Source organism: Aeromonas mytilicola subsp. aquatica (assembly GCF_044336385.1).
GTDB lineage: Bacteria > Pseudomonadota > Gammaproteobacteria > Enterobacterales > Aeromonadaceae > Aeromonas > Aeromonas rivipollensis.
Map to the genome: position 1 here is coordinate 4255001 of NZ_CP172298.1, position 56461 is coordinate 4311461.

50 protein-coding genes (1 of these 50 only partly in view) are annotated in these 56461 nt (G+C 62.0%); 26 read left to right on the top strand and 24 right to left on the bottom strand.

Annotation, left to right across the window (positions count from 1 at the left end; genetic code table 11):
- The first annotated feature begins 123 nt into the window (after nt 1–123).
- A complete protein-coding gene (locus ACFWHB_RS19530; RefSeq protein ID WP_395949084.1) occupies nt 124–1317 on the top strand; it encodes an NnrS family protein in 1194 nt (397 codons plus the stop codon).
- A 3-nt stretch (nt 1318–1320) separates the two neighbouring features.
- On the opposite strand, the gene ACFWHB_RS19535 is transcribed toward ACFWHB_RS19530, so the two are convergent.
- Nucleotides 1321–1890 carry a helix-turn-helix domain-containing protein gene (locus tag ACFWHB_RS19535; protein WP_163135531.1) on the bottom strand — a complete coding sequence of 190 codons (570 nt, stop codon included), beginning with the start codon at nt 1888–1890 and terminating at the stop codon, nt 1321–1323.
- A 116-nt stretch (nt 1891–2006) separates the two neighbouring features.
- Between ACFWHB_RS19535 and ACFWHB_RS19540 the strand changes: the two genes are divergently transcribed.
- Complete coding sequence (locus tag ACFWHB_RS19540) at nt 2007–3158, top strand: benzoate/H(+) symporter BenE family transporter (protein WP_395949085.1); 1152 nt, start codon at nt 2007–2009, stop codon at nt 3156–3158.
- A 147-nt stretch (nt 3159–3305) separates the two neighbouring features.
- Nucleotides 3306–4370: a DUF3103 family protein gene (locus ACFWHB_RS19545; RefSeq protein ID WP_395949086.1), complete on the top strand. Its 1065-nt coding sequence runs from the start codon at nt 3306–3308 to the stop codon at nt 4368–4370.
- A gap of 66 nt (nt 4371–4436) precedes the next feature.
- Here ACFWHB_RS19545 and metF read toward each other — a convergent pair whose 3' ends face one another.
- Nucleotides 4437–5333 (bottom strand): methylenetetrahydrofolate reductase, encoded by an 897-nt coding sequence (gene metF / locus ACFWHB_RS19550; protein WP_025328549.1) that lies wholly within the window; start codon nt 5331–5333, stop codon nt 4437–4439.
- 327 nt (nt 5334–5660) lie between these two features.
- Between metF and ACFWHB_RS19555 the strand changes: the two genes are divergently transcribed.
- Nucleotides 5661–6455: a GNAT family N-acetyltransferase gene (locus ACFWHB_RS19555; protein WP_163156755.1), complete on the top strand. Its 795-nt coding sequence runs from the start codon at nt 5661–5663 to the stop codon at nt 6453–6455.
- Nucleotides 6456–6514: 59 nt separating this feature from the next.
- Here ACFWHB_RS19555 and ACFWHB_RS19560 read toward each other — a convergent pair whose 3' ends face one another.
- The 3 genes from ACFWHB_RS19560 to ACFWHB_RS19570 form a co-directional block, all read right to left on the bottom strand.
- Nucleotides 6515–7960, bottom strand: coding sequence for an ABC transporter substrate-binding protein (locus tag ACFWHB_RS19560; protein ID WP_163156753.1), 1446 nt, complete (start codon nt 7958–7960; stop codon nt 6515–6517).
- Between the two features lie 8 nt (nt 7961–7968).
- The gene (locus ACFWHB_RS19565; protein ID WP_163149461.1) at nt 7969–9948 is read right to left on the bottom strand and encodes a methyl-accepting chemotaxis protein; all 1980 of its coding nucleotides are present in this window, start codon (nt 9946–9948) and stop codon (nt 7969–7971) included.
- Between the two features lie 200 nt (nt 9949–10148).
- Nucleotides 10149–10760, bottom strand: a complete 612-nt coding sequence (locus ACFWHB_RS19570; protein WP_025328553.1) for an OmpW family outer membrane protein — start codon at nt 10758–10760, stop codon at nt 10149–10151.
- A gap of 324 nt (nt 10761–11084) precedes the next feature.
- Between ACFWHB_RS19570 and ACFWHB_RS19575 the strand changes: the two genes are divergently transcribed.
- On the top strand, nt 11085–11210 hold the full coding sequence (locus tag ACFWHB_RS19575) for a hypothetical protein (protein WP_395949087.1): 126 nt from the start codon (nt 11085–11087) through the stop codon (nt 11208–11210).
- 171 nt (nt 11211–11381) lie between these two features.
- Here ACFWHB_RS19575 and uvrA read toward each other — a convergent pair whose 3' ends face one another.
- Nucleotides 11382–14210 carry an excinuclease ABC subunit UvrA gene (uvrA, locus tag ACFWHB_RS19580; RefSeq protein ID WP_395949088.1) on the bottom strand — a complete coding sequence of 943 codons (2829 nt, stop codon included), beginning with the start codon at nt 14208–14210 and terminating at the stop codon, nt 11382–11384.
- A 94-nt stretch (nt 14211–14304) separates the two neighbouring features.
- On the bottom strand, nt 14305–14943 hold the full coding sequence (locus ACFWHB_RS19585; RefSeq protein WP_162472085.1) for a LuxR C-terminal-related transcriptional regulator: 639 nt from the start codon (nt 14941–14943) through the stop codon (nt 14305–14307).
- 518 nt (nt 14944–15461) lie between these two features.
- Here ACFWHB_RS19585 and ACFWHB_RS19590 point away from each other — a divergent pair.
- Both ACFWHB_RS19590 and ACFWHB_RS19595 read left to right on the top strand, forming a co-directional pair.
- Nucleotides 15462–16037 carry a single-stranded DNA-binding protein gene (locus ACFWHB_RS19590; protein WP_139744800.1) on the top strand — a complete coding sequence of 192 codons (576 nt, stop codon included), beginning with the start codon at nt 15462–15464 and terminating at the stop codon, nt 16035–16037.
- A 157-nt stretch (nt 16038–16194) separates the two neighbouring features.
- A complete protein-coding gene (locus ACFWHB_RS19595; RefSeq protein WP_395949089.1) occupies nt 16195–16965 on the top strand; it encodes a substrate-binding periplasmic protein in 771 nt (256 codons plus the stop codon).
- Between the two features lie 48 nt (nt 16966–17013).
- Here ACFWHB_RS19595 and ACFWHB_RS19600 read toward each other — a convergent pair whose 3' ends face one another.
- Nucleotides 17014–17136, bottom strand: coding sequence for a hypothetical protein (locus ACFWHB_RS19600; protein ID WP_080675244.1), 123 nt, complete (start codon nt 17134–17136; stop codon nt 17014–17016).
- A 351-nt stretch (nt 17137–17487) separates the two neighbouring features.
- On the opposite strand from ACFWHB_RS19600, the gene yjbD reads away from it, so the two are divergent.
- The 3 genes from yjbD to ACFWHB_RS19615 all read left to right on the top strand — a co-directional run bounded on the left by yjbD (nt 17488) and on the right by ACFWHB_RS19615 (nt 20641).
- Nucleotides 17488–17772 (top strand): DUF3811 domain-containing protein, encoded by a 285-nt coding sequence (yjbD, locus tag ACFWHB_RS19605; protein WP_162519186.1) that lies wholly within the window; start codon nt 17488–17490, stop codon nt 17770–17772.
- Between the two features lie 393 nt (nt 17773–18165).
- Nucleotides 18166–18378 carry a transcription antiterminator/RNA stability regulator CspE gene (gene cspA, locus ACFWHB_RS19610; protein ID WP_025328559.1) on the top strand — a complete coding sequence of 71 codons (213 nt, stop codon included), beginning with the start codon at nt 18166–18168 and terminating at the stop codon, nt 18376–18378.
- Between the two features lie 307 nt (nt 18379–18685).
- Nucleotides 18686–20641: a ligand-gated channel protein gene (locus ACFWHB_RS19615; RefSeq protein ID WP_395949090.1), complete on the top strand. Its 1956-nt coding sequence runs from the start codon at nt 18686–18688 to the stop codon at nt 20639–20641.
- Between the two features lie 71 nt (nt 20642–20712).
- Here ACFWHB_RS19615 and ACFWHB_RS19620 read toward each other — a convergent pair whose 3' ends face one another.
- Nucleotides 20713–22098 carry an ATP-binding protein gene (locus ACFWHB_RS19620; RefSeq protein WP_394294324.1) on the bottom strand — a complete coding sequence of 462 codons (1386 nt, stop codon included), beginning with the start codon at nt 22096–22098 and terminating at the stop codon, nt 20713–20715.
- Between the two features lie 7 nt (nt 22099–22105).
- Nucleotides 22106–22828, bottom strand: coding sequence for a response regulator (locus ACFWHB_RS19625; protein ID WP_394294335.1), 723 nt, complete (start codon nt 22826–22828; stop codon nt 22106–22108).
- Nucleotides 22829–23028: 200 nt separating this feature from the next.
- Between ACFWHB_RS19625 and ACFWHB_RS19630 the strand changes: the two genes are divergently transcribed.
- Together ACFWHB_RS19630 and ACFWHB_RS19635 are read left to right on the top strand one after the other, a co-directional pair.
- Nucleotides 23029–23385 (top strand): hypothetical protein, encoded by a 357-nt coding sequence (locus ACFWHB_RS19630; RefSeq protein ID WP_106885609.1) that lies wholly within the window; start codon nt 23029–23031, stop codon nt 23383–23385.
- A gap of 272 nt (nt 23386–23657) precedes the next feature.
- Nucleotides 23658–25652, top strand: a complete 1995-nt coding sequence (locus ACFWHB_RS19635; RefSeq protein ID WP_395949091.1) for a methyl-accepting chemotaxis protein — start codon at nt 23658–23660, stop codon at nt 25650–25652.
- Between the two features lie 62 nt (nt 25653–25714).
- Here the strand turns inward: ACFWHB_RS19635 and ACFWHB_RS19640 are convergent, their stop codons facing one another.
- Nucleotides 25715–26134 (bottom strand): hypothetical protein, encoded by a 420-nt coding sequence (locus ACFWHB_RS19640; RefSeq protein ID WP_106885607.1) that lies wholly within the window; start codon nt 26132–26134, stop codon nt 25715–25717.
- A 145-nt stretch (nt 26135–26279) separates the two neighbouring features.
- The gene (locus ACFWHB_RS19645; protein WP_106885606.1) at nt 26280–27281 is read right to left on the bottom strand and encodes a sensor domain-containing diguanylate cyclase; all 1002 of its coding nucleotides are present in this window, start codon (nt 27279–27281) and stop codon (nt 26280–26282) included.
- 400 nt (nt 27282–27681) lie between these two features.
- Here ACFWHB_RS19645 and glnK point away from each other — a divergent pair, with 400 nt between their 5' ends.
- Both glnK and ACFWHB_RS19655 read left to right on the top strand, forming a co-directional pair.
- Nucleotides 27682–28020, top strand: a complete 339-nt coding sequence (gene glnK / locus ACFWHB_RS19650) for a P-II family nitrogen regulator (protein WP_025328566.1) — start codon at nt 27682–27684, stop codon at nt 28018–28020.
- A 25-nt stretch (nt 28021–28045) separates the two neighbouring features.
- Nucleotides 28046–29287: an ammonium transporter gene (locus ACFWHB_RS19655; protein ID WP_106885605.1), complete on the top strand. Its 1242-nt coding sequence runs from the start codon at nt 28046–28048 to the stop codon at nt 29285–29287.
- A 62-nt stretch (nt 29288–29349) separates the two neighbouring features.
- On the opposite strand, the gene ACFWHB_RS19660 is transcribed toward ACFWHB_RS19655, so the two are convergent.
- Nucleotides 29350–30294 carry a helix-turn-helix transcriptional regulator gene (locus tag ACFWHB_RS19660; RefSeq protein ID WP_395949092.1) on the bottom strand — a complete coding sequence of 315 codons (945 nt, stop codon included), beginning with the start codon at nt 30292–30294 and terminating at the stop codon, nt 29350–29352.
- 75 nt (nt 30295–30369) lie between these two features.
- Between ACFWHB_RS19660 and ACFWHB_RS19665 the strand changes: the two genes are divergently transcribed.
- A complete protein-coding gene (locus ACFWHB_RS19665; protein ID WP_395949093.1) occupies nt 30370–30768 on the top strand; it encodes a VOC family protein in 399 nt (132 codons plus the stop codon).
- A 233-nt stretch (nt 30769–31001) separates the two neighbouring features.
- On the opposite strand, the gene ACFWHB_RS19670 is transcribed toward ACFWHB_RS19665, so the two are convergent.
- The 8 genes from ACFWHB_RS19670 to ACFWHB_RS19705 all read right to left on the bottom strand — a co-directional run bounded on the left by ACFWHB_RS19670 (nt 31002) and on the right by ACFWHB_RS19705 (nt 43935).
- Nucleotides 31002–31481, bottom strand: a complete 480-nt coding sequence (locus tag ACFWHB_RS19670; RefSeq protein ID WP_395949094.1) for a GNAT family N-acetyltransferase — start codon at nt 31479–31481, stop codon at nt 31002–31004.
- A 409-nt stretch (nt 31482–31890) separates the two neighbouring features.
- A complete protein-coding gene (locus ACFWHB_RS19675; protein ID WP_395949095.1) occupies nt 31891–33006 on the bottom strand; it encodes a DUF4238 domain-containing protein in 1116 nt (371 codons plus the stop codon).
- A 105-nt stretch (nt 33007–33111) separates the two neighbouring features.
- Nucleotides 33112–35151 carry an exodeoxyribonuclease V subunit alpha gene (gene recD, locus ACFWHB_RS19680; RefSeq protein WP_395949096.1) on the bottom strand — a complete coding sequence of 680 codons (2040 nt, stop codon included), beginning with the start codon at nt 35149–35151 and terminating at the stop codon, nt 33112–33114.
- A gap of 8 nt (nt 35152–35159) precedes the next feature.
- A complete protein-coding gene (recB, locus tag ACFWHB_RS19685; RefSeq protein ID WP_395950226.1) occupies nt 35160–38762 on the bottom strand; it encodes an exodeoxyribonuclease V subunit beta in 3603 nt (1200 codons plus the stop codon).
- 2 nt (nt 38763–38764) lie between these two features.
- Complete coding sequence (recC, locus tag ACFWHB_RS19690) at nt 38765–42175, bottom strand: exodeoxyribonuclease V subunit gamma (RefSeq protein WP_395949097.1); 3411 nt, start codon at nt 42173–42175, stop codon at nt 38765–38767.
- A gap of 231 nt (nt 42176–42406) precedes the next feature.
- Complete coding sequence (locus tag ACFWHB_RS19695; protein WP_289980842.1) at nt 42407–42865, bottom strand: DoxX family protein; 459 nt, start codon at nt 42863–42865, stop codon at nt 42407–42409.
- An 18-nt stretch (nt 42866–42883) separates the two neighbouring features.
- A complete protein-coding gene (locus ACFWHB_RS19700; RefSeq protein ID WP_395949098.1) occupies nt 42884–43570 on the bottom strand; it encodes a pirin family protein in 687 nt (228 codons plus the stop codon).
- Nucleotides 43571–43602: 32 nt separating this feature from the next.
- A complete protein-coding gene (locus tag ACFWHB_RS19705) occupies nt 43603–43935 on the bottom strand; it encodes a hypothetical protein (protein ID WP_163149433.1) in 333 nt (110 codons plus the stop codon).
- Nucleotides 43936–44192: 257 nt separating this feature from the next.
- Here ACFWHB_RS19705 and ACFWHB_RS19710 point away from each other — a divergent pair, with 257 nt between their 5' ends.
- Nucleotides 44193–45107, top strand: a complete 915-nt coding sequence (locus ACFWHB_RS19710; RefSeq protein ID WP_139744813.1) for a LysR family transcriptional regulator — start codon at nt 44193–44195, stop codon at nt 45105–45107.
- 436 nt (nt 45108–45543) lie between these two features.
- Nucleotides 45544–46308, top strand: coding sequence for a helix-turn-helix domain-containing protein (locus ACFWHB_RS19715; RefSeq protein ID WP_025328580.1), 765 nt, complete (start codon nt 45544–45546; stop codon nt 46306–46308).
- Between the two features lie 43 nt (nt 46309–46351).
- Here ACFWHB_RS19715 and ACFWHB_RS19720 read toward each other — a convergent pair whose 3' ends face one another.
- Nucleotides 46352–47164, bottom strand: coding sequence for a UTRA domain-containing protein (locus ACFWHB_RS19720; protein WP_395949099.1), 813 nt, complete (start codon nt 47162–47164; stop codon nt 46352–46354).
- Nucleotides 47165–47347: 183 nt separating this feature from the next.
- Here ACFWHB_RS19720 and ACFWHB_RS19725 point away from each other — a divergent pair, with 183 nt between their 5' ends.
- Genes ACFWHB_RS19725 through ACFWHB_RS19750 form a run of 6 tightly spaced genes read left to right on the top strand, consistent with a single transcriptional unit; the run spans nt 47348 to nt 52618 of the window.
- Entirely contained in the window at nt 47348–48394 is a 1047-nt protein-coding gene (locus ACFWHB_RS19725; protein WP_395949100.1) for an ABC transporter substrate-binding protein, read from the top strand.
- A 9-nt stretch (nt 48395–48403) separates the two neighbouring features.
- Nucleotides 48404–49237, top strand: coding sequence for an alkaline phosphatase family protein (locus ACFWHB_RS19730; protein ID WP_395949101.1), 834 nt, complete (start codon nt 48404–48406; stop codon nt 49235–49237).
- A complete protein-coding gene (locus ACFWHB_RS19735; RefSeq protein WP_395949102.1) occupies nt 49237–50136 on the top strand; it encodes an ABC transporter permease in 900 nt (299 codons plus the stop codon). The genes ACFWHB_RS19730 and ACFWHB_RS19735 overlap by 1 nt, the downstream gene beginning before the upstream one ends.
- Nucleotides 50129–50905, top strand: coding sequence for an ABC transporter permease (locus tag ACFWHB_RS19740; protein ID WP_395949103.1), 777 nt, complete (start codon nt 50129–50131; stop codon nt 50903–50905). The genes ACFWHB_RS19735 and ACFWHB_RS19740 overlap by 8 nt, the downstream gene beginning before the upstream one ends.
- Before the next feature lie 6 nt (nt 50906–50911).
- The gene (locus ACFWHB_RS19745) at nt 50912–51919 is read left to right on the top strand and encodes an ABC transporter ATP-binding protein (RefSeq protein WP_395949104.1); all 1008 of its coding nucleotides are present in this window, start codon (nt 50912–50914) and stop codon (nt 51917–51919) included.
- Nucleotides 51920–51958: 39 nt separating this feature from the next.
- Nucleotides 51959–52618 (top strand): HAD family hydrolase, encoded by a 660-nt coding sequence (locus ACFWHB_RS19750; RefSeq protein ID WP_111911770.1) that lies wholly within the window; start codon nt 51959–51961, stop codon nt 52616–52618.
- 23 nt (nt 52619–52641) lie between these two features.
- Here ACFWHB_RS19750 and ACFWHB_RS19755 read toward each other — a convergent pair whose 3' ends face one another.
- Nucleotides 52642–54252, bottom strand: coding sequence for a sensor domain-containing diguanylate cyclase (locus ACFWHB_RS19755; protein WP_392419143.1), 1611 nt, complete (start codon nt 54250–54252; stop codon nt 52642–52644).
- A 109-nt stretch (nt 54253–54361) separates the two neighbouring features.
- Here ACFWHB_RS19755 and ACFWHB_RS19760 point away from each other — a divergent pair, with 109 nt between their 5' ends.
- The 3 genes from ACFWHB_RS19760 (at nt 54362) to ACFWHB_RS19770 (ending at nt 55950) form a co-directional block, all read left to right on the top strand.
- Nucleotides 54362–54802, top strand: a complete 441-nt coding sequence (locus ACFWHB_RS19760) for a DUF2214 family protein (protein ID WP_111911773.1) — start codon at nt 54362–54364, stop codon at nt 54800–54802.
- 123 nt (nt 54803–54925) lie between these two features.
- Nucleotides 54926–55837 carry a DMT family transporter gene (locus ACFWHB_RS19765; protein WP_106885589.1) on the top strand — a complete coding sequence of 304 codons (912 nt, stop codon included), beginning with the start codon at nt 54926–54928 and terminating at the stop codon, nt 55835–55837.
- A complete protein-coding gene (locus ACFWHB_RS19770) occupies nt 55798–55950 on the top strand; it encodes a hypothetical protein (RefSeq protein ID WP_395949105.1) in 153 nt (50 codons plus the stop codon). The genes ACFWHB_RS19765 and ACFWHB_RS19770 overlap by 40 nt, the downstream gene beginning before the upstream one ends.
- 113 nt (nt 55951–56063) lie before the next feature.
- Here ACFWHB_RS19770 and ACFWHB_RS19775 read toward each other — a convergent pair whose 3' ends face one another.
- Nucleotides 56064–56461 carry the end of an AraC family transcriptional regulator gene (locus ACFWHB_RS19775; RefSeq protein WP_163149403.1) on the bottom strand. 460 nt of this gene lie beyond the right edge of the window, so the window shows 398 of its 858 coding nt (coding positions 461–858); the start codon falls outside the window, past its right edge; its stop codon occupies nt 56064–56066.

Here is a 56461-nt window from a genome sequence, read left to right on the forward strand (position 1 = left end):
TGCAGCAAGACGTTCTTTTTTTGCCCACAGCCCCGCCCAAATCGGCATTCCCTGGATTTAAATTGAACATTTGAAAAGCCACTTTATAATGGACTTTTCAAATGTTCAATTAAGGTCGCTGTCATGCACCAGATCCTCGATAGCCACAAGGAAGAGCAGATAGTCCCCCTGTTCCGCTTGGGGTTTCGCCCCTTCTTCCTGCTCGGAGCCCTGTTTTCCTGCCTGGCCATGCTGGGTTGGCTGGGACAGCTTAATAACTGGTTCGCCCTGCCCGGTATTGGCAATCCCATCTGGTGGCACGCTCATGAGATGTTGTTCGGCTTTGGCGCCGCCATAGTTGCGGGGTTTCTGCTGACGGCCGTCCAGAACTGGACGGCTCATCCCGGCGTTCGCAGCTGGCCATTGGCGCTGATCGTGGGAATGTGGGTGCTGCCAAGATGCCTACTCCCCTGGTTTGGAGAAGATAATCTCATTCTGATGGCACTGGATCTGGCCTGGTTGCCGCTCTGTGCCTGGTTCCTCGCCAAGCCCGTCATCATGACGCGCCAATGGCGCAACCTCTTCTTTGTCCCCCTGCTCCTCATAATGACACTGCTTAATGGCGCCAGCTGGTTATGGCGAGATGAGTGGAGCGCAGTGGAACATCTGCTCATCACGACGGTACTGCTGTTCACCACCCTGATCGCCGTGATGGGCGGACGTGTCATTCCCTTCTTTACCGCCAGAGGCACGGGTCAGGAGAAGGCGCCTCCCAGCTCTTGGCTGGAGCGCGGGGCCTTGGCCTCTCTCTGGTTGATCCTGCTGCTCTGGCTGCTGCCTGACCCATGGACCAACTCTCTATATATGGTGCCTCTATATATAGTGGCAGCCGGCTTGCACCTGGGCAGGCAACTGCGCTGGCGACCCGGCACCACCCTGGCACAGCCCCTGCTATGGTCGCTGCACCTGGCTTACCTGTTTATCCCCCTTGGCCTGCTCGCCCTCGCGGCCCAGGCTGCGGGGCTGCCTCTCAGCTTGTCCCTCGCCAGTCACCTGCTCAGTGCTGGCTGCATGGGGACCATGATCCTCGGGATGATTGCCAGGGTGTCACTCGGTCACAGCGGCAGGGCCCTGCATGTCGGGCGCAGGATCACCCTGGCATTCGCGCTGGTGATCCTCTCTGCCTTCATGCGGGTCTTGCTCCCTCTGTATTGGCCCAGCTTGACACTGACGGGATGGAACCTGAGCGGCTGGAGCTGGATAGCGGCCTATGGCCTGTTTGTCTGGGTTTACACCCCCATCCTGACCCGCCCCAGAGCGGACGGTCGTCCGGGTTAGCCATCAGGGGCGAGTGGCGGGATAGTGGATCAGATTGTGGAAAACGGCCGGGGCTATTCCCAGATTGCGGTAACCGTGGGGACGATCGGCGGCGAAGCGAACTGCTTCCCCCTGATCCAGTGAACGCCACTGCCCATCGACCAGCACCTCCATCACCCCGCTGATGACGATGACATGTTCGGTCACCCCGGGCTCATGGGGTTCAGATTCCCGCTGATAGCCGGGTAGCAAGGTCAACTCGAACAGTTCGAAACCGAACCGGCTTTCATAGGGGAACAGCGGCGCCACCTGCATGCCTTCGCCCGCCGGTTGCTGGCGAATGTCATCGGCGATGCGATAGAGCGTCTCCCCCGCCACTGCCGGGGTCGGCTCGATAAAGCTGGAGAAGGAGACCCGAAACCCGGTGGCAATCTTCCACAGGGTCGCCACCGTCGGGCTGGATTCCCCCCGCTCGATCTGCCCCAACATGGCCTTGCTCACCCCGGTCTCGCGGGCAGCCACATCCAGACTCCACCCCAGTTCGGCGCGCAGCCCTTTCAATCGCTGAGCCAGATGCCGATTCATCTCCTGCATACGCCCTCTCCCGAATGCTGCATCTTCACCTTGTGCGCTATAGCGCACACCGCTATAGTCAAAGCCATATTGTACGCAATAACGCACAAGCTATCAGCATACACAAGGATGTCGCTATGCCCTTTGCTCTCCCTCACCTGGTCGCAGGCCTTATCGCCGTCCTGGTTGGCTATACCAGTTCGGTCGTACTGATCATTCAGGCGGCTACCGCCGCCGGCGCCGATGCAGCCCAGGTATCCTCCTGGCTATGGACGCTGGGTATCGGCATGGGCGTGAGCTGCATCGGCCTCTCCCTCTATTACCGCATCCCCGTGCTGACCGCCTGGTCAACACCGGGGGCCGCCCTGCTTATCACCAGCCTGGGCAATTTCAGCCTGGCGGAGGCCATAGGTGCCTTCATCATCTCCTCCTTGCTGATCACCCTGTGCGGCATCAGCGGCTGGTTCGACAGGCTGATGCGCCACATTCCGGCTCCGCTGGCCGCCGCCATGCTGGCCGGGGTGCTGCTCAGATTCGGGCTGGACCTGTTCAAGGTGGCCCCCCAGGATCCTCTGCTGCTTGGCGCCTTGCTGCTGGCTTTCTTGCTCGGCCGCCACCTCTGGCCCCGCTATACCATGGTGCAGGTCCTGGCCACCGGCATGCTGCTCTGCGCCCTGAGGGGTGAGTTGCAGCTGACTGAGATCCACTGGCAGCTCTCCAACCCGGTGTGGATCTCCCCAACCTTTTCCATCAACGCCATGTTGGGGATAGCGCTGCCGCTGTTCCTGGTCACCATGACGTCGCAAAACATGCCCGGCATCGCGATCCTCCGTGCCCATGGTTATCAACCGGCCACCTCTTCCCTGATCGGCTGGACCGGCCTTACCGGTCTGCTGCTGGCCCCGTTCGGTGGTTACGCCTTCAACCTGGCCGCCATCACGGCCGCCATCTGCATGGGCAAGGAGGTGGATCCCGACGCCGCTCGCCGCTGGCCCGCCGCCGTGTGGGCGGGTTGCTTCTACCTGCTGACCGGTTGCTTCGGGGCGACCGTGGTCGCCTTGTTCAGCGCCTTTCCCACCGCGCTGGTGACCTGCGTGGCCGGGCTGGCACTGCTCGGCACCATAGGCAGCAGCCTGCACGGGGCGCTGCAGCAGGATGAAGAGCGGGAAGCCGCGCTGCTGACCTTCCTCATCACGGCCTCGGGGATCAGCCTGCTCGGTGTCGGTTCCGCCTGCTGGGGATTGCTGGTCGGCGTGGCGCTGCATCAAGTCAACCGACTCCGCGCCTGACCTGACCATCTGGGGAGACCCCAGTGAGACACAGCACATAATTCGGCAAGGATGGTTCACAGGCGAACCCCATTCCCGTCTAGTGAGAAAGAGGCGCAGATTCTTCCCGATGCGCGCCTCTGTCAGACTCAATACTGGAGAAGAAGAATGAGGAATCAGGCTGTCATTTTATTGCTGACCCTGCTGGGCATCGCCAGTGCCCATGCCGCCGACACGGACAGGGAGCTGGCACGCCAGCTCGCACTGCAGCAGAAGAATCTGTTGCCCCTGCTCGCCAATCAGGAGTACCAGAGTCCGCTGCCCAACCTGCTGCAAAAGGCGAGCCCACGCCTCAAGCGGCAGGCCACCGATGCCAATCAGGCCGCCATCAACCGGCAAGGACTGGAGGGTGAAGTCAAGCAACTGATGCAGTTGCGACTGGCCAACCCCGAGCAGGCCGATGCGCTCAAGCAGGGAACGGAGCCGCTGATTGCCTACGTGCCGAGCGGCGATGAGAAGAGCTGGAGCGCCATCGAAGCCTTCGATGGCGCCGGCAATCCGGTCTACCTCGATGTGAACCAGCCACCGGCACGACCCGTGCTGGTAGTGGAGGCCGACCCCATCAAGGCCAAGAATGCCGGTCTGAAGGTGATGCGCAAGGCGCTGGCTGCCGCCGACATGCAAGTAGCCCCCCGTGCCGCCGACAACACTACCCCCCTCAAGACCAGCATCCTCAAGAAGATCAGGCTCAGCGATGATCAGGAGCCCTGGTTGCTCGGCGCTGCGGAGGTCTACGCCGTCGTGGCCGGTGTCAATCCGAGCTGGGACGAACCCGTGGTGGACATAGTCGACATGCCCTACCTCGACCATGACAACACGGATTACAGCCCGAACCAGATCCTGGTGTACTGGGATCGCTATCGCTGGGGCGCGGTCGACCTCGTCATGATGGAGCAGGATGACAACGTCAACTACAAGAAGCTGAGCGCCCTGTTGATCGAGGCGCTCAAGCTGGGTTTCACCGCAGGTGGTGTGCCGGAAGCCCTCCCCTTCCTCGATCTCGGCGGCCGCATCGTCAAGGCGCTGCCCGACTCCTGGATGACCAACAACGACGACTACCTGGATACCTTCTACACCCTGGAGCAGGACCAGAGCTATCACCAGTATCCCGGCGCCGCCGGCAATGCGGTCATCACGCTGGAGCCCAAGGAGATCCAGCCGACCAGACCCTGATCATCACCCATAGCAAAAAGCCAATGAGGCAACTCATTGGCTTTTCTCGTTTCTGACTGATGGGGATCAGGCCTGGCCTTTCGGCCTGACTCCCAGGGTATGGCAGATGGCGTAGGTCAGCTCGGAGCGGTTCAGGGTGTAGAAGTGGAAGTCCTTCACCCCTTCCTGGCTCAGCACCCGCACCTGGTCGATGGCGATGCTGGCCCCCACCATGTTGCGGGTCATCTGGTCGTTATCCAGCCCTTCGAACCGCTGGTGCATCCAGCGCGGGATCTTCACGTTGGTAAAGCCGGCAAACTTGTTGAGGGTCTGGAAATTGGAGACAGGCAGTATCCCCGGCACTATCTCGGCATCGATGCCGATGGCGGCGCAGCGATCACGAAAGCGCAGGTAGGTCTCCACATCGAAGAAGAACTGGGTAATGGCGCGGTTGGCACCGGCATCTATCTTGCGCTTGAGGTTGAGCAGGTCGGACTGCGCGCTCCTGGCTTCGGGGTGGCCCTCCGGATAGGCGGCCACCGAGATGTCGAAGTCAGCCTCGGACTTGAGCAGGGCGACCAGATCGGTGGCATACATGTCCGGCTTGTCGAGTCCGGGGGGCAGGTCACCGCGCAGTGCCACTATGTGGCGAATGCCGCTGTTCCAGTAGTCACGGGCAATGGTTCTCAGCTCGTCGCGGCTGGCATCGATACAGGTCAGGTGCGGTGCGGCGATAAGACCGGTGCGCTCCTTGATGTCCTTGATCACCTTGTGCGTACGATCCCGGGTGCCCGAGTTGGCGCCATAGGTCACGGAGACAAACTTGGGTTCCAGCACCTGCAGTCGTTCGATGGATTGCCAGAGGGTATTCTCCATCCCTTCGCTGTTGGGGGGAAAAAACTCGAAGCTGACCGAAATGTTGTTACCCAAGTCAGCCAGACTCTGGTTGAGTGCCTCAACCTGACGCGCGCTGTGAAATCCCATCTGCTCTCTCCCTGTCCTACAACCGATTCCTGTACGTCAAAACGGATGTTTGGACGTCTAAACGTCTTTCTATCTTTATGAGAAAACGGATCAAAGTCAACATCGATTTGCCCGCGAGGGCGGGATAAACGATTTTTTTTATTTTGCAATTCGACCCAAGTAACGGCGGGCCCCATCCCAAAATGGCCTCAGGCACGTTATGATGCGGGCGGATCGTCCTGGACGTTCTGAATCTGCGTGTGATTGTTTGGCCGGGTTTCCCGGCCTTTTTTTAACTTCTCCCCCTCCCTGCCGATAATCAATTCAAGCATTTGCAGGAGCCTTGTCATGGAAGATCACCCCGGTTTTGCCACCGATTTGCTGTTCGATCGCTATCAGGGCGAGGTGACGGACCATGAAGGGTTCTGGGCCGTGCGCACCCCGACCGCCCCGGATTACTACTTCGGCAACTATCTGCTGCTCCCCACTCCGCCCAGCGACCGCGACAAGGGTTGGCTCGAAGCCAGCTTCGACAAACTGATCGGCCAGGATCCCAAGATCCGCCATCGCACCTTCCAGTGGCCGCTGGCCGAGGGACAGAACAGCCGGGTCGCCGGCTTCGTGGCGGCGGGATACCAATACATGGAGTGCGTGGTGCTGGCGCTGGGGGCCACCGATTGGCAGGCCCCGAGCGACCAGGATCTCGTCCCGGCCCGCCCCTTCACCCCCGCCGACTGGGATGACTGGCTGACCCTGGAGCTCGATGACAGGGACTCGGGCCATGGGGAGGCGAGCTACCTTGCCTACCTTCAGTCGCGGCGCGACCTCTATCAGGCCATGATCGCCGATGGGTTGGGACAATGGTGGGGGATCTGGCAGCAGGATCGTCTGGTGGCCAGCTGCGGCCTCTTCTTCACCGGCACCATGGGGCGCTTTCAGCTGGTACGCACCCATCAGGATTGGCGCAACCGGGGCCTCTGCCGTCAACTGCTGAGCCAGGTCGCCCGCCAGGGGTTCCAGCGGGCCAGGCAGCTCATCATAGTGGCCGACGAGCACTACCACGCCCAGCGGGTCTACCGCGCCCTGGGCTTCGTTCCGGTGGCGCGCATTGGCAGCCTGTGCCGCTGGGCTCAGCAGCCATAGGTGTCTGACACAAATGAAAACGGGAGGCTGATGCCTCCCGTTTTTCATGGTGCTGTCCTTCAGGGCTGCGGCGCTTCCAGCTCGCTGGCCAGCGCCTGCTCGACGTCGGTCGAGGCCGCCGCTGAGGGGGTAACAGCTGCGGGCGCAGGGGACGCATTCAGCTCGGTCGAGATGGCCGCGGATGGCGCAGCGATGACAGACTCAACCGTGGCGGGAGCAGCAGAGACGGCGGCGGGAGCCGCGCATTGGCAGTCCAGGGCCTTGGCCTGCTGGCTCTGATGAGGGGCGTACCAGCCCTTAAGTCCCTGCTCCAGCCGATCGGCGGCGGCTTGCGGTGCCATGGTGCCGAGCAACACCCCCTGGCTCACCTCGGCCAGCTCATCCCCCAGCTTGGGGGTGCCGCGAGAGAGGATCTGGGTGGCGACCCGGATGGTGGAGTCACACTGATCCCGCCACTCCATCATCTCTTTGGCCGCCGGGTTGGTGGCCTCGAAGAAGTGGTTGGAGAGGGAGAAGAACCCCGGCAGCGAGTTGGTATAGAGCTCGGCAAACTGGGAGGTGGTCAGCCACTGCAGGAAGGTCATGGCGGCCTCCTTGTTCTTGCTGGCCGGGTTCATCCCCATGCCGATGTCGGTGTGATCGGTAAAGAAGCAACCATCACCCTGTTTGGCCACAGGGGGGCGCATGACACCGAAGTCCACCTTGCCGGTGAAGGGGGCTATCTCCCAGGAGCCGGCCGCATAGAAGGCGGCCTTGCCGGAGGTGAACAGCTCGTTGGTGGTGGCGTAGTCACGACCCTCGCCCCCCTCGCCGAGATAGGCGCGCCAGCGAGCCAGTTCCTCGAACACCTTGACATATTGCGGGTTGTCGAGCCGCTCCTGGCCCGCGATCAGCGCCAGCCGGCCATCCTCCCCTTTCCAGTAGTTGGGACCTATGTTCTGGAAGCCCAGCTCGGAGGCGACCCAGCTCTCAGAGCCACTCATGGCCAACGGCACATAACGGCCATCCGCCTTCACCTTGTCGAGCACGGCGAAGAACTGGTCCCGGGTCTGCGGCACCGCCAGCCCCAGCTCACTGAAGATCTGCTTGTTGTAGAAGAAGCCGTGAATGACGGAGGCCATGGGCACGCAGAAAGTCTGGGCGCCGCTATCGGTCTGCCAGGGGGACTGGGCGAAGCTCGGGAAGTTCTCCATCCCGGCCATCTCGCTCAGCTCCGCCAGATGGCCTGCCTTGAACAGTGCCAGGGAGTCGTCGAACGGACGGCAGGTGATGAGGTCCCCGGCCTTGCCCGCCTTCAGGCTGGCCCAGAGGGTCGGCATGTATTCGACGTTCTGCACCCCGTTGAAGCTCACTTGGATGCCCGGGTGAGCGGCCTCGAAGGCGGGAATGATCTTCTCCTCCCACAAGGCCTTGTCATCTATCCGCCAGCTTTCGATCACCAGCTCGCTGGCCATCAGCTGGCCACACAACAGGAGACTCAGGGCCCCGATCCACTTGTTAGCCATAAGTCCTCCTACACCTTGAAATGAGCGATCAATTGCTGCTGCTTGGCGACCAGTTCCGCCAGCACTTCACTGCTGCCTGCCGATTCACGGGCCTCCCGTTCGGTCTCGTAGGCCACGTCCGCAATGCCGGCGATATGACGGGCCACCCCCTGACTGACCGAGATCTGCTCCTGGGCCGCATGGGCGACCTGATCCGCCATCGACTTGATGGCACTCATCCGCTCGGCAATGGATTGCAGCGCCTGATCCATGGCCCGGGTCTGCGACACGCAACCCTGGGTCTGCTCCTGGCTGCGGGCCATCACCTCCACCACATGCTTGCTGGAGCTCTGCAGATTCTCGATCATGGCCTGGATCTCCTCGGTCGAAGTCTGGGTCCTGTTTGCCAGCGCCCTCACCTCGTCCGCCACCACGGCAAAGCCGCGGCCGGCATCACCGGCCCGTGCCGCCTCGATGGCCGCATTCAGTGCCAGCAGGTTGGTCTGCTCGGCAATGCTGCGGATCACATCCAGAATGCTGCCGATGTTGTTGCTGAATTCCCCCAGCTTGTGGGTGATGCCGACCGCCTCCTCCATGGCGCCCGCCAGCTGTTCGGTGATCTGGCGCGTGGTCGCCACCTGCTTGCGACCGGCGCGAGCCTCCTCGTCGGCCAGATCCACCTCACGCTTGGTACCATCGGTGGAGCGGGCCACCTCGGTGGCGCTCACTTCCAGCTCAGTGATGGCGGCGGCGACCTGGTCGGTCTGGCTCTTCTGATCCTGTACCCTGGACATGGCGCGCTCGCTGATCTCGGCGGCGCGGCTCGCCTCCTCCACCAGATGGCGGGAGCCGGCGTTGATCTGGGAGAGCAGCTCCCCCGTCTTGTCCGCCAGGGTGTTGATGGAGCGGGTCAGGCTGCCGAATTCACAGCGGCTCTGGTAGTCGATGCGCCGGGTCATGTCCCCGGTGGCCATGCGATCCAGTGCCCGATCGATCAGCTGCAACGGGCGCTGTATGCTGCGCGCCGTGGTGTAACCGATGATGAGCGCGGCGGCGGCGGAGATGGCGGAGACGATCAGGATCCAGAAGCTGGCACTGCTGACGGCGTCATCGGCACCGATCCGGCTCTGGCTGGCGATGCTGCCCGCCGACTTGCCCATCTCGTCCAGCAGCGCCAGGCTGTTGACCAGGCTGGTATCGAGCTGCTGATTCAAGGTTTGCAGCGATGCCGCAAGCTGCTGGGCATGGCGCATGGTGGCCAGCAGCCCCTGCGGGCCGAGCGCCAACTCCTGCATCCTGTCCAGATTGACGACGAAGCGCTGCCTCACATCATCGGGCACCAGCACCCGCTCGAGCCGCTTGCGCGCCATCTCTATATCCTTGGCGAGCACCTTCTCCAGCTCGTTGAGATCTGTCTTGGCGTCAGCCCGACGGATGTTCTTCAGATCCCGGGCTATGCCGGAGGTGATGAGTTCGGCCTTGTTGCGCATGGATCGCTTGCTGGCGGTCTGCTGCAACAGCAGATCGGCGGCCCACTGATAGGTATCTTCCAGCCGGATAAAGGCCAGCTCCAGCTCATGACGCCGATCGAGGGCGGCTATCCACTGGCCATGCTGGCTCAGCACCTGATCCGCCAGACCGTAGAACTCCCGGGTGGCCCCATCTACCTGACGAAAGCGCTCGCCCGCCTCGGCCACGTCGTTGAACCTGGCCATCTCCTGGCTCTGGGCCAGGAAGCGCGCCTGCTGCGCCTTGAACTGGCTGGCAAGCTGTGGCAACTGGGTCGCATCTTCGCTGGTCCTGTAGGTCAGCACCCAGCGGTTGCTGTCCTGAAGGGCTCCCTTGAGCCCGGCGACGGCGATCACCAGGGGAGTGGCACGATCCGATACCTGGGAGAGCCCCTCATTGATTCCCCGGATCTTCAGAATACTGATGAAGCCCAGCAGAACCAGCAGCAGCAACATCAGCACAAATCCGGCGATGATCCGCTGCACGATAGATAAACCCATGGAGACATCCTCACTCGTTGGGAAATAAAGGGGTGAACGCAGAGGCTATCGGCAAGTTGAGGCAATGGAAGAGCAATAAGTGACGCCATGAGGGGCCGGATCACGGTTATTTCCCCGAGCCGGACAGAAAAGGGCCCGAACAGAGCCGGGCCAAAGAGACATGCTTGGTTGTCATGGCCTTGTGGCGGCCAACCTTGTCATCAGAAGCGGTAGCCGACGCCGAACATGAAGGCAACCGGATCTATGGAGGTATTGATGGTGCCCACTGCGGTGTGCACGTCGGTGTCGATGTCGATGAGCCAGGCGGAGGCGTTGACGAACCAGCGGTCGTTGATCGCCATGTCCAGGCCCACCTGACCCGCCAGCCCCCAGGAGGAGTCAACGCTCACATCCGTGCCCGCCAGGGCACCACGGCCCTCTTCATCGAAGAAGGTGGTGTAGTTGATGCCGGCACCGACATAGGGACGCACCTTGCTGTTGGCGTCCCCGAAGTAGTACTGCGCCATCAGGGTCGGCGGCAGGTGCTTGACCTTGGCGACCTCACCCAGCCCCGGGGTCGACACCGAGTGGGAGAAAGGCGTCGCCGCCAGCAACTCGACGCCCCAGTTGTCCGTCAGCATGTAGGAGAGGGTCAGCCCCAGCTGCATATTGCTGTCGATATCCAGTTCGCCGGTGCCCAGAACGTCGTCACTGCTGGTCTGGGGAGAGACGAAGGCCAGGCCGCCACGCACCAGGATGTCACCGGCCTGATGGGCCATGGCGGCGGGGGAAGCAAAAGCGGCTGCGATCAGGAGAGGAAGCACTTTTTTCATCACATAATTCCTTTTTGTTTTCTTTCTATGTTGTAAGCCCGAAAACTATAAAAGGATGTGAATGGACGGTTATTGATTTAGCTCAATAGTTATCAAGAAATAGATGGATGTACACAGCAGCTTCAGATAGCCAAAAAACTGACAAATAACACCTGAAAATCATTTAAATACAGCCAGTTGAAATATAAATACGCAATGACATCCGATTTAAAATAGCAACCAAATACACCTTAAGGGTGCCCATATTCCCATTTCTCTGTTGTTTAATGATGCCGGCCAGCGTATTTTATTAAAGCGATGTAGCCATGCTGTAATTTAATCTTTATGAAACCACAAACACGCAAAGACAAAATCATCGGCATCCTGGCAGCCATCTGGGGCTTAGGCTCCTTCCTGTTTATCCTGCTCGGTTTTCTGTTCGCCCTCGCCTTCCTGATGCTGGCCCACTGACACCCCATAGTCACCGCCCGCCCGGTGACGGGCTTGCCCTGCCCAAATCAATGCCGCATTCAGTCAGTCTCAGTGTCTGCGCCCGCCGCCGAGGCGTATCCCAATGCCCCTCCATCTCCGGCGATCGCCCACAAAAAAGGGGCCAAGGCCCCTTGTCTGTCTGACTTGTCCTTACTTGTTCAGCAAGGGGGCCAGGAAGCGCGCCGTGTGCGACTCCTTGCAACGGCTCATCTCCTCCGGCGTGCCGGTCACCAGGATGCGGCCGCCACCGGCGCCCCCTTCCGGCCCCAGATCGACGATCCAGTCGGCGGTTTTGATGACGTCCAGGTTGTGCTCGATGATGACTATGGTGTTGCCTCTATCCCGCAGCTGGTGCAGCACCTTGAGCAGTTGCTGGATGTCGTGGAAGTGCAGACCCGTGGTCGGCTCGTCCAGGATATAGAGGGTCTGGCCGGTGTCGCGCTTGGAGAGCTCCCGCGCCAGCTTGACCCGCTGCGCCTCGCCCCCCGACAGGGTAGTGGCCGACTGGCCGAGGCGGATGTAGGAGAGGCCCACATCCATCAGGGTTTGCAGCTTGCGCGCCACCGCAGGGACGGGGTCGAAGAATTCGCGGGCATCTTCCACCGTCATCTCGAGGATCTCGTGGATGTTCTTGCCCTTGTACTTCACCTCCAGGGTCTCTCGGTTGTAGCGCTTGCCCTTGCAGACGTCGCACGGCACGTAAACATCCGGCAGGAAGTGCATCTCCACCTTGATGACGCCATCCCCCTGGCAGGCCTCGCAGCGCCCCCCCTTGACGTTGAAGGAGAAGCGACCCGGCAGGTAGCCGCGTGACCGCGCCTCCTGGGTACCGGAGAGCAGCTCGCGGATCGGGGTGAACAGGCCGGTATAGGTGGCCGGGTTGGAGCGCGGAGTACGGCCTATGGGGCTCTGATCGATATCCACCACCTTGTCCAGGTGCTCCAGCCCTTCCACCTCGCGATAGGGCGCCGGGGTGGACTCGGTCGCCTTGTTCAGCTCCCGGTGGGCGATGCGGAACAGGGTGTCGTTGATCAGGGTCGACTTGCCGGAGCCTGAGACCCCGGTGACGCAGGTCATCACCCCTATGGGCAGATCCAGGTTGACGTTGCGCAGGTTGTTGCCGCTCGCCCCCTTGAGTTTCAGCCACTTGCCGGTGAGCGGCGTGCGTTCATCAGGAATGGCGATCTGCTTGCGGCCGGAGAGGTAGTCACCGGTCAGCGACTCGGGATTGGCGATGATCTCCTCCGGCGTCCCCTGCGCGACGATTGAGCCGCCATGGACGCCGGCCCCCGGACCTATGTCGAGCACATGGTCTGCGAGGCGGATGGCGTCCTCGTCGTGCTCCACCACTATGACGGTATTGCCCAGATCGCGCAGGTGGGTCAGGGTCTTGAGCAGCCGCTCGTTGTCGCGCTGGTGCAGGCCGATGGAGGGCTCATCCAGTACATACATGACCCCCACCAGACCGGCGCCGATCTGGCTGGCCAGCCGGATCCGCTGCGCCTCGCCACCGGAGAGGGTCTCGGCGCTGCGGGACAGGCTCAAGTAATTGAGGCCCACGTTCACCAGGAAGCCGAGCCGCTCGACGATCTCTTTGAGGATCTTCTCGGCAATCTGGGCGCGCTGGCCGCTCAGGTTCAGACCCTCGAAGAAGGCGAGCGCATCACCGATGGACTGCTCGGCGATGGCCGGCAGGTTGCGGTTGTCGACGAAGACGTGGCGCGCCTCTTCCCGCAGCCGGCTGCCACCGCAGCTGGTGCAGGACTTGTTGGCGATGTACTTGGAGAGCTCTTCCCGCACCGAGTTGGAGTCGGTTTCGCGGTAGCGGCGCTCCATGTTGTGCAGTATTCCCTCGAACGGATGCTTGCGCACCACCACATCGCCGCGATCGTTCATGTAGCGGAACTCGATCTCGGTACGACCGGAGCCGCGCAGGATCACCTCCTGGGTCTTGACCGGCAGATCTTCCCAGGGCGCCTCCAGATCGAACTTGTAGTGCTCGGAGAGGGATTTCAGCATCTGGAAGTAATAGAAGCTGCGCTTGTCCCAACCCCGGATGGCGCCACCGGCCAGGCTCTGGCTCGGATCGTGGATCAGCTTGGCGGGATCGAAGTACTGCTGCACCCCCAGGCCGTCGCAGGTGGGGCAGGCCCCGGCCGGGTTATTGAAGGAGAAGATGCGCGGCTCCAGCTCCGACATGGAGTAGCCGCACTCCGGGCAGGCGAAGTTGGCAGAGAAGATCAGGGGGGCAACGCCCTCCTCTCCGTCCATGGGAGCCACCAGGACTATGCCGCCGGAGAGGGTCAGTGCCGTCTCGAAGGATTCGGCGAGGCGCAGTGCCAGGTCATCGCGCACCTTGAAGCGGTCCACCACCACTTCGATGGTGTGCTTCTTGTGCAGCTCCAGCGAGGGAGGATCGGAGAGATCGCACACCTCCCCATCGATGCGGGCGCGGATATAGCCCTGGGCTGCCAGGTTCTCCAGCAGCTTGCTGTGCTCCCCCTTGCGATTGCGCACCACGGGAGCAAGCAGCATCAGCTTGGTGCCTTCGGGCTGGGCCAGCACCTGATCCACCATCTGGCTGATGGTCTGGGCGGCGAGCGGGATGGCGTGGGTCGGGCAGCGGGGCTCACCGACCCGGGCAAACAGCAGGCGCAGGTAGTCGTAAATTTCGGTGATGGTGCCGACGGTCGAGCGCGGGTTATGGGAGGTGGACTTCTGCTCGATGGAGATGGCAGGCGACAGCCCCTCGATATGGTCCACGTCCGGCTTTTCCATCAGGGAGAGGAACTGGCGGGCATAGGCGGAGAGAGACTCCACGTAGCGGCGCTGGCCTTCGGCATAGAGGGTATCGAACGCCAGGGAGGACTTGCCGGAGCCTGACAGGCCGGTGACCACGATCAGCTTGTCGCGGGGCAGAGTCAGGTTGATGTTTTTGAGGTTGTGGGTGCGGGCACCCCGGATCACGATTTTTTCCATCTTGTTGCGCGCTCGATACGGGAACCAGAGCGGGCCAGTATGGCATAGAGACTACTGGATGAATAGACAGGCTTTTATCATCCCATCCCGGCTCTCAGAGATACTCCTTGGCCCAGCTCACCGCCTGCAGGCGGTTCTTGACGTTCAACTTCTTGAACACGTTATAGAGGTGGGACTTGATGGTGTGTTCGCTCACGAACAGGCTGTCGGCGATCTCGGTATTGGAAGCCCCCGTCATCAGGTGGCGGACGATCTCCTGCTCACGGGCCGTCAGCAACGTCTGGTTGCGCAGGGGCTGGCCGCTCCCCTTGCGGTAGTAATCCACCAGATCGCACAGCAGATGGCGCGGGATCCAGTACTCCCCCTGCAACACCTTGCGGATGCCGATCACCAGCCGATCCAGGTTGTCCTGGCGGAAGAAGAGCCCGCTGGTGTGGGGCCACATCAGCAGCAGCTCCCTGTCCGTGCTGGTCGGGGCGTTAAGCAGCACGGCACTGGCCTCGCCGAAGCGGCTGCAGATGGCCTTGCTCCAATCCGCCTGCTGAGCCGACTTCAGATAGTCCAGATCGATCAGCAGCAACGTCTGGGCAGAGGTCTCGGCGGGTTCGGGCAGGGCCTCTATCTCCCCCACCAGCAAGATGGACAAACCAAGCTGTTCGCTGAGGTGACGCTGGAAACTGCTGGCTTGTGCATTATTTTCGGTGATCAGCACTAAGGGGTATTCGGGCGTCATCAAGAGAACTTCCTTGCACATTCGAGTCGGGGCTTTTCGGCAAGGAAGAGTACCAATCCCCCTCCTGGCTGCAGCATTAAAAAAGTATTAGACGCCGCTGTGATTCCTTTGAAGCTCAGCAATTTTCCAACCAATACAAATGACTAGCACACACCCCCCATTTGGGGGGTTAAGTAGTGCCGACCAGCACCATAGCAGGCCTTGGCCGTCGATGCAGCACTCTGCCCCGTCGTCCCCTTGCTGGTGGGGCCATACCTCGGGTAAGTTACTCGGACGCCAGCGGCGGGGTTTGGTGCTCGCCGGGACAGGAAGGTGTGCGCTCATCTCCGCCAACTGGTATTATTGCGGGCAAACGCTGCGGCGGATGGCCGATAAACGCGTCGGTTGAATCTGGCACAGCCGTGACATACGTGAAGATGAGGTCCATCCGTGGCGCGCATCTCATTGCAAACAAACGACATATTGAATGGGACCAGGCATTTGGCCTGGCCGGTATACATAAGGGTGGAAGAGAGATTATGGCCAGTCGAGGCATCAACAAAGTCATTCTGATCGGTAACCTGGGGCAAGACCCGGAAGTGCGCTACATGCCGAGCGGCGGTGCCGTGACTAACATCACCCTGGCCACCTCCGACACCTGGCGCGACAAGCAGACCGGTGAGCAGAAAGAGCGTACCGAGTGGCACCGTGTGGTCTTCATGGGCAAGCTGGCCGAAGTGGCGGGCGAGTACCTGAAGAAGGGTTCCCAGGTCTATGTCGAAGGCAAGCTGCAGACCCGCAAGTGGCAGGATCAGGGTGGCCAGGAGCGTTACACCACAGAAGTGCTGGTCGACAGCTTCACCGGCGTGATGCAGATGCTGGGTGGCCGTCCGCAAGGCGGCGCCGGCCAGGGCATGGGCGGTCAACAGTCCCAGGGCAACTGGGGCCAACCGCAACAGGCAGCCCCCCAGCAAGCGATGCAGCGCCCGGCCGCAGCCCCGCAGCAGAATATGCAACCACAGGGTGGTTACAGTCGTCCGGCCCAGCAGCCGCAGTCCGCACCGCCGGTCTACAACGAACCGCCGATGGATTTCGACGACGATATCCCGTTTTAAATCGACACCCAGGCCCTGATGACTCAGGGCCTTTTTGTCTGTTTCTGACGCATTCATCCCCTCCCTCATTATGTTGTTGCGACGATCCGCACCTTACCCTCTCCCTCGCCCTGACTTGTGGCTATTCTCGGGACGAGTCACTTCCCCGAGAACCTGCATGAATCACCTTGGTCGTCTGCTGTGCCTCATCTTGCTGGTGTTTGCCGCCCCTCTGATCGCCGAGCCGCTGCGAGTGGGGGTGAGCTTCGCCATCCCTCCCTATGTGATCACGCACGAGGATCGCGGCATCGAGCTCGACCTCATGCGCGAGGCGTTCGCTGGCAGCGGTCATGAGCCCGAGTTCATCTATCTGCCTCTGGAGCGGACCTTCCGCATGCTGGAGGAAGGCAAGCTGGATGCCATCATCAACGTCAGACCCGGCATGCTTAGCCGCGCCCACCTCTCCCAGGCGGTGATCACCTTTCACAACCGGGTCTTTACCCTCGACAAGACGGCGTTTAACACCATGGGGGATCTGCAGACGCTGCGAGTCAGCGCCTTCCAGCGGGCCAGGCAGATCCTGGGAAAAGAGTTCGCAGGAATAGTCGAGCAGAACCCCCACTACGAGGAGGTGGCGAGGCAGGAGGGGCAGGTTCAGAAGTTGTTGCTGGGACGCACGGATGCCGTGATCCTGGAGCAGAGGATATTCTACTACTACATGGCACAACTGCTCGGGCAAGCAGAGGGCGGCGAGCGCTATCAAGCCGATCGGATCCGACAGCATGATCTCTTCCCCCCCACCCGGTACCACTTCGCCTTTCGCCAGGCGGCGCGGCAGCAGTGGTTCGATCGCCAGTTGAGCAAGATGAAGGAAGATGGCCGCTATGAGCAGATCTTTGCCGACTATGGCACGGCCTCATCCGACAGAAACATAAAAGCCAGCCCATGACGGACTGGCTTGATACTGGCTCCAGAGGAACAACAGTGTAGTGGAGCGTTACTTCATCGCGCCGCCATTTTTCAGATCAGCTTTCTGACGTTTGGCCTCGCGCTTCTCTTTCAGTGACATCTGCGGTTTTTTCTTGGCATCTTTGCCGTGATGCTGTTCTTTGTTGCTCATCATCAGACTCCAAAAATGTTACCAGGACAGTTGGAATCAAGATTCCAGCATGCCATCCGAATCATAGATCACAGTACGCTAGCAGTGACGATCAAGGATCGCACTGGCACCAGCATACCCCCAGCCTCCACCGGGATCCAGCCTCGCCGGACAACGGCGCCACACAGGGCACGGACCTCGTCATCCACGCCCCGACAATCTGGGACAAACCGCCACAACCGGCTCGCATCTGGGCGAAAACCGGCAGGAAAACGCACTCAACTTGCCCTTTTGGGGTCAAGAGGACGATTACATAAGAGTCGGCCCCCGGAGTGTGTTAGGGTGAACCATCACCTGCCGCAGGAGTGCGCCATGAAAAAGCTGGAAATGAAAGATCTTACCGAGGCCGAAAAAGCCGAGATCACCCTGTTGTTGCAGAAGGCCCAGGCCCATGCCGATCACACCCTGACCAATGGGGAACGTAACAAGATCCGTGAGGAAGGGCGCCTGAAAATCGCCGAGGATCGCGCCAAGGCAGCCAAGGCGGCCTCCGCACTGGCGCGGGAGAAGGCCAAGGAGCGGGCCAAGAATCAGGTGCTGCCCGAGACCTTCAACTGGGCGGACTCCGTCAGCAACAAGTACCGCAGCAAGCGATAATTTCTGTCTCCCATGTCCGGATGCTTGTGCTGCCACCCGGACATGGACCTGCATACTTCCCTTTTCCATACCGGAAATTGTTAGATAACCTTCTGGTATAAAACGATTTTATCAAGATAACACGCTACCACCTCCTCGCCTGGCAGGAATTAATACCAAGATAAAGATTGCCATGGCGGAGTGAGCGTGTTCTAATCGATTTCGATGGTTCGGTAGTTCAGACCTGATTATGTTAGGCAGTCATTTTAAAGCAGTGATTTGTGCATAGAGTTGTCCCAGATGATTCTCGCCAAATAATTCTCCTTCTTTAGTGCTCCCCATACGTATTGCTGACGAAAAATCATGGATTGCTACACAAGTAGCGTTTCAACATCACTATTCAAGGAAATTATTATGTCTAACAAAATGACTGGTACCGTAAAGTTCTTCAACGCTGAGAAAGGTTTTGGCTTCATCTCCCCGGCTGACGGTGGCAAAGACGTGTTCGTACACTTCTCCGCTATCCAGTCCACCAGCTTCAAAACCCTGGACGAAGGTCAGCGCGTTGAGTTCACCATCGAGCAAGGCCAGAAAGGCCCGGCTGCTGCCAACGTAGTTGGTCTGTAATTCAAGCCAGGAAGCCTTTTCGTCAATCGGAAAGTCCTTCTGCAAGAATTGAAAAAACCCGCCTCGGCGGGTTTTTTGTTATCTGGATTCCCATAATTACCGCTCTCCCCTGCCAAAATTGCCCCCTCCTACCGAACAAAATGCAAATGATAACCAATATCAATTGCATTTGATTCTTATTTGCCTAGAATGCCTGCCGACAAATGTCATCCATTTGAGGCTCAGCTCCGCCGTCCCAGTGCGACACCAAGATCCCGGGACACTAAAGCGGGTTGAGAAACTTTCCTTCCCAGGAGTTCAGGTTTTCATGACTAACATCCCCATTACCCCTCTCGCCACCCTGATCGTCGCCGCACTGGCCAGCCAGGCCCACGCCAGCCAGAACGAAGTCATGGTGATCACCGCCTCGGGTTTCCAGCAGAAGATCGAAGACTCTGCCGCCTCCATCTCGGTCGTGACCCGGGAACAGCTGGAGAAGCGCGCCTACCGTGACGTGACCGATGCCCTGAAAGACGTCCCCGGGGTGGTGATCACCGGGGGTGGCAGCAGCAGCGACATCAGCATCCGCGGCATGGGAGCCAAGTACACACTGATGCTGGTAGACGGCAAGCGAGTCGACAGCCGTGGCACCCGTCCCAACAGCGACGGCCCCGGCATAGAGCAGGGCTGGTTGCCGCCGCTGCAAGCCATAGAGCGGATCGAGGTGGTGCGCGGCCCCATGTCCTCCCGCTACGGCTCGGACGCCATGGGGGGCGTCATCAACATCATCACCCGCAAGAGCACTAGCATGACGGCATGGCAGGGGTCGGTGCATGCCGACAGCACCTTCCAGGAGAACAAGGCCTCAGGTGATCTCTTCCAGACCGATGCCTACACCGCCGGCGCCCTGGTGGACGGGCTGCTTGGGATGCGCCTGAACGGCCAACTCTCCTATCGCGGCGAGGATCAGTTCGAGAACGGCTTCGCCGAGCAGGAGATGCGCAGCGGCACCGCAGTGTTCAGCCTGACCCCGGACGAGCACAACAGCTTCGACTTCGAGGTGAGCCGCGGCCTGCAGGACAGGGATCGCACGCCGGGTGAGTCCATTTCGGCCAAGGCCAAACCCAACCTGAGCACCTACGAGCGCACCAACTACGCCATCACCCACGACGGCCGCTACGACTTCGGCTCCTCCAGCAGCTATCTGCAACGGGAAGAGAGCACCAACCCGGGTCGGCAGATGAAGATGATCAACACCATAGCCGACACCCATACCCAGATCATCCTGGGGGATCATTACCTGAGCGTCGGCGGCCAATACCGCTACGAGGATCTGCAGGATCAGGGCAACCAGCTGAATGTGGCCAATCGCGCCGACCAGCTGACCCGCTGGAGCTGGGCCCTGTTCGTGGAGGACGAGTGGGCCCTGACCGACAGCTTCGCCCTCACCGGCGGCGTGCGCATGGACAGGGATCAGAACTACGGCAGCCACTGGAGCCCGCGTCTCTACGGGGTCTGGCACCCCGCCGAGTTCTGGACCCTGAAGGGCGGCGTCTCCACCGGCTACCGCTCCCCCGATCTGCGCATGTCGGCGGCCAACTGGGGTCAGGCCACCGGCGGCGGCACCCAGGATGGCATGCTGGTCGGCAGCCCGGCCCTCCAGCCGGAAAAGAGCGTCAGTGAGGAAATCGCCCTGTTGTGGGATGGCAGGCAGGGGCTCAACGCCGGGCTGACCCTGTTCAATACCGACTTCAAGGACAAGATTGCCGAGACCCGTCGCTGCACCAGCAAGCAGGATCCCGCCTGCACCCTGAACGGTCACACCTATGACTTCATCAGCGATCGCATCAACGTCGACGAGGCCAACATGCGCGGGGTGGAAGGCACGGCCAACTGGGCTATCAATCCGCAGTGGTCCCTGGCTTCCAGCTACACCTTCACCCAGTCCGAGCAGAAGAGCGGTCCCATGGCGGGCCTGGCACTGAACCAGATGCCGCGCCACATGTTCAACACCACTGTCGACTGGCAGACCAGCGAGGCGGTCGGCCTCTGGTCCAGGGTCAACTTCCGCAGCAAGACCTCGGACTACCTGAGCCGGGTCAAGATGGCCGAGGGCACCCCCTCCTACACCTTCTTCGACACCGGCCTGGTCTACAAGGCCAATCAGGCGCTGAGCGTCACCGCCGTCATCTACAACCTGCTGGACAAGAGGGTGGATTACGCCAGCTATGGCACAGTGCTGGATGGACGCCGCTACAACCTGGGGCTGACCTACCAGTTCTGATCCTCTCGGGAGCGAGAGATGAAAAGGCCCGCCGAGTGCGGGCCTTTTCATGGGCGACGGGAGGGGAACTGTCAGCGCGGCAGGCTGATCCTGGCCTCCAGGCCGCCCTCGGCACGGTTGTGCAGGGTCAGCTCGCCGCCGTGCTGATGCACCAGGGTACGGGCGATGGCGAGCCCCAGCCCCACGCTGCCCGACTCGGTATTGCGGGCCTCGTCGAGACGCACGAAGGGTTTGAACACCTCCTCCAGCTGGCCCGGGGCTATGCCTGGCCCCCGATCGCAAACCAGGATCAGCAGCTCGGATTCGGTTCGCTCCAGGGACACCTCGGCCCCGCCCGCGTACTTGATGGCGTTGCCGATGAGGTTTTGCAGCACCCGGCGCAGGGTATTGGCGCGGCAGGCGTAGACCTGCTTGCCCTGTGCCAGGCAGATGACGGGTTGGCCGGTATCCGCATAGTCATCGCACAGGCTCTCCAGCAGGCTGACCAGATCCAGCTCCCGGGTCGCCTCCTGCTGCCCCTCCTCCCGGGCGAAGCTCAGGGTCGCCGCCAGCATCTGCTCCATCTGTTGCAGGGTCTGCTGGAATCGCTCCTTGTCCTCGCCGTCTGCCAGAAACTCGCTGCGCAGCCGCAGGCTGGTGATGGGGGTGCGCAGGTCATGGGAGATGGCGGCCAGCATCCGGGTCCTGTCCTGCACGAAGCGATCGAGCCGGGTGTGCATGCGGTTGAAGGCCTGGATGGATTCGCGGATCTCGGTGGGCCCCTCCTCACGCAGGGGCTCTATGTCCTCCCCGCGCCCCAGCCTGTCGGCGTTGGCGGCCAGCTGCTTGAGGGGCAGGGTCGCCCGGCGGAACAGCCAGATCATCAGGCCGATCACCAGGCTCGCCACCAGCAGCAGGTTGAGGGTGGTCTGCCAGGACCAGCTCACCGCCTCCTTGTCCACCAGGGAGCTGAACTGCAGCCAGCCCCCGTTGGGCAACTGGATGGAGCCATAGAGCCGCATGTCCTGGGGCGGCGGCATGCCGTTGCGATCCTTCATCATGCGGTTGTGGTGCTGCCAGGCCCGGCTGCGCTGTATGTCCTGCTTCAACTCGGCGCTGATCTCCACCGACAGGGACGACGGATACCCGAGCTTGGCCCGCACCAGCTTCTCGAAGCGGGGGCTGCGGTTGTCCGGTTGCAGCGGCTCGTCGGCGAGGCGCAGCAGCAGGGTCTCGCTGCGGCTCGCCTTGAGGATCTCGTGATAGAGGGAAGGGGGGGAGAGGGAGAGCAGGCGCACCACAGAGATGATCCGCTGCATGGCGTTGCGGCTGTTGACGTAGCCGAGCGCCTCCTCCCGATCCGAGCGGTAGATCTGGATGCTGAGCAGCTGGATCAACACCAGTCCCGCCAGGGCCACCAGCACTATCTGGCCGGTCAGCCCCTTGGGCAGCAGCCTGGCGAAGAAGCCCTTGATCATGCCGGCCTCACTCCTGGGTCACGTCGGCGGCGAACAGGTAACCGCCGCCCCAGATGGTCTTGATGAGCTCGGGATTCTTGGGGTCCCGCTCCAGCTTGCGGCGCAGCCGGCTCACCAGGGTATCTATGGCGCGATCGAAGGCGACCGCCTCCCGGCCACGAGCCAGATCCAGCAGCTGATCCCGGCTCAGCACCCGCTGGGGGCGCTCCAGAAACACCTTGAGCAGATCGAACTCGGCGGTGGAGAGGCTCATCCCCACCCCCTCCTCGTCCACCAGCTCGCGGCGATTGATGTCGAGCAGCCAGCGATCGAAGCGCAGATCCCGGGTCAGGACCTCGGGAACGGGCTGGATCTCCGCCTGGGTGCGGCGCATCACCGCCTTGATGCGGGCCAGCAGCTCGCGCGGGTTGAACGGCTTGGCGAGGTAGTCATCGGCCCCCATCTCCAGCCCTATGATGCGGTCCGTCTCCTCCCCCATGGCGGTGAGCATGATGATGGGCAGACGGGACTTCACCCTGAGCTCGCGACACAGAGTCAGGCCATCTTCCCCCGGCATCATCAGATCCAGCACCAGCAGATCGAACTCCCGCTCGTCCAGCAGCCGCTTCATCTCCTTGCCATCCCGGGCACAGCTGACGCGCATGCCGTGTTGTTCCAGAAAGCGCTTGAGCAGATCGCGGATCTCGCTGTGATCGTCGACCACCAGAATATGAGGGCTGCCTTGGTTCATCATTGTCTCTCCCGTTATCGAGCTGGGGCGATTATACGAGAATCAATCGGGCGGGTTGTGTCAAAGTGTGCCAGAGCGCCAAGATGCCACACTCTGCTACAAAATAGGCTTCAACTGGCAAAATTCAGACACTTCCACGGTGTTTACTGGATACCAAGGCGAAAGAGCCTCTACCCGTATTCATCCGACAGGAGTTACCCATGAAAAAGCTGACCAAGACCCTGCTGACCGCCACCCTGATCCTCGGCCTGCCGCTGGGCGCCTATGCCGCCAGCGAGGCTGTCTCCACCGCCCAGCCGACCCAGGCCACGGCGGCCGGTTGCCCCATGGACGGTTCCGGCATGATGGGCGGCAAGCACCACGGCGGTCGCCACGACAAGATGGCCCGCATGAAGAACATGACCCCGGAACAGATCCAGGCTCACCTGCAACAGCGCTACGACAAGATTGAAGATCCGGCCAAGAAGGCCGAGTTCGTGAAAAACCTCGGCCTGCGTGCCGACGGCATGATCAAGCACGCAGAGGTGATGAAGCAATTTGCAGAAGCGAACCAGTAAGTCGAGGTCATGAAGTCGTTTGCCGAGGCAAACCAGTAAACCGACGCGACTAAGCAAGCAAGATAACGACAGGGTGGCCATGGCCACCCTGTTTTTTTCGTGTCCGCTCAACTGCCCTGTCCTGCGACTGACGCCGCCATGGCGCCACTTTTCTGCCTCCCTGCACCGGGATATGTGAGCGATAACAAACGTTTTAGTTTCGAAATAGCTAATAATGGCGGCTCAAATAACAGGATCGGGCAAGGCCCCGGCCACAGTGGACAGGAGTCGTTATGGGATGGAATCTGGGCACAATCAAGGGGCGTTATACCGCCGTCTTCCTGGGATTCATGGCGCTGGTGTGCGCCCTGACGGTGATCGGCATCCAGCTCTGGATCAAGCCGGCGCTGCAGAAGGCCGGTGAGCAGAATGTGGCGCTGCGGGTCAGCGAGATAGCCACCGACATCCGCGACCAGCTCAACGGGGTGCAGAGCCAGTCCCGCAGCATCACCCAGCTGGTGGCCCAGCTGCCGAGCGAGCAGATAGACGCCCTGCTGCCCGCCCTCATCGATCAATACGGCAACGCCATGGTCTTCGGTGGCGGCATCTGGCCCCTGCCGGAGAAACGCGAGGCGGGCCGCGCCAAGTTCAGCACCTTCTATCACAGGGACGCGGCCAACGCCCTCATCCCCAACACCTACTGGAACTCGGCCGAGGCGCCGAACTACTTCGAGCAACCCTGGCACAAGGCGGGGCAGCAGGCTCCCCGCGGCATGTGCGTCTGGGCCGCCGCCTACAAGGATGGCGCCAGCCAGCAGCCGAGAACCAACTGCGCCATGGGGATCTACCGGGACGGCGCCCTGTACGGGGTATCGACCATAGACGTGACTCTGGGGTTCTTCAACGAGCTGGTGACCAGGAAGGAGCAGGAGATCGGCGGCCAGGTGATGATAGTCGAGGCTGACGGCAAGATCCTGAGCAAGAACGCCCGCCTCGGTGGCGATGTGGTGCTCGGCAATCTCTCCGCCCACGCCGACTACCCCTTCGCCGGGGCCATCGCCAGCCTGCTCGGCCAGGACGCGAGCAAGGGCTTGCTGCGCACCACCTTCCAGGATCAGGGGGAGGAACAGACCCTGCTGATGGAGGCCATCGAAGGTACTCCCTGGCTGCTCGCCACCGCCCTGCCGACCCGCATCCTGACCCAGGACAGCCGGGATGTGCTCGCCACTTTGGCCGCGATCCAGCTGCCCCTGGTGGGGCTGCTGTTCGTGCTCATGGTGCTGGCCATCAGCCAGCTCGGCAGCCGGCTGCAAACCCTCAAGCTCAACATAGATGCCCTCAGTGCCGGCGATGCGGACCTGACGGCCCGCATCCAGGTGAAGGGTCATGACGAGCTGGACAACATAGCCCTGTCGGTGAACCGCTTCATCGCCTACCTGCAGCAGATGATGGTGCAGGTGACGGACGCCACCGACCTCATCACCCGGGAGCTGGCACAGCTCGATCAGCAGACAGGTCAGGCCCGACGGATCCTCGGGGAACACGCCAGCGAGACGGATCAGGTGGTCACCGCCCTCACCGAGCTCAGCTCCACCGCCGACAGCGTGGCCCAGCACGCCAGCGACTCGGCCAGCTTCACCGAGGCCGCCAATGGCCAGGCCGCCAACTCGCGCAAGGTGGTGGGCTCGGCCTCCGCCAGCGTGGTGGCTCTGATCGACGAGGTGGATCTCGCCGCCGCCAAGGTGCTGGAGATGCAGGAGGATGCCAAGCAGATCGGCAGCGTGCTCGGGGTGATAGGTGGCATCGCCGCCCAGACCAACCTGCTGGCGCTCAACGCCGCCATCGAAGCGGCCCGGGCCGGGGAGCAGGGACGAGGCTTCGCCGTGGTGGCCGACGAGGTGCGCGCCCTGGCGGCCCGCACCCAGAACAGCACTGCCGAGGTGGGCAGCATGCTGTCGCGCCTCACCCAGGGGGTGGCCGAGGCCGTGGTCGCCATGGAGCAGACCAAGCGCAGCTGCCAGGCCGCAGCCGACACCACGGGTCAGGTCACCGGCGGGCTCGACAGCATGGCCGACTCTGTGGTGCAGATCCACGATCTCAGCAGCCAGATCGCCACCGCCGCCGAGGAGCAGAGCCGGGTGACCGAGGAGATCAACCGCAACATGGTGAGCATTCGCGACATGCTGAACCTGCTGGTGCAAAACGGCAGCCAGACCGAGCAGAGCGCGGCGTCACTGCTCGGCTCCAACCGCCAGCTGCTGGCCCTGGTGCGCCGCTTCAAGGTGTGATGGCGAACGCCAGCCAGCAAAAAGGGGCCCACGGGCCCCTTTTTCATGCACGTCGTTCAGACTCAGGCCTTGGCTTTGTCGGCCAGGTTCAGGGTCTTGACGGTTTCGCCTTCAAACTTGATGACGACGCTCTTCTGAGCGGCTTCGGTATCCTTGAACAGGGTCTTGGAGGTCTCTGCCAGCATGGGAGATACCTTGTTCAGGGCGCTCAGGTCATAGGTCCACACTTCCAGACCGGCTTCGGTCTTGGTGCTGGCCGGGGCGCCCAGCTTGTCCTTGATGGCCTGCTTGTTGGAGCCGCCTTCCTTGATATCCAGGGCCGTTTTGATCGCTTCGTTGGAGGCGCTGTCCACGGCAGTACCGGCCATCTCTTTGGCGGTGCTGGTGACGCTGCTGGTCACGGAGTCGGTCAGGGAATCCATCAGGCCGGCGTGGGCAACCAGGGGCAGGGCGGTCAGGGCAATCAGAAGGCACTTTTTCATTAAGATACATCTCACAGGAATGAAAGAGCGCGCATCAGACCAGTGAGCTCGATTGGAGTCAAGATGATCCCAAGGTCAAGCCGCATTCGGGGGGGAAGAGGGACTCGAGGCTGGACAGGGCGGCCGGAGACGGATAGCGGCTCCCCTAGCCAGAGAGCTGATCCTTGCCCGCCAGCTTGGCCCGGTAGAGCGCCCTGTCCACCCTCGCCATCAACTGGTTCAGGGGCTCGTCCGGCATGGACTCCACCAGACCGAAACTCAGGGTGATGGGCTCCACCCCCTTGACCCTGGCATAGCCCAGTCGCTGTCGCAGCTTTTCGGCCACCACATGGGCCTCCGCCAGACGGGTGTTGGGCAGCACCAGCATGAATTCGTCGCCCCCCCAGCGGGCCAGCAGATCGATCTCGCGGATGGAGCCGCGGGTCAGGCGCACTATGTCGATCAGGGTCTGATCCCCCACCCCGTGGCCGTGGCGATCGTTGATCTGCTTGAAGTCGTCCACGTCCATGGCGATCACGGCGAAGGGCTCCTTGAAGCGCCGGGCGCGCTCATACTCCAGCCGGACGGCCTGCTCCAGCCGATAGCGGCTGGCGGCCCCGGTCAGGGAATCCGTCTCCGCCAGGCGGCGGTTCTCCTCCACCTGATGCTGGAGCGCCAGGTTGAGCCGCTCCAGCTCGGCGGTGCGCTCCGCCACCTGCTGCTCCAGGGAGCGATTGTGCAGCTCCAGCCGGGCATAGAGCTCCCGCTGGGCATGAATGTCCCGGTGCGCCCCTATCATCCTGGCCACGGAGCCGTCCGGGTTGCGCACTATGATGCGGCCACAATCCTCTATCCAGATGAAGTCCCCGTTGCGGCAGCGACAGCGGTACTCGGCCCTGTAGTCTGGAGACTGGCCGCTCAGATAGGCATCGAAGCGGGCCATCACCCGCGCCAGATCGTCCGGGTGGATCAGGTTTTCCCAGGTGAATACCGTGTTGTCGAGGGTGTGCGGTTCATAGCCCAGCATCTGATACCAGCCCGGATTGCGATAGACGAAGCCGGTGTTGGCATTCCAGTCCCAGATCCCGTCGCTGATGACCTCCAGAATGCCGTGTACCGCGGCCTCATTGAGATCCTGGATCCTGATAGTGTCATTGTCCTGCAGCATGGAAACCATCCTTGTTCTGCTCCCCCGCGCCACTGCGGGTGACTCGAGTCCGGCGGTTGAACATCATTGAAAAATGCGGCCGCCTGCCGGGCTACCCGATGACGACTGCCTGCCTGCAATCCCTGTCATGACAAGGTTATCGGCCGCCCCCAGGCTCCCCTGAATAACAGTAGCAGCAGGGCCTGCCGCCAGTCTTGAGCGCCGTCACGCCTTCCCTCTTTTGTCTGCCCGCCCCCTTGCACCAGGGTGGTGCACCCCCTTGGCGCAGCCCTGCCCAAATGGGGCACCTCTCGTCACTCCCTCTGACTGCCATGAAATAAATCATTGAATAAATAGGGAAAAATTCTTGGCGCAATATTTGCCTTTGTCTTGGTGAACCACCAAGGATTGGGGACATTGCATGAAGTTAATCACTGCCATCATCAAGCCGTTCAAACTCGATGACGTTCGCGAAGCCCTCGCCACCCTCGGCGTAGAGGGGCTGACGGTCTCCGAGGTCAAGGGGTTTGGCCGCCAGAAGGGGCACACCGAGCTCTATCGAGGCGCCGAATACCAGGTGGATTTCCTGCCCAAGGTGAAGCTGGAGATCGCCACCCAGGCCGACAACGTCGAGCCCATCATCGAAGCCATCAGCCAGGCCGCCCACACCGGCAAGATAGGTGACGGCAAGATCTTCGTCTGCGACCTGCTGGCCGCCGTGCGCATCCGCACCGGCGAGACAGACGCAGACGCCCTTTGATACGACTGGAACCGAGGAACACGACATGGAAGAGTTGATCACATCCGTCAGCGAGCTGCGCTATGCGCTCGATACCTTCTACCTGCTGATCTCCGGCGTGCTGGTCATGTGGATGGCCGCCGGGTTCGCCATGCTGGAGGCGGGCCTGGTCCGCGCCAAGAACACCACAGAGATCCTGACCAAGAATATCCTGCTTTATGCCATCGCCTGCGTCATGTACCTGCTGGTCGGCTACAACATCATGTACGTGGACAACGGCGCCGGCGGCTGGTTGCCGAGCTTTGGCAGCCTGATGGGCAGCCAGGCCGAGGATGCGGGCCACTCACTGCACGCCGACTTCTTCTTCCAGGTGGTGTTCGTGGCGACCGCCACCTCCATCATCTCGGGGGCGGTGGCCGAGCGGATGAAGCTCTGGTCCTTCCTGCTGTTCTGCGTGGTGATGACCGGCTTCATCTACCCCATAGAGGGCTACTGGAGCTGGGGTGGCGGTTTCCTGAAAGAGGCGGGCTTCTCCGACTTCGCGGGCTCCGGCATAGTCCACATGGCGGGCGCCGCCGCGGCCCTGGCCGCCGTGCTGCTGCTCGGCCCCCGTCGTGGCAAATATGGCAAGCAGGGGGAGATCCATCCCATCCCCGGCTCCAACCTGCCGCTGGCGACCCTGGGCACCCTGATCCTCTGGATGGGCTGGTTCGGCTTCAACGGTGGCTCCCAGCTGGCGCTCTCCAGCGCCGCTGACGCCACCGCCATCGGCACCGTCTTCGTCAACACCAATGCCGCCGCGGCCGCCGGTGTGGTCGGCGCCCTGCTGGTCAGCAAGCTCACCTGGGGCAAGGCGGATCTCACCATGATCCTCAACGGTGCCCTCGGCGGTCTGGTCGCCATCACAGCCGACCCGGCCTCCCCCAGCCCGCTGTTCGCCAGCCTGATCGGCGCCCTGGCCGGAGCCCTGGTGGTCTACGCCATAGTCGCTTTCGATCGCCTGAAAATAGATGACCCGGTCGGCGCCATCTCGGTACACGGGGTCTGCGGCCTGTTCGGCCTGATGGTGGTGCCCTTCTCCAACGCAAGCGCCACCTTCGGCGCCCAGTTGCTGGGGGCCGCCGTCATCTTCGGCTGGGTCTTTGCCGTCTCCCTCATCGTCTGGAGCCTGCTCAAGGCCACCATGGGCCTGAGGGTCAGCGAAGAGGAAGAGATGCTGGGCGTGGATGTCCACGAGTGCGGCGTCGATGCCTATCCCGAGTTCGTCAGCATCAAATCCAGCAGCTGACACAGACTGCTGCTTGCGGGGCCCGGGGGAACACCTCGGGCCCCGCTCTTTTTGGGGTGCCCTCAGCGCCCCTTGAAGGCGGGGTGATGCAGTTGGCGATAGTGGCTCGGGGCCAGCCCGTGCTGGCGCTTGAAGGCGGTGGAGAAGTGGTATTCGTTCTTGAAGCCGCACTGGGCGGCCAGCAGCTTCACCGAGTCGGCCCGGCTCGCCAGCAGGAGCGCCGCCCGCTGCAAGCGCAGCCGTTGCAGCAGCGCCATGGGGGCCAGCGCGAAGTGCTGCTGACTGAGCCGATGGAGCTGGCGCTCCGATAGGTGCAGGGCGGCGGCCATCCGTCCTATGTCCCAGCACTCGGTCAGGGAATCTTTCAGCATCAATTCGAGGCGCAGGGCCAGCCGCTCGCCGCGACTCTGCCCCTCCCCCTTTTGCAGCAGGCGGCGCAGATAAAATCCGAGCTGCTCCACCAGCAGCGCGCTGAGCAGCGGGTCTTGATGGCGCTCCTGCTCCGCATAGAGGTTCTCCAGGGTGCGCAGCAGTGTCCCCTGCTGGGAGGTGCACCCCAGACGGAGGCGGCTGGCGAAGGCATCCCAGGGGGAATCCTTGTGCAGCAGCAGCCACACCAGATCCCAGCCGCCCTTTGCCGTCGGTTGTTGCTGCGCTGGCAACTGCGTCTCTGTTAGCCCCGTCTCCGCTAACTGCATCTCTGGCAACTGCGTCTCTGGCAACCGATAGCAGAGCGGCTCCCCCGCCGGGATCAGGGCCCACTCCCCCACCGGCAGCCGCACGAAGCCATCCCCCAGCCGCACCTCTCCCTCGCCCCCCAAGGTGAGCAGGAAGCAGTGCACCTCCCCTAGGCGGCGCTCGATGCGATAGCGGGTGCGCAGGCGGGAATAGCCCGCCAGCCAGACCCGCTCCTGTACAAGGGCGGGCAGCAGGCTGTCGCAGCAGATCTGCTCGCGACAGTCGGGGGAGACATCGATGAGATCGGGGTTGGCAGTTTCAGACATCATCAGGACGGGCTCAGCCATGTCGAAGGATTAGGCCAGAGCATAACATCAAGGGCATGGAGTCACAGGAGACAAGCCATGCACATACATCACGTCGCCATCTGGGCGCAGGATCTGGAGGCACTCAAGGCATTCTACTGCACCCTGTTTGGCGGGCAGGCCAATGAGCGCTACCACAACCCGACCAAGCAGTTCTCGTCCTACTTCGTGCGCTTCGAGGGGGGCGCCAGCCTGGAGCTGATGCACAGCCCCACCCTGTTTCCGGCAGATCTCGGCCTGTCGCATCCGCTGCAAGGGCTGGCCCATCTTGCCTTCTCCCTCGGCAGCGTGGAGGCGGTAGATCAGATGACGGCACGCCTCAAGCTGCTCAAGAGCGCCGAGGTCAAACACCTGGACGGCCCCCGCTGGACCGGCGACGGCTATTACGAGAGCACCTTCCTCGATCCCGAAGGCAACCGGCTGGAGCTGACTGTTTAGCCCCTTGGTTGGCCCCTCACCCTGACCCTCTCGTAAGTTCGATTAGCGAAGCGTAATCGGACAGCGGTAACGGCATTGCTCCCTTCTCCCATTTATTAAAAAAGGAGGAGAAGGGCTGGGGATGAGGGGCGGAAAAAAGAGATTACGCGGTAAACGTTGGGCTTCGCTACGCTCAGCCACAACCTACCCAATCGGTAGGTTGGTGCTGAGCCTGCGAAGCCCAACATACGAGATTATTTTGCCAGTTCAAGTCGATAAAAATCCGTCTCTTCGTGTTTTGGATTGGAACGCAAAAATGTCCAGCCCGAACGCCGGTAATGGTTCAGCGCCCGCAAATTGGTACGACTAACGGATAGCAACGCCCATTTGCAGCCCGCCCCCAGCAACTGCTGGCGGATATATGCCTGCAACTCGGCGGCCAGGCTGGTGCCACGATACTCGGGGAACAGATAAATCAGCTGCACATAGCCGGTCTCGGGCTCATCGGAAAAGCTGCGAAATTCCAGCTGACCCACCAGTTGTTCACCCACCCAGACATGGATGTAATGCCATTGCGCTTGCCCCAGCCTTTCAGAGATCCGCTCCCGATAGCCGTCGATAAAGTCGGCAAAGCCATCAAAGGTATGAAAGCTGCAAAAATAGGCATCCCTGCGCGCCTGCACACAGAACTCGTAATCCCGCTCCAGATCGATAGTGTTAAATTCAAGTCTCAAGCAATGACATCCTGTCGTGTATGGGTTGGATATAGGGTGTAGGGTGTAGGGTGTAATAAGCGAAGCGCATTACACCTTTTGGCAGAGAAATAGGAGCGGTGCAATTCACTTCGTTCATTGCACCCTACCCGATTTTACCAAGTGGACAAAGTGGGCATTCTGGCAATCCGCTCCCCTCACCCTAGCCCTCTCCCAAAGGGAGAGGGGATCATCCGGCATCGGGGATATAGCGCTGGCAATGGCGTGTGAATTCTGGATATAGCAACGGGGCCAAACCTCCCTTCTCCCCTTGCGGGAGAAGGGCTGGGGATGAGGGGGGGAAAAAGAGATTACGTGGTGAACGTTTGGCTTCGCGACAAAAAACTTTCAGGTAGTGCAAAAGTTAAGATAAAAACAGCAAGCATTGATATCAATACTTCACGATTACAAGCTCGGGATGCTCTGGTGTATAGTGACTGTCATAATTATCATTTTGCAGCTTCAAATAACGTTCAATATCTTTTAACTCATAGGGTGTATACATAGTATTTGTTTGACTTACACCTATCATGCTAACCCATCCAGTTATCCCATCGATATAATCATGAGAAACTTTAAATATGCGAATGCTTTCGCTACTCTTGCATTTTAATTTATTTGGCTCAACACTAAATATATTCAGATATGAGTTGTAGTAACTATGCTTACGTAGAGAAAAGCCAATCGCCAAATTGTGAGCCAAAGGTAACAAATTGAAATCGTTGTCTGGGTTGAGAATGATCACATTGGGGCTAATTGTGAAAACAGGTCTAGTTTCAGTACTATCAAAATCATAACCAGTATGATAAATTCCTGTGATATTTATTTTTGAAAACATATACTTTCTGAAACTATCAAGATGACAAAATAAAGTAGGGATATTATTAACCTCAGCCAACATAAACAAGAAAAACAATGCCTTACACTTATCAAAAATTTCAGAGGTGGAATTAACAACTCTCAATGCCTTCCTGAAAATATCATGAGTAAAATATGGTTTTACTTCTGATGGTGGATTAAGTAGCTGATCCTTTATTTCTTGAAAACTATTCATCATCCCTTCCAATACTTGGCTCAAAATTTCGCCCTTGCCCTCCATTCTATTTTGTGGATTTAGAAATCCCAAGAACATCTGGATAATCATAAAGTTAACCATTTTCTCCAAATGGTTTCCTCTCTCGTTAACATTTAAAAGCTTACGAAACTCATGCTCGTGGACAAGCTCATTAAAGATGATCGATGTGTCCTTTTCATAGCTTGAAAGTTCTTTTTCTATATCAAATTTTTCTCCTGTCTCACCATCAACCAACATGAAACAATCTTTGCTTATCGCAACTGAAGATATTGGCAATGGTATTTCCTTGATATCATTTTCATTGTTCTCATCAGGATATACTGTATGGCACCAAACCCTTTGCTTATCTTTAGGCTGTAATGCTGTATCATCGCTGCGAAAATTTCTCAATACCCATTGGGATAACATATGCTGATTCTTTGTGTATTTCATAAGTCATAATCCGGTATTTATTAGAGAAGAAACCTGTGAAATATTTACGATTTGGTTTGGTAAAAAATAAAACGGCGGTAATTCCCTTTACCGCCATCCAATCAATCACTCCCCCAACCTCTCCGCCAATCCGGAATAGCGCTCGGTCTTTTTCCGCACGGCCTGTGCCAATAGCGCGCGATCGCCGTAGAGATCGAGGCGGGCCTTGGCGCGGGTGATGCCGGTATAGACCAGCTCGCGGGTCAGCAGGGGGCTGGGGCTGTCCGGCAGCACCAGCACCGTATGGGCAAACTCCGAGCCCTGGGATTTGTGGATTGTCATGGCGTAGACAGTCTCGTGGGGGGGCAATCGGCTTGGCAAGAGCGCGCGCAGGCTGCCGTCCGGCTGCTCGAACCACACCTTGAGGCGGCCGGTTTCATCGGGCAGGCAGAGCCCCATGTCACCGTTGTAGAGGCCGATCCCGTGGTCGTTGCGCACCACCATCACGGGGCGGCCCGCATACCAGTCGCCGTCGCGCTGGATCAGCCCGGCCCGAGACAGGGCCAGTTCGAGCCGCTCGTTGAGCCCCAGCACCCCGAAGGGTCCGTCCCGCAGGGCGCAGAGGATCTGGAAGCCGTTGAACGCCTTGAACACGGCAGACGCCTCTTCTCCGGCGCGGGCCGCCTTCAGATAGCTGCCGTAACCGGCCACCCCTTGGGCAATCAGGGCCTCGTAGGCCTCTCCCGCCCAGGGGTGCAGGCTGATGTCCTTGAATCCCGCACTCCAGACCGATTCCACCGCGGCGGCATCGCCCGCGTTGCAGGCCCGCGCCAGCTGGCCTATGCCGGAGTGCTGATCGAAGCGCCAGCTCTTGGAAAGCAAGCAGAGGCTGTCGCGCACAGGTGCACCGGCAGGCGAACCCTGCAGGCGGTAGCCGGTCTGGCGGGAGAGCCAATCCGCCTGAGCGGGGCTGATGCCCTGTTCGATAAAGCTGCAGATATCCCCGAGCACGGCCCCCGCCTCCACCGAGGCGAGCTGATCCTTGTCGCCGAGCAGGATGAGGCGGGCGTGGCTCGGCAGCGCATCGAGCAGGCGTGCCATCATGGGCAGGTCGACCATGGAGGCCTCATCCACCACCAGCAAGTCGAGGTGCAGCGGGTTGCCCGCGTGGTGGCGGAACTGGCTGCGCCCCGGGATCACCCCGAGCAGCCGGTGTAAGGTGCCCGCCTCTGTAGGGATGGCCTGGGCCCACTCGGGGGGCAAGTCCAGCGCCTGCAGGGCAGAGCCTATGCTCTCGGTCAGGCGCGCCGCCGCCTTGCCGGTGGGGGCCACCAGCCGGATCGCCGGGGCCTTGCCTGTTTGCAGGCCTGTCTCCACCAGAATGGCCAGGAGCTTGGCCACAGTGGTGGTCTTGCCGGTGCCGGGGCCGCCGGAGATCACCGCGAAGGGGCGCGCCGCCGCGGTGGCCGCCGCCAGCTTCTGGCCGTTGCAGCAGAGCGCCTCGGGCACCAGCGCATCCAGCTTGCTCAAGTCGCTCGCCGCCTGGGCGCTCCCCAGCAGCGCCTCTATGGCGGGCCAATCCACCTCGTTCGGGAACACCAGATCCAGATACTTCTCGATAAAGTGGCGGGCCGAGAAGTCGGGGGCGAGGCGGGCTTTGAGCAGCGCCCCGAACACCAACCCATGGTCGCGGGCAAAGAGGCGCGACAGGGCCGGGGCTATCTCGGGCCATTCGGCACGTTCACTTAACGCGCGCAGATGACGGGCTACCCCCAGCTCAAAATCGTGGTAGCGGGTGAGGTAGAGCCGCCCGTGCCAGAGCCGCAGCGGCCAGCGGGGGACCTCCCCCTCATGCTGTTCCGTACCAACCAGCGGACTTGCCGCAAAGAGGGCGGGCCAACTGGCAGGATCCGCCAGATCCCCCAGCAGATCCCGGCTCTGATCCGGAACCAGCCCGAAGGGGCGCAGGGAGCCGGCAGCGAGCATGTCAAGCGGCAGGCAAACATGGCCGCGCCCCAGCTCGAAGCAGGCGAGCGCGGCCCCCAGCACCAGCTCGGGGCTGCCGCCCAGATCGGCCACCAGTTTGGCAAATTGCAGATCCAGCTGGCGGATACGCCCCGCCAGCGCCAGGGCTTTCAGCCGTTCGATCATACCGTCGCTCTTCATCTCGCCCCTCATGCCTCTGCCTTGTTTGGTTTTTCTAAACGATGATCGTCAGGCATCACACCTTTACTAAACAACTTGTCGAGCCCCAGCACCAGTTCACGACTCGGACGGGTATGGAATACCCCCCCTTGCGGCATGCCGCGCAGGAACAGATAGAAGACCCCGCCAAAGTGCTGGTCAAAGTCGTAGCCCGGCAGCCGCAACGAGAGCAGCCGGTGCAGCGCCAGGGAATAGAGCTGGTATTGCAGGTCGTAGCGATGCTCCGCCATCGCCCGCTCCAGCGCCGGACGGCTGTAATCGGCCGGGCTCATGCCGAGGTGGTTGGATTTGTAGTCGAGCAGATACCAGCGCCCCTGCCACTCGAACACCAGATCGATAAAGCCCTTGAGCATCCCCTGCACTGTGGCGAAGCCCAGCGGCTTGTTGCCCCGCGACAGCGGGTCGTGCTGCTGGCAGAGCGCGGTGAGCGCCGGTGCCGTCACCCGCCCCATGGGCAGGAAGAACTCCAGCTCCACCTGCTTGCGCTCGGGGGCCAGATCCCGCAGCCGCACCGGCTCCCCAAAGCCGGTATCAAGGGGGGTATCGAGTACCGCCTCCACCTGCTGTTGCAGCACAGGGGCCCAGCTCTCGTCGAAGCCATCCTGCGCCAGCAGGGCGGCGATATGCTGTGCCAGCGGCTCACCAGCGGCGCTCTGAAAATCGATGGTCTCGAACAGGCTGTGCAGCAGGGTGCCGGGGCGGGCCCCTTTCGGGAAGGTGAAGATGGAGGGCTGGGGCGCCTCCTCTTCCTGCGCAGCGGCAGCCGCCTCGGTCACTACCTCGTCATCGAAGCCGGGGTTCGCCAAGACTCCCTTGCCGTGGCCGTTCCCCTGGGCCGCCAGCCCGGAGTAGGAGCTGATCCACCAGTCCCGTTCGAGGGAACCGGTAAAGTGGCGCACCTGGGGCTCGCCCAGCTGCTCTTCCTCTGGCGGCAGCGGGGCCGGACGGGTGAGCGAGGGCTCACAGACCACCACCCCGGGCAGCGCCTGGGCAAGCTCGGTGAGGGCGGTCGCCAGAGTCGCGGCATCCCCCTCTTCCCCCTTTTGCAGCAGGTAGCCGATGGCGGTGTGGTGCAGCTCTGTCTTCTCCGACTTGCCGTTGCCCGAGCGCACCGGGGCCAGCCCCAGCCAGGTGGCGTAGACGCCCCGGGTCAGCGCCACGTAGAGCAACCGCAAATCTTCGGCGAGGCGCTCCCTGTCCGCTTCGGCAAGCGAATGGTCGGCACCGGTCAGATCGAGAATGGTGCGATTGCCCCCCTCGTCCGCCTCGTGATAGAGGGGGGTCTCGGCGGTTCTGTGGCTGCAGATAAAGGGCAGGAACACCAGGGGGTACTCCAGCCCCTTGGATTTGTGGATGGTGACTATCTGCACCAGCTTGCGCTCGGATTCGAGCCGCAGTACCTGCTCCGCATCCTGGCCGCCCGGGCGGCTCACCGCCTCCCCCAGCCAGCGCAGCAGGGCATACTCCCCGTCCAGCTCGCTGCTTATCTGTTGCAGCAGCTCGCCGAGATGGAGGAAGTTGGTCAGCCGCCGCTCGCCGTAGGGGCTCGCCAGCAGGGAGGAGGCGAGATTGCGCCTGTGCAGCAGGGCCCGCAGCATGGCCAGCACGCCACGGCGATGCCAGATCTGCCGGTACTCCATAAACTCCTGCACCGCGCTCTCCCAGGCCCGCTCGTCCGAGGCCAGCGCGTCCAGCGCCCTGGCATCCAGATCAAACAGGCCGGTCGCCAGCGCCGCCCGCAGGCTGCGCTCTTCGCTCGGGTTCTGGCAGGCGTGCAGGATCAGCAGTATCTCTCGCGCCTCCACCTGCTCCAGCACGCTCTCGCGGTTCGACAGATAGACGGAGGCGATGGCGAGCCGCGCCAGCTCCTGCTGCACCAGCTTGCCCTCGGTGCCGGTGCGCACCAGCACGGCGATATCCCCGGCCTTCACCGCCTTGTCACCTATCTGCGCCTTGCCCTCCCGGGCCAGGGTCAGCAGGCGGTGGATCTCGGCGGCGGTGGCGCGGGCCATCTTGCTCTGGTAATCCCCCCGGTTGAAGGTGGGCTGGCCGGTCAGCTGCCAGCAGTGGAGCACAGGGGCGGTGGCGCCATCCAGCAGCAGCGCCTTGCTCTTGCCCTGCGCCTCCACCGGCAGGAAGGGGATATCCGCCTCGTAGATAAAGGGATCCCTGGCCCGCTCGAACAGGCCGTTGACCGCTCCCACCAGCGCACCGCTGGAACGGTAGTTGCGCCCCAGGGTGTAGTGGGCGCTCACATTTCGCCGCGCCTGGATGTAGGTAAAGATGTCGGCGCCGCGAAAGCCGTAGATGGCCTGCTTGGGGTCACCGATCATCAAGAGCGCCGTATCCTGATGGCCGCCGTAAAGACGGTGGAAGATGCGGTACTGCTGGGGGTCGGTATCCTGAAATTCATCTATCATCGCCACCCGGTAGGTGGCGCGAATGCGATCGCAGAGCCGCTCGCCAAGGCTGGAGCCCAGCGCCCCGTCGAGATCCTTGAGCAGGTCATCGAAGGAGAGCTGATGGGCCTGGCGCTTGCTCGCCTGCATCCGGCTGCGCACCACCTTGGCCGCCCGTTGCAGAATAAGGTCGCGAATACCGGGGCGGCTCGCCAACAGCTCGTCGATCTGGCTAAACAGCGGCAGGGTCGGTGGCGCCTTCCCCTTGTTCAACTTGGCTTCCAGTGTCTCCTGGCCGAAGCGTTCGAGATCCTTGGGCAGCGCGTAGCCGCTCCCCTCGTCCTGTGCCCAGTCGCCGATCTTGGCGAGCCAGCCTTCGTAGTTCTTGCCGGTGTAGAGCTTCATCTGCCCGTCGGTCTGGCGGCGGATCTCGTCCCCCTGCGCCAGCCACTCACGCTTCACAGCCCCGATACGGGCCATGGCTGCCTGATGACGGGCGGCGAGGGTCTCATCCCCCAAGGCCGGGTGTATCTCCAGCTCGCTGTTGTCGAGCCAGCCGTTCATCTCCCGCAGCAGGGCGGCGGGGCTAGGCCAGAGCGCGCGCACCGAACTGGCGAGAGTTTTATCCACCGGATAGAACTCGGCGCGCCAGTAGTCGCTCACCGCCTGCAGCCTGAGCTGGCTGTCGTCGGTCAAAAACTCTGTCTCGAACAGGGCGCCCGACTCGAAGGCGTTTTGCTTGAGCATCCGCTGGCAGAAGCCATGGATGGTAAAGACAGCCGCCTCGTCCATCTGCCGCTCGGCGGCCAGCAGGCGACGGGCCGCCAGCTCGTGATCCTCCACCTCGATCAGCAACTGGGCCAGCAAGTCATCCTTGCTCTCACCCCGCATAAAGGCGAGCCGCGCCTCGTGGATGCGACCGCGGATCCGCCCCCGCAGCTCGGCGGTGGCGGCCTCGGTAAAGGTCACCACCAGGATCTCGGTCACCGAGAGCGGCCGCTCGTGGGCGCTGGATTGACCCACATCGGCGCCCTCTTCGATCAGTGGGCCGTGCCCCAGCAGCAGGCGCAGGTAGAGACCGGCAATGGTGTAGGTCTTGCCGGTGCCGGCAGAGGCCTCGATCAGTCGTTCACCGTGGAGTGGAAAACGCAATGTATTGAGCGGGTTGGCCATGATCACATCATCTCCAGGGTGGTCAGCAGCGGGGTCAGATGTTCGCGGGCCAGCGCCTGCAACTGGCCCAGCACGGCGTCATCCAGTTCGGGGAAGCAGCGGGCGACGTAAACGTCTTGCCCCTCCCCCGTCACCATGTAGCCGCCGTTGAAGCGGGTGAGGGCCGCCTTGTCGGCCACCTCCGGCTTGTCCGGATCCTTCTCGATCGCCCTGAACCACTCCCAGGCGGTATTGGGGAAAAACGGCAGCGGCCGCTTCATCCCCTGGGCCCAGAGGGAGACCAGGGCCGCCAGCCTGGGGCGCGCCTCCTCGGCCGGAAGAGCTGGCAGCCGCAGACTCTGCTTGGCATCGAACAGCAGGGTGTCGCCGGGGGCACAGCTCAGGGAGAGGCAGAGGTGCTGAACCCAGCCCAGCAGCAGATCCTTGCCGTTGAAGCTGCCGGGTTTGACCACCAGCAAGCGCCCCTTCTGGGTGTCGATCCACCCCTGCAGCTGGCCCTGGGTCAGGGAGATATCGATCTCCACCGCCCGTTTTTCTGCCTCATTGGCCGCAACCCAGGGGCGCAGCCGATCCGCCAGCTTGCCCATCTCGGCGTCCAGATCCTCCAGCAGCAGGCTGCCGAACCAGCCTTGGGGCAGCAGGCCGGTGAGCTGCAACCGCTCGCGACGCACGGCACTATCTCCTTGTGCCAGATGGGCATCGAGCAGCAGGGCCTTGAGCTGATAGTGCTGCAGGCCGTCCAGCTCGAACGGCTCGCTGTCTTCGATGTTGGCTTCGTTCAGCTCGAACCACACCTTGAGGCGGCGGTTGAGGAAATACTTGGTGGGCTGGCGATAGAAACGCAGCAGCTCCGCCAGCTCCAGCCCCTGCTCCTTGCCCCATTCGGGGGGCAGCGGCAGCTCGCCACTCTGGAAGTTGGCCGCGCCGCGCACCGGATTGAGGGCGGGCAGCCAGTCGGCGGCATAGGTGAAGAGGCGGGACCCCTCCAGTGGGTAGAAGTAGTTGCGGCTGTAGGGGGTGAGCGGGTGCGGCACTATCAGGTGCTGAAGCAGCCGCCGGCCTGAGGTTTCATCGTCGAGACTCTCATCCCCCGCCAGCACGAAGCCCTGCCGCACATAGTCGATCAGTTCCGCCAGCAGCACCGAGGGCACCTTGTCGCTGTTGTCTTGCGCGCTGAAGCCCTGATAGCTGATATAGAGCCCCTGCTGGGCGCTCAACAGCGCCTCGAGGAAGAGGTAGCGGTCATCATCACGACGGGAGCGATCCCCCCGCCGCGACGCCACCGCCATCAGATCGAACCCCATGGGAGCCAGGGTGCGCGGGTAGACGCCGTCGTTCATGCCGAGCAGACAGACCTGCTTGAAGGGGATGGAGCGCATCGGCATCAGGGTGCAGAAGTTGACCTGACCGGCGAGGAAGCGCTGGCTGGAGCGGGACTCCCCCAGCACGCTGCCGAGGTAATCCTGCAATAGGTCGGCGGTAATGGCCTGCTCGAAGCGAGCCTCCCCGAGCTGGGTTTGCCAGTCGGCCAGCTGGCTGCGAATAAGCTGCAGCTGACGCTCTTCTTCTTCGTCAGCCAGATAGAAGCGCTCCAGCAGCGCCAGCAGGCAGGCGTTCCACTCTGCCAGCGGCTGCGCCTGTTGCAGCCGGGGCAAAAATTCCGCCAGCGAGTCGACGAACCAGGCGAGCTTGCCGAGCGCCAGTCCCTGCTGACCTTCGATCTCGGCATAGGGCAAGATGCTGGCCAAGGGGCTCTGCTGACCCCCCATGTTGTCGGCACAGGGCAGGATGCCAGCCACCGGCTCCCCATCCCCCATGGCAAAGCCGAGCAGCATGCGGCGCAGGCCGAACAGCCAGCTGTTGCCGGACATGGGCGGCAGATCGAAGCGGACGGGGTAGCCGTCATCCAGCCCCCAGCGGATGCCGGTCTCCTGCACCCAGACCCGCAGCTGGTTGAACTCGTCGTCATCCAGCTCGAAGCGGCGCAGCACGGCGGGCACCTCGAGAATGGCCAGCAGCTCGCCGGCACCGAGGCGGGCGTTTGGCAGGTGCAGCAGGGCGAGGAAGCTTTGCAGCAGCGGGCTCTCCTGGCTCGCGGCTCTGTCCGATACAGCGAACGGGATCTGGCCACGGGCGCCAAAGACGGCCTGAATGTAGGGGCCGTAGCTGTTCACGTCCGGCATCATCACCACCACATCTTTCGGAGTGAGGGACGGGTCCTGCTCGAACAGCGCCAGCAGCCGGTCGTGCAGCACTTCCAGCTCCCGCATAGGGCCGTGACAGGCGTGGATCTGCAGGGATCCATCCGCCGGACTGATGGGGCTCTTGTGGTGGCTGCTGTCGAGGTCGAACTGACCGGCGCCCCGTTCTGCCAGCTCCAGCACATCTTTCTGGATGGCGCGCAGCAGGCTGACATTGCCCTGCTCATCCACCTCGTCGATATCGACGAAGGCTTCGATTTGCGGCACCTCCAGCTCCATCAGCTGATGCAGGTAGTCGCGCCCCAGCTTGCCCATGGAGGCGAGCAGCGGGTTGGCGGGGCCCTGCAACGTCTCTATGTCAGTGCCGGGCTTGAGCTTGGTTTCGAGGCGCGCCAGGGTTTTTCTGTCCAGCAGATCCCCCCAGTAGTAGCGGCAGGGGTTGGTGACGAACAGGTGCACCTCCACCTCGGGTCGGCTGCCGAGGGCCAGCAGGGCCTCCACATAGCGCGGCGGCAGCGCCGAGATGCCGAACACGAAGACCCGTTGCGGCAGCTTGCCCGGCAATTCACGGGTGCGCGCCAGCTCGTGGATAAACTCCTCGTAGAGGTTGGCTCTGTGGTAGCCGCTGGGCGCGAGGGCCAGGGTGCGGGCCACCAGCTCACGCCACAGCTCCGGCTGCCAATCCTGACCGCTCACCCCGGCCAGCTCCTGACTACCTGTTCCGACAAGGCCCTCCCCCTCTTCCCAACGGGCGATCCAGTCCGGCCGATACACCAGATACTGGTCGAACAGATCCGCCACCTTCTGGCAGAGCTGCCAGAGCCGCACTTGCTCGGGATCCTGGGCAGGATCTTGCTCATCCCCCCCCAGATAGGCGGCCAGCGGCGCAAAGGCGGGCCTGTCCAGCAGGGCGGGCAAAATGGTCATCAGCTGCCAGCTCATGGATCCCTTGTTGTAGGGGCTCTGGCGGGGCACGTCTGCCAGCACTTGGGTGAACATCTCCCAGATAAAGCTGGCTGGCAGCGGGAAGTCGATATTGGCGGCGATGCCGAAAGCCTTGGCCAGCTCCAGCTTGAGCCACTGGGCCATGCCGGGACTCTGCACCAGGATCTGCTCATGCTCGAAGGGGTGAGAGAGGGGCGCCTGCCGGATGCGGCTCACCAGCAGCTCCTTGAGCAGATCCAGCTGATTGGAGTGGTAGAGGGTAAACATGGACGACTCCCGCCAATTTCATGAAGAGGGGTGCGCGCCGGAAAAGGCGAGCCATTTCCGTCACTTCACACGAAATGGGATTGTCGGGGATCGGGGGGTAAGATGCAAAAGGCGCTTGCCACCGCCAGGCGGGCCTCGTCACAGTACCGGCATTCGCCCCCTGGCGGGCATAAAAAAGCCGGTGCAACTGCACCGGCCGAAAGGCGTTGGAAAACTTGAACTATCAGGCTGTTACCAGCACTTGCCGAGGCGGGCATCCAGGCTGAAGGCACCAGGACCGGCTGCCGCCAGGGCCAGGAAACCACCGGCCACCGAGAGGTTCTTCATGAACATCAGCATCTGCATCTGTTCGGCAGGCTGATAGTGGAAGATGAAGGCGGCCATCAGGGTGAAACCGGCCAGCAGCACAGAGAGGCTGCGGGTAAAGAGACCCAGCACTATGGCGAGACCGCCACCCAGCTCCAGCAGGATCACCAGGGGCAGCATGAACCCGGGCACGCCCATGGCTTCCATGTAACCCTGGGTACCGGCATAGCCGCCGATCTTGCCCCAGCCTGCCATCACGAACATCAGCGCCAGCAAAATACGACCCGCCAGCAGTGCCACATCTTTCATCTTGTCCATCGTCAGATTCCTTTGATTACCCATCTTGGTAATAACAGTGTAAGTGCTAATTGTTAACTCATTCATTTCGCCGAGATTTATCTATCAGGGCAGATCAAACAGCAGGGCTTCACTCCCCTCTGAGGCGGTGAGCGCCCAGGACGCCTCATCGCGACTGAGCAGGCCGTCGCCGGGTCGGGCAGCCAGACCGTTGCCAGTCAGCTCCCCTGAAATCATATGCAGGTAACCATGACGCCCTTGCAATGCCCATTCGAGGGTTTCCCCTTCGGCAAGCTGCAGTCGCCAGATGCGGGCCTGCTGGCGGATCCTGAAGGATCCCGCCTCCCCATCCGGTGACGCGACCAGCGTCAGCCCGGGCTGGGTGGCTATCTTCTTCTGCTGATAACCCGGGGTAGTGCCGACCTCATTCGGCTCTATCCAGATCTGCAACAGGGAGAGGGGCTCGGTCTGCGAGGGGTTGTACTCGCTGTGCCGGATGCCGGACCCTGCGCTCATCAGCTGGAAATCCCCCGCCGGTATCTGCTCGGCATGACCGAGGCTGTCCCTGTGCTCTATGGTGCCGCTCAGCACGCAGGTGAGGATCTCCATGTTGGCATGAGGGTGGGTAGCGAAGCCGCCACCCGGCGACACCAGATCCTGGTTGATGACCCGCAGGACAGAGTGCCCCATCCAGTCCGGGTCATAGTAGTGACCGAACGAGAAGCTGTGGCGTGCATCCAGCCAGCCGAAGTTGGCATGACCCCGTTCAGCTGCGGCTCTCAATTTCATCATGGTGTGCTCCTCCAATACCTGTAAACGGTTGATTAGCGCTGGCGACCGTCACCCAGACCGAACGGGATGCGGTAGTCGCTGCTTTGATCCCCCAGGCTCACCGTCAGGTTGCCCTGGGTGCGGCTCGGGATCTTGACCTGCTGGGTGCCCATCAGGCTGGCGTGAACCGATGCCAGCAGATCGCCAGACTCATCGCGCACCTCCAGCATGGGGTTGGCCTTGCCAGCCATGGCGGCGGTCGCGTTCCAGTTCACAAACAGCACGCCCGGGGCGGCGTTGATGTCGGCCGGTACGGCAGCCTGGGCGAAACCTGCGGTCATCAGGCCTGCAACGGCCAGCATCTTGATTAGGTTTTTCATGTTCATTCACTCTCTTGGTTTTTATGTCATTGCCAAGGCCGGTCTGGCCCGAATCAATGCATCCATGCAAGAGGTTATTCAAATAGTGTGTTGTTCTTTCACCTACAGCAGACATCGTTCTGTGTGATGTCTCAGCCTGGAACTACCTTTTATTTGGCCGCCTGGCCTTCCTGCCTAAGCGTTGATTGAATATTAAAGTCACTTGCCCTAAGTTGTTAGCGAGATAATCTGGCAAACATGTTCAAAAAAATTGAAGGTTAGATATGGCCAAGGAATCGAACAAGGAGCGGGCGCTGACCCTGGAGGCGATCCGGGTGCTGGACGCCATAGACCGCCGTGGCAGCTTCGCGGCGGCCGCCGACGAGCTGGGCAAGGTGCCCTCGGCACTCAGCTACACGGTGCAGAAGCTGGAAGACGAGCTGGACGCCATGCTGTTTGATCGCAGCGGCCACAGAACCAAGTTCACCCCGGCCGGGCGCATGCTGCTGGAGCAGGGTCGCCTGCTGCTGGAGGCTGCCGAGCACCTGGTGGGGGAGACCCGGGCCCTGGCCCGGGGCTGGGAGACCGACATCACCATAGCCGTCGATGCCCTGGTGCCGCTGCAGGCGCTCTACCCCCTGGTGGAGCGGCTGGCCGAGCAGACGGATACCCGGCTGCGGCTGCGAGCCGAGGTGCTGGCGGGCAGTTGGGAGTGTCTGGAAGATGGCCGGGCGGACCTGCTCATCTCCTCCCTCAACCCCGACATCATGATGACGGGCATCAAGCATCAGCCGCTGCAGGAGGAGGTGATGCTCTATGTCGCTCACCCGGATCACCCCCTGCACCTGGAGCCCGAGCCCCTGGCGGACGAGACCCTGCGCCGCTACCGCGCCATCGCCATCGCCGACACGGCGCGGCGCAAGCCCGCCCTCACCTATCGCCTGCTGGACAAGCAGCCGCGCCTGACCGTCAGCACCATGGGAGAGAAGCGCGATGCCCTGCTGGCGGGCATTGGCGTCGGCACCATGCCCCTTAGCTGGATAGAAGAAGACATCAAGGCGGGGCGCCTCAAGGTGATAGGCCCCGAGTATCGCCATCAAGTACAGGTCGTGCTGGCGTGGCGGCGGGATACCATGGGCAAGGCCAAGAGCTGGCTGGTACGGGAGATCCCCAAGCTGTTCCCCTGCAAGGGGGAATAACCCCTAGGGAGGGCTGTGCAGGAGGTGCCAAAAAATGCGCCCCTTCCTTGACGGCGGGCTCAAATTCGGAGAAAAGAAAAAAAGCGGACCTCTTGCGAGTTCCGCTCAATGCCAGGAAAGAATAAAACCTTGCGGTTAAAAAAACCCTTAAATTGGAAGCAAACAATCGTTTTCTCAACCAGGAAGGTATTGAATCCGATTCGTGTTGGATTATGTGCGATGTAATATGCATCACCAGCAAAATGTTGAAAGGTTGAAGGATATGCACCATCGAGTGTCATTATCTGCCACCTTGCACCATGACTGGTCAGGCCATTTCAGCCGTTATCGCCGGACGTATCCCCTCTGGTTTTTCTAGGTGTCAAAAATTGAGCCCGATACAGACAAATCTCTCATTTTCTGGCACGACTAAAAATGCAGATAAAGGAATAGTTGCATGACCTACAGCCAGACCCTGGCCAATCACATTCTCGACACCCTGAAGAAGACCCTGACCGACAAGGGGATCCGCTATCAGACCCTGGCGGAAGCTATGGGAGTCTCCATCGCTACCATCAAGCGGATGATGAACAAGCCCTCCCTGCCGTTCGACACCCTGCTGGAGATCTGCCACCTGGTGGGGCTCTCGTTCGAGGAGCTGCTGGATCGCACCCAGGACGCCCAGAGCCGCCGCGCCGTCTTCACCCAGGAGCAGGACGAGGCGTTTCACAAGGAGCCCGGTCTCTACGCCTTCCTCGCCAACATCTTCTGGCGCGACAAGACACTGATCGATCTCAAGCGGGAATACGGCCTGACCGACGCCTCCTGCTACCTCTATCTGCGCAAGCTGGAGAAGCTCGGCATCTTGCAGCTCGGTATCGACAACAGCTACCACTTCCTCATCAGCGAGCGCATCAGCTTCGAACAGCACAGCCGCTTCGCCCGCCAGCAGGCACGCCAGGCCATGTCTGTGCTGGGGGACTATCTGGTGGAGAACATGCACAAGTCCAACAACTACATGGCGCTCTGCCAGCTCCACCTGGACGAGAGCGAGGCCATGGCCCTCATCGATCGCATGAAGGAGTACTGGCATCAGGAGCTCAAGCTAAACCGCCCCGCCATAGGCCAGCGGGAGGGCAGCAAGACCTACACAATGTCGCTGCAACTGGCGGACTGCGGTTACCAGAGCTTCGACGACCTTATCCCCAATATCGACAACTGATCCCGGCGGATCCTGCGGGATCCGTCATGTTGGCGTCTGCTACCTAATCCGCAAGCTGGACACGCTGCAGCTGGCCGACAATCGGCTGCAGCACCCTCGTATCGAGACAGATGCGAATGGCATCCGGCCGCCAGTGCTCTATATCGCAATCCACCAGCGCCCCCTTTTCGTCGTAGTTGACCCGCACCAGTCTGAGCACGGCGCTCCCCTCCGCCAGATTGAGGGCGCGGGCTATCTCTCCGCGAGCCGCCGAGGGGGTGATCTCGAGGCTGGCACCGCCCTGGCCTATGCCATAGCGCTGCTGATAGAGCTCGGTGAGGGAGCTCGCCAGGGGCGCACTGGCGATATCGGGGAAGCGGCTCGCCAGCAGGTGGTGGCTGACGTGGAGCACGGGGCGGCCGTCGATAAGGCGCTGGCGACGGATTTCATAAAGCGGGGTGAAGGGCGCCAGCCCCATCCAGCGGCACAGTTCGCTGCTGGCAAGCTGACCGCCATGGGCCAGCACCCGGGTTTCGGCCACGCGCTGCTGCTCGCCTATCCACTGGTGAAAGTGGGTGTGGATGGCGGGATCGTAGGTGAGGCGGGGCGGCGCCACGAACCAGCCGCGCCGCTCGGCCCGGTAGATGAGGCCGTCCGCTTCGAGACTGGAGAGCGCCTCCTTGATGGTGATGCGGGTGGTGGCGAAGCGCTCGCTCAGGGCCCGTTCGGCGGGCAGCTGCTGCCCGGCCCCCAGCTGGCCGCTGCCGATATAGCGGCGCAGGGTCTGGCAAATCTGTTCGCACTTGGAGGGGCTGCGGCCATCGGCCAGCCCCTGTTCGCTCAATCGCTCTGTCACTGTCACATCCCTGTCGGTCATTCCGGATTGCGCTCGACTGGAGTAGACCAGCGGCTGTCGGCCCCGAGTTGTAACCCCTGCTGATGACAGCGCCATGACAGGGTGATTGTCACGAAAACGCCATCAAAGCGCCCCGCCACCGTCATATTTCCCCTCTAGCATCCCTCTCGAACCTTAACTGACCTAGTCCAGAGGGATGGGATGATGAAAAGCGTGATCGCAAGTGCACTGGCCCTGGTGGCCATCAGTCAACCGCTGTTTGCCGCCGAGAATATCGCGGATCTTGAGAAGGCCGCCCGTGGCGAAGGCCAGCTCCACAGCATCGGCATGCCCGACAGCTGGGCCAACTGGAAGGATACCTGGCAGCAGCTGGGCAGCATCTACGGCATCAAGCATCAGGATACCGACATGAGCTCGGCGCAGGAGATCGCCAAGTTCGCCGCCGAGAAGGCCAATGCCACCGCCGATATCGGTGACGTGGGCGGTGCCTTCGGTCCGGTGGCGGTCAAGCAGGGGGTCACCCAGCCCTACAAACCCTCCACCTGGGCAGACATTCCCAACTGGGCCAAGGATGCGGACGGTCACTGGATGCTGGCCTATACCGGCACCATCGCCTTCCTGATCAACAAGGATCTGGTCAAGGCCGCCCCCACCAGCTGGCAATCCCTGCTGGGTGGCGACTACAAGGTGACCCTGGGTGACGTGGGCGTGGCCTCCCAGGCCAACAACGGCGTGCTGGCGGCAGCCTATGCCACCGGTGGCAGCGAGAAGAACCTCAAGCCTGCATTGGAGCTGTTCGGCCAGCTGGCCAAGCAGGGTCGCCTGTCACTGAACGACCCGACCATAGCCAACATCGAGAAGGGCGAAGTGGAAGTGGGTGTGCTGTGGGACTTCAACGCCCTGAACTACCGCGACCAGATCGACCCCAAGAAGTTTGATGTGGTGATCCCGAGCGACGGCTCAGTCATCGCCGGTTACACCACCATCATCAACAAGTGGGCCAAGAACCCCAACGCCGCCAAGCTGGCCCGTGAATACATCCTCTCCGATGCCGGTCAAATCAACCTGGCCCGTGGCTATGCCCGCCCCATCCGCAGCAACCTGACCCTGCCGGATGACGTCAAGGCCAAGCTGCTGCCAGCCGAGCAGTATGCCAATGCCAAGCCGGTGCAGGATCATGCAGCCTGGGAGCAGAGCTCCAAGGCCCTGCCGCGCCAGTGGCAAGAAACCGTCATGATCAACATGCAGTAAGGAAATCCAGTGCAACACAAGGTGATAGTGGTACTTGTGGATGGTCTGGCAGCCGAGGTAGCCCATTGTATGGGCTACCTTTTTGGCATGGTGGAGGCGGGGCGAGGTCTGCATACGACCCTGAGCTGCGCCCTGCCCTCCCTCTCCCGGCCCCTCTACGAGTGCATCCTGACCGGCGTGCCGCCGGTGGCGAGCGGCATCACCCACAACGGGGTGACGCGCCTCAGCCAACACGACTCCATCTTCCATCTGGCCCGCGCGGCAGGCAAAGGCACCGCAGCCGCGGCCTATTACTGGGTGAGCGAACTCTACAACCGCAGCCCCTGGCTGGCGGCCCGGGATCGCTATACCCATGACGAGCAGTTGCCGATCCAGCACGGCTGCTTCTACTGGGATGACAACTACCCCGACAGCCATCTGCTGATGGATGGGGAGTGGCTCAGAACCCAACATGATCCCGACTTTCTGCTGATCCACCCCATGGGGGTGGACGATGCGGGCCACAAGTTTGGCCTCGATTCCCGCCAGTACCGTAACCAGGCGCGCCGCATGGACAGCCTGCTGGCCGATCTGCTGCCCCTGTGGCTGGCAGAGGGGTATCAGGTGGTGATCACCTCGGATCACGGCATGAACGCAGATCTCAGCCACGGTGGCACCCTGGCCGAGGAGCGCGCCGTGCCGCTCTGGCTGTTTGGCGATGCCTTCGTCGAGCACTGGCCGGATGGGGTGGTGATCGCCCAGACCCAGCTCTGCGCCCTGATGGCCGACCTGCTGGGCATTCCCCACGACAAGCCGGTGGCTCCCCCGCTGCTCAAGGCGGCCTTTATGCGAGAGGTGCACTGATGATGCCTGCAACCACCGAGATCCTGCTGGATCAACCCGTGGCCACCAAGCACAAGGCGCGCCGCCACTGGCTGCCCGCCCTGGTGCTGCTGCCCTTTATCCTCTTGATGATACTGTTCCAGCTCGCCCCCATGGTGTGGGTGCTGGTGGGGAGTTTCCAGACCCCCGATGGCTGGGGCTTCGACTACTATCGGGAGATTTTGAGCTCCCCCTTCTACCTGCAATCCTTCGCCAACTCATTGCGCATCGCCGGTGTCGCCAGTCTGGCGGGGCTCGCCATCGGCACGCTCGGGGCGGCGGCGCTGCGCCACAGCGGTGAGCGGGTCAAACGGCTGCTGCTGGCCTTTGTCACCATGACCGGCAACTTCAGCGGGGTGCCGCTGGCGTTCGCCTTTATCATCATTCTCGGCATCAACGGTGCCGTCACCCTGTTGCTGAAATCCTGGGGTCTCATCGACGGCTTCAACCTCTACTCGGGGTCGGGCCTGATCCTCATCTACACCTATTTCCAGATCCCCCTCGCTCTGCTGCTGCTCTACCCGGCCTTCGATGCCCTGCAGGATGAGTGGCCGCAGGCGGCCGCGCTGCTCGGCGCCAGCAAGGGCCAGTATGTGTGGCATGTGGCGCTGCCGGTGCTCACTCCCGCCCTGCTCGGCACCCTGATCATCCTGTTTGCCAATGCTGTGGGGGCCTATGCCTCTGCCTACGCCCTGACCACAGGCAACTTCAATCTGGTGACCATACGGGTGGCGAGCCTAGTCTCCGGCGATATCTTCCTCGAGCCCAATATGGCGGCGGCGCTGGCGGTGATCCTGATGGTGCTGCTGGGAGTGGTGACGGCCACCAACCAGTGGCTGCTGAAAAAGAGCTATGTGAACAAGGGGCAATCCCATGCATGATTTGACGCCGCGCTGGCCCAGGTGGGTGCTGGGGGCGCTGGTCGCCACCCTGCTGCTGCCCCTGCTGGCTACTTTTCTCTACTCCATCTCCACCCGCTGGGGGGCGACCCTGCTGCCGGATGGCTTCACCCTCGACTGGTATCTCAAGCTTTGGGGCGATCCGCGCTTTCTCGCGGCCTTTGGCCGAAGCCTGCTGGTCTGCTTCGCCACCCTGCTGCTGGGGACTCTGGTGCTGGTGCCCACCGTGCTGGTGGTGGCCTACTACTTCCCCAGGCTGGATCCCTGGATGAACCTGCTGATCCTGCTCCCCTTCGCGGTGCCGCCCGTGGTCTCCTCGGTGGGGCTGCTGCAGATCTACGCCGACGGCCCGCTGCCCATTATCGGCACGCCCTGGATCCTGATCGGCACCTGGTTCACCGTGGTGTTGCCCTTCATGTACCGGGCGCTGGCCAACAGCCTGCAGGGGGTGCCGCTGAAAGATCTGATGGATGCCGCCCACCTGTTGGGGGCGAGCAGTCGCCGCGCCTTTCTGCTGGTGGTGATCCCTTGCCTGCGCAAGGGGCTCTTGGCGGCGTTGTTTCTCTCCCTCTCCTTCCTGCTCGGCGAGTTCGTGTTTGCCAACATGCTGGTGGGCACCCGCTACGAGACCCTGCAGGTCTATCTCTACAACATGCGCGCCACCTCGGGCCACTTCACCAGTGCGCTGGTGATGAGCTACTTCCTGCTGACCCTGCTGCTCACCTGGGCGGCCAACAGATTTCATCGGTGATCCAAGATGTTTCATTTAGAAGTCAATCAGTTGCATAAATCCTACGGCGATACTCCTGTGTTCGAGGGGATAGAGTTCGGCATCCGCAAGGGGGAGCTGGTGACCCTGCTTGGCCCCTCCGGTTGCGGCAAGTCCACCCTGCTGCGGGCATTGGCCGGGCTTACCCCTGTGGATGGCGGGCAGGTGCGGGTGGCCAGTGAGGACATCACCTGGCAGGCGCCCCAGAAGCGGGGCATCGGCATGGTGTTCCAGAGCTATGCGCTCTTCCCCAACATGACGGTGTGGGACAACGTCGCCTTCGGCCTCAAGATGAAGCCCCAGCCGGGGCGTGAGCTGGCGGCCAGCGTGCAGGAGGCGCTGGCGCTGGTGGAGCTGACCGGCTTCGAGCGCCGCTATCCGGGGGAGCTCTCCGGCGGCCAGCGCCAGCGGGTGGCGCTGGCCCGCGCTTTGGTGGTGCGACCGCGGATCCTGCTGCTGGACGAGCCGCTCTCGGCGCTGGATGCCCGCATCCGCCGCAGCCTGCGCCAGCAGATCCGCGAGATCCAGCAGCGCCTCGAACTCACCACCATCTTCGTGACCCACGATCAGGAGGAGGCGCTCACCCTGTCGGATCGGATCTTCCTGATGAACAAGGGATCCATAGTGCAGAGCGGCACGCCGGAGCAGATCTACACCCGCCCCGCCAGCGAGTTTGTGGCGGGCTTTATCGGCAACTACAACCTGCTCGGCACCGAGCAGGGCAAGTCGCTGTTCGGCCCCCGTTTTCAGGGCAAGCTGGCGCTGCGGCCGGAGTCCATCACCCTGCTGCCCGCAGGGGCGACCAGCGGCGAGCCCAGCCTGCCCGGCATCATTCGCCAGCAACAGCTGCTCGGCAACGTGATCCGTTATCAGGTGGAGTGCGAGGCGGGGCTCTTGACGGTGGATTGCCTCAACCGCTCGGCTGGCGATCTGCTGGCTGTGGGGAGCACCGTGACCCTGGCGGTGGCCCGGGATCAGCTGTGTGAGGTAGCATGACGCCTAGTTTCATTTTCGTTGTTACCGCAAGGAGCCCTCATGGCACTGGCACTGTTTGATCTGGACGAGACCCTGATTGCCGGGGATTCCGCCAGCCTCTGGCTGGAGTACATGGTGGCCGAAGAGCTGGCCCCGGCGGGCATGGTGGCCGAGGAGCAGGGGATGATGTCCCTCTACCATCAGGGCAAGATGGACATGCATCAATACATGGCCTTCACCCTGCAGCCCCTGGTGGGCAAGTCGCGCCAATGGCTCAACCAGCAGTGCCACCACTTTGCCGAGCAGGTGCTGCGCGAGCGCCTCTACCCCGAGGGGTTGGCGCGCATCGAGTGGCATAGGGAGCGGGGCGACGAGCTGGTGCTGATCTCCGCCTCCGGCGAGCATCTGGTGGCTCCCATGGCAAAGATGCTGGGGATGGATCACTGCGTCGCCATCCTGCTCGACGAGGAAGAGGGGATGCTGACCGGCCAGACCCGCGGCACCCTGAGTTTTCGCGAAGGCAAGGTGACCCGCATCAACCAGCTGTTTGCCGGACGGGACAACCTCTGGCAGGGGAGCTTTGGTTACAGCGACTCCCACAACGATCTGCCCATGCTGCGGGCTGTGACTCATCCCCACGGGGTCAATCCGGCCCCCGCCCTGCGCCAGTGCGCCTCGGAGCTGGGTTGGCCCCTGTGGGAGTGGCACTTGCTCCCTTGAGCCGCTGAATGAAGAAGAGGCCCTCAGGCCTCTTCTTTGCTCAGCACCCCATCGTCTGCCGGCGGCACCTCGTGCTGCGCCAAGGGGGCGACTCCCCCCAGATAGATGCGGTTCTTGCCATCCCGCTTGGCGCGATACACCTCGGCATCGACGATGTCGAGCAGCCCCTTGGCATCCAGACCGGGGACGCTCGCCACCAGGCCGCCGCTGAAGGTGATCCCAAGGCCGGGTTCACGCCAGTCCAGGGATGCGACCCCTATCCTGTACTGCTCCAGCAGCATCTGGCAGAAGTGGATGTCAGGGTTGGCCAGCAACACCACCAGCTCCTCGCCCCCGTAGCGGCAGACCCAGCCGTGATCCTCCAGCAGCTGGTTGCCCAGCTTGGCCACCCGCTTGAGCACCACATCCCCGGTCTGGTGACCATAGTTGTCGTTGACCAGCTTGAAGCCATCCAGATCGATCATGGCCAGACAGAAGGCGTGCTGTTCCAGCAGCAGCCGGTTCAGGCGTTCGTCGAAGAAGCGGCGGTTGTAGAGTCCGGTCAACTTGTCCAGGTTAGCGTGCTGGCGCGCCTCGTGGTAATCCTTGCTCACCTCCGCCAGCTCGGCATAGACGTGCCTGAGTTCGTGCATTCCCCCCTGGGGTACCCCATCGGGCGGCATCCTGCTGGCGCGGATCATGGTGGAGATCTCGTCCAGCATCCGCCTGAAGTAACGGGACCAGACCAGGGCCAGCAGCGCATAGAGCACGCTGGCCAGCACCACAACCCCGAGCACGTTGAGGGAGGCCCGCGCCACCACGGCCTGGATGCTCGACGCCGGCAGCACGCTGATCAGCACCCAGTTGCGCTCGGGTAGGCGGCTGTAGGCCACAAACTGCCGGGAATCCTGATCCAGGAAGATGCCATCCTCCTGGCTGAAGCGGGAGAGCCAGCTCGGGTGGGCCATGGGCTTGAGCAGTTGGGACGGGTCAGGGTGGGCCAGCACCTTGCCGGACTGATTGACGATCATCTGGTAACCGTCGCCCAGGTGCCGGTTCAGCTGGGCGGAGAAGGGGGCCAGCACCGCATCCACCGCGAACACCCCGCGCACCTTGCCCTCCTTGTCGGTGATGGCCCGCGCGAGCGCGATGACCAGGTTGCCGTTGGTGTAGTCGTAATAGGGCTCGGTCCAGACCATCTTGCCCACATGCTCGCTGGCCAGCTGATACCAGGGGCGCGTCCTGGGATCGAAGCCCGCATCCGCCTGCCACTCGGGGTAGATCAGCATCTGGCGCTCGGCGGTGCCGACATAGATGTAGATGAGGTCTGCCATGACCCCCTTGTAGAGGCGCCACTCCTTGAGGTAGGACTCGGCATTGTTCAGTCGGGGGCCGCTGATGTCGTCCACCTTCACCTGGTCGTAGATAAGGGTGAACTGGCGTTCCATTTCGTGCAGATAGGGTTCGATGAAGACGTGACGCAACTGGTGGTTGGTGGCGAGCAGGCGCTGTTGCAACTCTTGTTGCAGGCTGCGCTCCATGTGCAGGTAGTAGATACCCCCCAGCATCAGCACCGGGATGAACAACAGCAACAGGCCCAGACGCATCCGGGCTACCAGGGACCAGGTCTTTTTGGAGACTGCTCGTTTATCCAACCCTGACTCCTGCTATCCCCCGACGTCGTGTAGTGTCAGAATATCAGCCCCGCTCTATGGCGTCCAAAGGGAAGCTTGCCATGTGGCCAACGAGAAGGAACTGGCTCGGATGTTGAACCCGGAACTGCTGACAGCGCTCCATTATTGCGCCGTGATCACCCTGACCGGCGCCATCACCTCGGAGTACTTTCTGTTCCGGCGCGGCATGTCCATCGAACAGGTACGCAAGCTGCTGCTGGCGGACAGCCTGGCGGCGCTGGCGCTGCTGCTCATCTTCATCACAGGCGTGCTCATGGTGCTCGCCCACCCGCTGCAACCGGCGGCCCTGCTGGCCAATCCCGGCTATCGCACCAAGCTGCTGCTGTTCTTCGCCATGGCCCTCAGCTTCGGCTACCCCAGTCGGCTGTTCCATCACTGGCGCCGCTCCCTGCGTCAGGGACGCGCCCCCATAGTCTCCATCCAGCAGCAGTTCTGGGTGATCTGGATCCTCAGGGGCAACCTGCTGATGCTCGCCCTGCTGCCCCTGCTCGCCAGGCTGGCAAGCGGCTGATAGCGTCCCCGGGCTGGCCCCCATCTGATTGCAAATCACCGGCGACAACCCCCCCCGCAGACGGGTATCGTACTGACAGGGGCCCGAGTGCCCCTGTCACTGCTCTCTCAGGGATGAATCCGTATGCGTTCAAACATGATGTTATTGATGGCCGCCGCCATCTGGGGGTTGGGCTTCGTCGCCCAGCGCCTGGGGATGGATCACATGGGGCCCTTCACCTTCAACGGCCTGCGCTTCCTGCTCGGTGCCGCCTCCCTGCTGCCGCTGCTGTGGTGGCTCAAGTCGCGCCAGCCCAGGCCGCAAACCGGGTCACCCGCAGGCGATCGCCGCCTGCTGCTGGTCGGGGGCCTGATCGCCGGGGGCGTGCTGTTCAGCGCCGCCTCCCTGCAACAGGTGGGGCTGCTCTACACCACGGCCGCCAAGGCGGGCTTCATCACGGGTCTCTACATCATACTGGTGCCCGTCATCGGCCTGGCCCTGCGCCACAAGACAGGGGCCAACACCTGGATTGGTGCCCTCATCGCCATGGCCGGGCTCTACTACCTCAGCGTGACCGAGGAGTTCACCATAGGCTACGGTGATCTGCTGCAGGTGATCGGCGCCCTGTTCTGGGCCATTCACCTGCTGGTGCTGGATCACTACTCGAACCGGGTCGCCCCTATCCGCCTGGCGGGTGTGCAGTTCGTGGTGTGCGGCCTGCTCAGTCTTGGCACTGCCTTTGTCATCGAAACCCCGACCCTCGGCGGTGCCGTGGCGGGCTGGCAGGCCCTGCTCTACGCGGGGCTGGTCTCGGTCGGCATCGGCTACACCCTGCAGGTGGTCGGTCAGCGCGGTGCCCATCCGGCCCACGCCGCCATCATCTTGAGCCTGGAGACAGTATTCGCCGCCATCGGCGGTGTGCTGCTGCTGGGGGAGCATCTGGACGAGCGGGCCATAGTGGGCTGCGCCCTGATGCTGGCGGGCATGTTGATTTCCCAGATCCGCCTGAGATGGTGGTGGAAATCCCGTCGGGACAAGGTGCCCAGCCAGCCCTGAACGAGCGCACCTTGGTGGGCTGCGCCCTGATGCTGGCTGGCATGCTGATCTCCCAGATCCGCCTGAGATGGTGGTGGAAGTCCCGCCGGGACAAGGTGCCCAGCAAGCCCTGATACGGGCAGTATGCTGCGCGGGGAAGAGGGTGCCGCCGGGATGGGGCCACCCACCCCCAATAAAACGAGGCGCCTTTGGGCGCCTCGTTTTATTGTCACTTGTGGCCACATGCCTAACGCACGCTGGAGCAGAAGCTGACATCGTCCTGCAGGGGATCATTGCTCACGCTGTGATAGAGCTCGAAACAGGGGCCGCTGCCAAACTCCAGCCCGGCGGACACTATGTCGCCTATGTGCTCCTGCCAGCGCGGCCCGTACTGATTGCGATCCGTGATGAGGTAGCGGGACTGGGCGTAGCGCCCGGCAGGGATAAGCTGGGTTTCCACCTCCCCCGTCCCCTGGGTCCCCACCGGCACCGTGACACCTATGTCGGTGCGACACTGGGCCGGCGGTGTCACTTGCGGGTTGTCATGGTAGATGAAGATCCACTCCCCCCCTTCCAGAGCGCGGGGCGCGGCCCACTGGTGCAGGCGATTGCAGACGGCGTCATAGCCTTCACCATAGGGGCCTG

Coding starts and splice junctions, on each gene's coding strand:
- ACFWHB_RS19665 (WP_395949093.1), top strand. CDS start 30,370: ATGCACATACATCACGTCGCCATCTGGGCGCAGGATCTGGAGGCACTC.
- ACFWHB_RS19590 (WP_139744800.1), top strand. CDS start 15,462: ATGGCCAGTCGAGGCATCAACAAAGTCATTCTGATCGGTAACCTGGGG.
- ACFWHB_RS19595 (WP_395949089.1), top strand. CDS start 16,195: ATGAATCACCTTGGTCGTCTGCTGTGCCTCATCTTGCTGGTGTTTGCC.
- ACFWHB_RS19560 (WP_163156753.1), bottom strand. CDS start 7,960: ATGGCTAACAAGTGGATCGGGGCCCTGAGTCTCCTGTTGTGTGGCCAG.
- ACFWHB_RS19535 (WP_163135531.1), bottom strand. CDS start 1,890: ATGCAGGAGATGAATCGGCATCTGGCTCAGCGATTGAAAGGGCTGCGC.
- ACFWHB_RS19570 (WP_025328553.1), bottom strand. CDS start 10,760: ATGAAAAAAGTGCTTCCTCTCCTGATCGCAGCCGCTTTTGCTTCCCCC.
- ACFWHB_RS19660 (WP_395949092.1), bottom strand. CDS start 30,294: ATGATGTCTGAAACTGCCAACCCCGATCTCATCGATGTCTCCCCCGAC.
- recC (WP_395949097.1), bottom strand. CDS start 42,175: ATGTTTACCCTCTACCACTCCAATCAGCTGGATCTGCTCAAGGAGCTG.
- ACFWHB_RS19545 (WP_395949086.1), top strand. CDS start 3,306: ATGAGGAATCAGGCTGTCATTTTATTGCTGACCCTGCTGGGCATCGCC.
- ACFWHB_RS19745 (WP_395949104.1), top strand. CDS start 50,912: ATGTTTCATTTAGAAGTCAATCAGTTGCATAAATCCTACGGCGATACT.
- ACFWHB_RS19555 (WP_163156755.1), top strand. CDS start 5,661: ATGGAAGATCACCCCGGTTTTGCCACCGATTTGCTGTTCGATCGCTAT.
- ACFWHB_RS19765 (WP_106885589.1), top strand. CDS start 54,926: ATGCGTTCAAACATGATGTTATTGATGGCCGCCGCCATCTGGGGGTTG.
- ACFWHB_RS19600 (WP_080675244.1), bottom strand. CDS start 17,136: ATGAGCAACAAAGAACAGCATCACGGCAAAGATGCCAAGAAAAAACCG.
- ACFWHB_RS19625 (WP_394294335.1), bottom strand. CDS start 22,828: ATGAACCAAGGCAGCCCTCATATTCTGGTGGTCGACGATCACAGCGAG.
- ACFWHB_RS19710 (WP_139744813.1), top strand. CDS start 44,193: ATGGCCAAGGAATCGAACAAGGAGCGGGCGCTGACCCTGGAGGCGATC.
- ACFWHB_RS19750 (WP_111911770.1), top strand. CDS start 51,959: ATGGCACTGGCACTGTTTGATCTGGACGAGACCCTGATTGCCGGGGAT.
- ACFWHB_RS19720 (WP_395949099.1), bottom strand. CDS start 47,164: ATGACCGACAGGGATGTGACAGTGACAGAGCGATTGAGCGAACAGGGG.
- metF (WP_025328549.1), bottom strand. CDS start 5,333: ATGGGATTTCACAGCGCGCGTCAGGTTGAGGCACTCAACCAGAGTCTG.
- ACFWHB_RS19635 (WP_395949091.1), top strand. CDS start 23,658: ATGGGATGGAATCTGGGCACAATCAAGGGGCGTTATACCGCCGTCTTC.
- ACFWHB_RS19695 (WP_289980842.1), bottom strand. CDS start 42,865: ATGAATGAGTTAACAATTAGCACTTACACTGTTATTACCAAGATGGGT.
- ACFWHB_RS19740 (WP_395949103.1), top strand. CDS start 50,129: ATGCATGATTTGACGCCGCGCTGGCCCAGGTGGGTGCTGGGGGCGCTG.
- recB (WP_395950226.1), bottom strand. CDS start 38,762: ATGGCCAACCCGCTCAATACATTGCGTTTTCCACTCCACGGTGAACGA.
- ACFWHB_RS19735 (WP_395949102.1), top strand. CDS start 49,237: ATGATGCCTGCAACCACCGAGATCCTGCTGGATCAACCCGTGGCCACC.
- ACFWHB_RS19585 (WP_162472085.1), bottom strand. CDS start 14,943: ATGACGCCCGAATACCCCTTAGTGCTGATCACCGAAAATAATGCACAA.
- ACFWHB_RS19715 (WP_025328580.1), top strand. CDS start 45,544: ATGACCTACAGCCAGACCCTGGCCAATCACATTCTCGACACCCTGAAG.
- ACFWHB_RS19640 (WP_106885607.1), bottom strand. CDS start 26,134: ATGAAAAAGTGCCTTCTGATTGCCCTGACCGCCCTGCCCCTGGTTGCC.
- glnK (WP_025328566.1), top strand. CDS start 27,682: ATGAAGTTAATCACTGCCATCATCAAGCCGTTCAAACTCGATGACGTT.
- ACFWHB_RS19530 (WP_395949084.1), top strand. CDS start 124: ATGCACCAGATCCTCGATAGCCACAAGGAAGAGCAGATAGTCCCCCTG.
- ACFWHB_RS19630 (WP_106885609.1), top strand. CDS start 23,029: ATGAAAAAGCTGACCAAGACCCTGCTGACCGCCACCCTGATCCTCGGC.
- ACFWHB_RS19645 (WP_106885606.1), bottom strand. CDS start 27,281: ATGCTGCAGGACAATGACACTATCAGGATCCAGGATCTCAATGAGGCC.
- ACFWHB_RS19655 (WP_106885605.1), top strand. CDS start 28,046: ATGGAAGAGTTGATCACATCCGTCAGCGAGCTGCGCTATGCGCTCGAT.
- ACFWHB_RS19615 (WP_395949090.1), top strand. CDS start 18,686: ATGACTAACATCCCCATTACCCCTCTCGCCACCCTGATCGTCGCCGCA.
- ACFWHB_RS19565 (WP_163149461.1), bottom strand. CDS start 9,948: ATGGGTTTATCTATCGTGCAGCGGATCATCGCCGGATTTGTGCTGATG.
- ACFWHB_RS19700 (WP_395949098.1), bottom strand. CDS start 43,570: ATGATGAAATTGAGAGCCGCAGCTGAACGGGGTCATGCCAACTTCGGC.
- ACFWHB_RS19620 (WP_394294324.1), bottom strand. CDS start 22,098: ATGATCAAGGGCTTCTTCGCCAGGCTGCTGCCCAAGGGGCTGACCGGC.
- ACFWHB_RS19540 (WP_395949085.1), top strand. CDS start 2,007: ATGCCCTTTGCTCTCCCTCACCTGGTCGCAGGCCTTATCGCCGTCCTG.
- ACFWHB_RS19675 (WP_395949095.1), bottom strand. CDS start 33,006: ATGAAATACACAAAGAATCAGCATATGTTATCCCAATGGGTATTGAGA.
- yjbD (WP_162519186.1), top strand. CDS start 17,488: ATGAAAAAGCTGGAAATGAAAGATCTTACCGAGGCCGAAAAAGCCGAG.
- recD (WP_395949096.1), bottom strand. CDS start 35,151: ATGAAGAGCGACGGTATGATCGAACGGCTGAAAGCCCTGGCGCTGGCG.
- ACFWHB_RS19725 (WP_395949100.1), top strand. CDS start 47,348: ATGAAAAGCGTGATCGCAAGTGCACTGGCCCTGGTGGCCATCAGTCAA.
- ACFWHB_RS19705 (WP_163149433.1), bottom strand. CDS start 43,935: ATGAACATGAAAAACCTAATCAAGATGCTGGCCGTTGCAGGCCTGATG.
- ACFWHB_RS19760 (WP_111911773.1), top strand. CDS start 54,362: ATGTTGAACCCGGAACTGCTGACAGCGCTCCATTATTGCGCCGTGATC.
- cspA (WP_025328559.1), top strand. CDS start 18,166: ATGTCTAACAAAATGACTGGTACCGTAAAGTTCTTCAACGCTGAGAAA.
- uvrA (WP_395949088.1), bottom strand. CDS start 14,210: ATGGAAAAAATCGTGATCCGGGGTGCCCGCACCCACAACCTCAAAAAC.
- ACFWHB_RS19575 (WP_395949087.1), top strand. CDS start 11,085: ATGAAACCACAAACACGCAAAGACAAAATCATCGGCATCCTGGCAGCC.